The organism is Bacillus cereus group sp. Bc010 (assembly GCF_027716745.1).
Taxonomy (GTDB): Bacteria; Bacillota; Bacilli; order Bacillales; family Bacillaceae_G; genus Bacillus_A; species Bacillus_A pacificus.
Genome location: NZ_JAQFUY010000004.1, coordinates 115,343 through 173,013, shown reverse-complemented (window position 1 = coordinate 173,013; position 57,671 = coordinate 115,343). Strand labels below are relative to the sequence as shown.

The following is a 57,671-nucleotide window of genomic DNA, read 5'->3' as shown; positions in this document are numbered from 1 at the left end:
ATATAGAAGATATACAATTGTTTTCCCTGTTCCTACACCCGCTTCTGCGAACATTACTTTCTTTTCTTGGAAAGCACGTTCTAATTGAAACGCCATAAAAATTTGTTCATCACGCTCTTCAAAACCTTTTTCCGGAAGGATGTCGTAAAACACATCTCCAATCCACTCATTCAACTTATCATAAAAATTATCTTGTTTCCCTACTTCAAATGGTAATCTCTTCTCAGTAAACATCCTTAGCCTCCAACCAAAAAGTTTTTCTATAAAAGATATAGCAACTGCTACTCATATGTGCGCAGCCACTTTCCCCTGTTGCAATACATGGAAATACACGAAAAAAAATTTTCCTTTCGAAAAAGGAAAATTTTCTTCTATATTAATGACTTTAAATACCGTTTATCTATCGCTGTTTCATGCGAAAGAGCTAACAAATATTCTTCTTGTGCTTTTTGTATTTCATCTACAATCGCACCTTCGTTATCCACTTCTTTTCCGAGCTCATCATACGTACGGTGAATAGCTTTTTGAATCATTGATAATTGGAAACTATCCATATCAGTTCCTCCTTTACGCATTACATAATAGCCAGTATATGCGCGCTAAAGGAGTTTTATACTATGAATTACGAGGTGGACGTTTTCCGAAGTATTGGTAGTAATCTGTCACCACAATATACTCATAAACATAGTAATTTAAAGGTTTCCTCTAATTTCTTTTTTCCGAATCATTTGTTACTACTTCCATAATAATATGTCTAGAAAAAAAATACAATGGATTTATGTATTAGACACATCATTGTATCTTAACATACTTCATCGGTATCTACAATAATTAAAATTCCTAATATCCTACTAACGCGTTCATAAATAAAAATAGGGAATTTAACTCTCTTTCTTTTTTCGACTTTCTTTTAGGCATTCATAATTTTTCTCTATTAGTAAAGTCAGAAGTTCAAGCGTTTCAGGATTTTGTTCAACCATTTCTTTTAATCCAGAAAAATAAGCAATAAAATCTTCTCCAACTGCTTTATGTGTAGTCCCCCTCAACTTCCCTTCTGTAACTTTCATAAACATAAAATACTCGCTAGCAATTTCAAACATAGTTTCTGCAATTTCTTTAGTAATAACTTCGGATGGCTTCTTGAAATCATTACCTTGAAACCCGCTATATAGACTATTATTTTTTAAATTGTTTAATATTTTCTCAAACGCTTTAACCCCTTGACTCTCAGGTATACCAACAATCTTTTCTAACCCTTTCACATTTACAGTGGGCATCATCATAAACAATCTAATTTTAGGGTTGTGATTCACCAAACGTTTATGCAAATCCTTCCAATTATAATTTTTATCCATTGCACTTTCAGTCAACGCCCTACCAAACATCGGAATTTTAGATAATTCTTCACACATTAAATGAGAAAGAGTATAAGCACGTGCATATCTTTTATTTTCTAATAATAACTTTGCATCCTCTATTAATTCACTTGCATTTTCAATAACTTTTAAACTCATATTTTCTACTTCATCTACGGTTAACTTTTTAGCCATTTTTATCCCCCAACTCTTACTGTGTACTTAACAAGAATAATAAAAACTGCTCTTTTATCATCAACAAATCATTTATTACTTTTGGATAAACTCTTCCATCCTAGATACCGAATAAAAACCATTATCTTCATCGTCTAAAGGAAGAACTTTTTTAATTGCAACAATGTCCTTTAACATCTCTGACATTATTTTTTTTACTTCACCTGCATTACCGTTCCCTTGATGGAATTTAACTGATTCAGTTATAAATATTTTTGAGTTACTCAATAAATTTTTAATGTTCGTCTCAACACTTTCAAATTCTTCTGGTAAATACTTCACGCTAAGTTCAACATTATAGATACTTTTCTCTAATCCCCTCAATTTTTCTTTTAACTCTTTATCTGTTGTTGCTTTGTTACTTATCTTATCTGCAACATCATCCACATAAGAAATTAAAGTATTAACTTGCCCAGGTAATATCTTTAAAACCGATTCACTGGCTTCCTTTTTCTTTTCTTCTGTTTGAGCATCCGCTTGTTCTTTTACTCTATCTTCTGTTTTTGAATTTTCTTCAAACGCTTTATCTGCCAACGTTTCTTCTTTATTATTTTCACATCCCATAAGCAATAAGAAAATAATAATCATTGTAAAAGCAAGCACCAGATTTTTATTTTTATATTTCATATACTCCACCCCTTGTTAAACGTTTATTTTATTAAATTGATTTAATTCATTTAATTCATTATTTACTAAATGTCTATTCATATCTCTCATTTTCCTCTAACAGGAAATCAATCGCTTGATTAATAGTTTCTAAAACCTCCTTTCCTTGTAGATATTCAATATAATTCTGTTTTTGATTTTCATATCTTCTCTCACATGAAATATTATGAATATCTTTCCACAAAACCTTTATTAAACAAAAAGTTACAGGAGGTTCAAAAACTGGGAAAGTGAACTGTGGTACTGCTTCCGTTTTATGTAATTCTATAAAATTCATATTATGTTTCACCATGTTGTAGGCATGTCTTAAACCAAATAATAAATTCCCTCTAGTATCTTGTTTTTGTCTGTATGAGTACTCCACTTTATTAAATTCTATATGCCAATCGTTTATGGCGACTACCCATAACAAAACTTCACCCAATGTTGCGTACATTTTATTCTCATCGTTCATAACACTAAATGCCCTTGTTAAACGTTCATGAGCAGATTTCAAAGCATATTCGGATCTTCGCAACCTCTCCACAGCCATATATTTATCCCCTTCTTTTAATTAATAGTTCTTAACAATAAAAATATCATATTTTACCATATGATTGAAATTCATATTATGTAAGATTTAAATTAATTTTATGATTGTTTTAATTATTAATAAACAAGTTGTACAATATTTTTTTGATACTTATTTAAAATTCATTTAAAACATTCTTTTTTATTGTGTAAAAGAATGGGCGAAGCCCCACCGAACGAAGTGAGGTAATGAGCCGAAGGCGAACTGGAGAGCGTTAGCGAAAGAAAGATAGGGGAGCATTAGCGACCTTCCTTTTATACTATCTATTCTTTTTACTATCTATTTTCTATACCTATCGCTTTTTGTCCATTTTTGTTCATTTTTTGATATAGGTCTTATCACTTTTCGTCCTAAAATGGACATTTTCTGATGAACTAATTTCGCTTTTTGACCAAAACAGGACAAAAAATGATACCTCGTTGCATTTTAAACAAGCCATTTGACATTTCAAAATGTCTAAGAGGGTGTCAAGATTAATAATTAGGTACTTTTGAGACAGGATAAAAACCTTTGTTATCAAGGGGTGTACGTGTTAGCGTAATTTGCCGACTTTATATATATTAAACCCAATCACGAAAACGAAAATTGAAAAGATTCCTACCTCAAAAAACGACCTCTCAAATTTGCTTGTACTAGATTTTAAGAACTAACCCAATACCAAAACATCTAAAACAACTAGAGGGCTATATAAAGAAAAATAAAGGTATATCATGAGATACACCCAATATTTCTATTACCAAGGGTCACCGCTGTCAAAATTATTTTGAACTGTTGCATTTCCAAAAAACTTCTCTGAACCTAATGTCTCAATTTCACCATTTATAAAACGTGCACAGATTCTACCTGAATATGTACCTTCACCTCTGTTAATCCATTTATAAGACGTTACATCTTTATCAAAGTTTAATGAATAGGAATATGTACCATTACGATATAGATAAAGTGTATAGCCAACAAACCCAGAATAGTTTTCAGCATTAACATCTTTGCCCCATGTATAAGTAACTATCCCATCTCCATCTTCGGCTACTTCTCCTACCGCTTTAATATCCATTGGTGATACATTAGTTTCATAATTGTTAGGTGGTAAAGGTTTAACAGTTTCATCTTTAATTTGAAATTTATTAGATGTCTGCGCTAAACTTCCTTCATCTTCTACATATGTATTAAATAGAATAGAAATCTTAATAAAATACTCACCTGCTTGCAAGTTTGTATAATTAATAGAAGTAGATATAGTTGTGGTAGTTGAAATCTCCACATTATCCTTTAACAATACAACCTTATATCCCTCCCATTCACGATACTTAACTTTATTATCATCGTGTGTCCAAGAGAAACTAATCTCTCCAAGAGATGTAGGTGTTTGATTTTTAATATCATAACCCTTAATTTCACCAACATTGGTTTGTAATTCATTAGGAGCACTAGGTAATGTAGGTGTTACACCTTCACGGTAGAATAAAGAATCATCAATTTGACTTTCCCAATCAGTAGGTCTAGTTTCTCTCCAATAAATTTCATTAACATAATCAGAAAAAGAAGTTGTATTGTCCAAACGACAGGTAATATTTAAATATCCCTTCTTTTCAACAGATACACCGATAATACTATAATTTTTGTTTCCTATAATTACTTGTCCATCGCTTTTACCAACAAGTTTCATAATTTTTCTGGTCAAAGAAGTATCCCTTACAAACACATGAATCTCTGAATCAATTGTAACCATTGACACTGTGCTTTGATAATGCTGTGTGTAATCACTTGTGCGCTGAATAACCGCAGGACATTTCAAAAGATATTTACTTGTTTCATCCGCATACTTTAAATTAAATATGATATTGTGCTCACACTGTCTCATAATCCCTTTATAATTTTCCGAACGTGGTACAGTTACTTGATTCCAAATCATCCAATACATGTCGTTATAATAGATGTAATCACCACGCATCATTGCGAAATTAGTTGAAAGATATTTATCATTAAATTCTCGAGTATCAGTATTTGTAATGATTCCATACTTCTTAGCGCCATTTATAAACACTTCTTGACCTGCTAATGACATCATGTCATTGAATACGTTATATTGCAGTTTAAAAATATTAAATTTATCCATTTTTTTATCCTCCTTTCTTATTGAAATAAATTGAAGAAGTTGCTAGGTGCAGAATCTTCATTTGGCATTTGACGAATCTTCTTTTCTAATTGGTCAATTCGTGCTTGCAAATACTTAGCAAAATTGTCAATTGTCATGTCGTCCTGTCGGTAGTTTTTCATTAAATGTGGTTGGTTTGCGATTGAATTTAAAATTGCCAGTGCAGTTGAATAGATTGCTTTCTTGTTGGCTTTTGACGATGCATTGTAAATTGCATCACCGTTAATGCCTTCTTCTTCTAAATACACAATTAATTCTTCATACGGTAATTCCATACCACCGATTTCCATTTGTAATCTTTCGATATTATCCATATCTATATTCTCCTTTGTAATTGATTTGTTATATATTAAACATTCATGAGAGTTACAAACTAATCTGTTAATGTACTCTTGAATATAAGTTGGTGTATCCAATGGCTCATTGTTATAGAGCCAGATTCCTTCATATGTAAATACGAATATATGTATTTTAGCGTTGTGATGTTCCGAAATGTAGAATCCATTCAATTTGATTCCATTAACTTCATATCCCATGTTCTCATCATCTTCAAAATGAATAAGGGTTGTATCATATGGAGTAAAGGACAATTCTTGATACAACATACCTGCAACATATGGATAAATCGCTTCATATTGTTCAGTTGTCATTAGTGGACGTTGTTTGATTGGATTTAATGTTAGGTACGTTGATTTGATTTTGTTTTCGAGATATAATAGAGATTGGCTAGGTAAATTTAGGATAGAATCAAGCATCATAGATTCTCCTTTCTGAAATTTTTTAGGGTGTGTGTTGAGAGGTTGGCTATAGGAGCATTTTGTGAACATGGGGTAAACGTTTTGTTCGACTTCTCACCTTTGAAAACACCAAAAATGAACAATACACGAATAAAGAAGTATCCCCATAATACTAATTATATGGTAGTTTACATAATTAAGGTTATAGGAAGTCCTATCACACGAACGTTCATTGACTATCCAATGACATTGTTCGTGTTTTATTTTACGGTCATTTTCTACAAAACTCACTCATCTACCTAGAGTAAGTTGAACAAAAACGAGTTTTAAGAACACTTGTTCTTTCCATACCCTTCTCATTTTTGTTCGTTTATTTTCCGGCTCGGCTCATCCTCGCACACATGCATTACTTAAAAGTGTGTCGCATGAAATTAATACCTTTATATCACTAAACTTTGATATATCAATGTTTTTGCCAAATCCACACATACAATCACAACACTCACATATGTCTCTCTTATCCCTCGACTATATCCTCTTTCTTAGTTGCAACGTCTGCTTTTACATCCATTGTCTTTGCTTGCTCATACTCATTGACCTTGTTATTGACTTGCTTCTGCTCACTAACTCGTTTCTCACGTTCAAGTATACGCTTCAACTCTAGGTGTTCATTGCTAACATATGGATTGATTGCAACCAATGACTCCATACTGATTGCACCAACATCATACATCTTAACTAAGTTATCAATGACCTCTGTCTCATTGACTGGTCTTGCATAGTGGAATACCATATCTAACGAGTCAATAGCATCTTCACTGTATGCCTTACCTTGCTTACCTAACAGACCCACTACCTTGCTGTTGCGTTGCTCTAGTCCCTCTCTTAGGTAACGCTCGTTGAGTCCACCCTTCATGTCAGCAAGTTGATATAACATTCTCATACTCATCTCTGATAAGTTACTTACATCCGAAGCATTCAATGCCACAGCAGGAACACTTGCAATGTTAATCAGTTGTTGCATGAGTGTATTGAAGATTACCTCAAATGCCTTATGATTGACACCATTACTTACCATCTTAAAGTCAGCACCATCATCTAAAGTAATTCCACCACCAACGATATGAGGATTCAGCCCCTCTCCTTTTAGTTGTTGCCCAATAACTACTGGGATTGGATTATGATGTTTATAGAATGAATCACTAAACTTAGATAGTAAATCCTCCATAGCATCAATGATATTAATAAAGTCATCTAAGTCGCTCTTTCCAAATGTCGTGCTCAATTCATTATCTGTTTTATAGTGAATTGGTAAACCACTAACATTCTTATAAGAACCCACAACACGTAAATCCGTACCTCCAATTGTTGAATACTTCACTACTTCCTCTGGTGTATAGACAACATAGAAGTCACTCTCTAATGATGTATAATACTCAACAAATGCAATCATGTCGTTCTCATCATTATAAATAGGATATCCGCATTCTGTCGGTACGACCTTACTGCTCACATTTCCATCATCTTTGATATACACATACTCATATCCGTTACCATACTTAACTAAGTTATTTAGCAGGTCGAAGTCAATCTTGTCATAATTACCTTTCTTATACACCCTCTGCATATCTCCGACAATCTTTTCCTCACCAGTAAAAGTTATCGGTTTTTTTAATAGGTAAGTAGTTTCAAGGTTCACAATTAACTTTGCATACTGTAATAAAACTTGTCGTTGTTGATATGGTTTATTATTATAACTTTCTACAACCCTATTTGAGATAGCATGTTTACCATCCAAATATTTTTTCTTCTCAATTGTATCTAAAATTCTTTTCTGGTTTTCAAAATGAGACACCTCATCAACAAACCAGAATTGGTTACCGTTATGTACGGTTTTAATATATTCTTGTAAATTCATTTCTTTTTCCTTTCCAAAATAAAAAACACCCTAAAGGGTGCTTTACTCGTTCTTCATTTTTTATACAAATCACTAAAAGGTACATCCTTATACTCATCAGGTATTCCTTCTGAAAATCCCTTTTGACGCTTTAACTCTTCATAATTCCGTTGAAAATCTTCCATCTCTAACTGTCTTCTATTAGAAAGAGAAAACTTTTGATTTACAATAGTATTCCAAACATCTAGTTGATTCTCTACCATATATATATATTGCATATTCTTCATTTTAGATAACTGTCTTTCAAAATTACTTGCATCCTGTCCATTTTTTTCAAATGTTTCCTTACCTCTCTCGTTTCGAATTATACCTTCACCAAGTTCATTAATTCTCTTCTTGAATATGGCTGTGGTTTCATGAATTAAAGAATCTATTAAAAATTTTTCTTCAAAAGATTCCTCATTAACCAGATAAATAATTCGTTTCTTTAAACTTTCTACTGTTAAATCTTCTTGTAAAAATTTTTCACCTATATTATAACTAAGAAAAAACAAAACATCCTTTAATGTTGCATCCTTTGGATTACAATGCTCATCCCATTCTTTCAAGGATTCAATAAATGTATTTGTCCAACTCATCTAAACCATCTCCCTTCAACCGATATAATTCGATAAAAAGAGACAAAAACCCTCTTAAATATACCATTTATTTTGCTTAATACCTTGAATTGCTAATGCTATAGCAATTACACAATCATCATGTTTATCATTACCTTTTTTATTTCCTGTTTTTCCATCTGTTTCAACAAAAATTTGCATTTGGTCTAACGTTTCTTGACAGTTTATAAGAATCATTTCTAATTCAAATTGCTCTTTTAAATCTGTAATCATAATATTTTTTGTTACTTGAGTAGTTTGATATCCTAACTGTAATTGTTTTTTGCCTAATTGCTGATTGAAAATTTTATGTTTGTACAAATTCATATACTCATATTCTTTTCGTAAACGTTCTAAGATTGGCGTACCAAAAGAGTTTCTTTCTACTGTTAAAAAGGCATAGTTATAAAACTTGCCAATAGTATCAAGTAACTTTGCAAATTCATAAACAGGAATTTTATTATCATAAAAACTTAGCACCTGTTCACCATCTGCATTTAAAATTGAGATAGTAGAATAGTCGCCACCGCTACCGCTTGCAGTATCCACACCTGCATAATAACGGACACCCTCAACAGGTAATTCATAAATCATTAACGATTTTCCAATGTATTTTGCAATACTATCTGGAATAAACATTTTTACATCTCTATATAGAAATGGTTTTTTAATATATTTTAAGCGTTCAACAATCTTTTGTTGGTCGAAAACGTTTAATCCACTACTGATAAATGATTCCATTGGGGTTGCAGGAAATTCTTGATAAAATTGTTGCAAACTCATATCAAGTAGTTTCCATCTTCGCCACATTAATTGTTTAAGAGTTGCCCTTTGCTCATATAAAAATAATTCTTCTTGCTCTAAATCATCTTTAGTAAGACGTTTTCCTTTATTATTTGCTTTGTACCATATTTCTGCTTCATCATAATCATCCTTGAATTGTTTTGCGTATGAGGAAGAATAGAAAGGAAAGAAAAACGCTTTGTACTTCGACTCACCTTTATATGCGTTCATGAAGAGTTTTTGATAGGAGTTGAAACCATTTGAAGTAGTTTCAATTACTAATTTTGATGTTTTACTCTTTGCCAATGCTTGTTCTGCTGATAATAAAATTGAATCTTGATTCTCGTAGAATGCAAACTCTGATAATAAAATGTATTCATATGTAGTTCCACGACCCACATCTTTACCTCCTGCGGTTGCAAGTGTAATAGATGAGCCATTATCAAATTTCAATTGGTTACGGTTGTTTTGTGTATCTTTTGGAAACTTAAATTTATCATGTGGAAGGTCATCGTACATCATTTTTAATTTATCGAATAATGATGTTGATGATTCTTGTTTATAGGAAACTATCATATAATTGGTTCTTGGTCTGTTCATTGCCATCCATAAACACAAAGCCAATGACATTGTACTAAAACCAATTTGTCTTGCCTTTGCAATTACATTAAAACGTCCCATTTCATTAATGAATTTCTTTTGTTGGTCATTAACTACAAAAGGTACATATTCACCTGTATTGGTAGTGATTTTGACGAAATTTTGTAGCCATAATACAGGGTCTTCATTAATTAATTTTAGTTTTTCTGCTGTAGTAGGTTTTCTTGCCATTATACAATCAACCCATCGTCTTCTGGTTCTTCATCTACTTTAGATAATTCTGCCCCTGCTTTAATAATACTGTTGATTTCTTTATTAAGAGTTAAAAGCAATTTAACTTGCTTTTCATCACCTGTTAATGCTTTTTCTCTCACAACTTTGTAAATAGTATGTATATCATCAATCATTTTAGATTGTAAATACAGTGCCACCAAATTTGCATACTCTGGTGTCTTTTCCCAATTTGTAAAACCATTCATAGTTTTTCTACCAACTGAAATAAGAAATTCTTCTTCATTTTTTGGCAGAATAGTTTGATTGAATCGTGTATCTGGGAATTTATAATTAAAATACATTCGATTCTCTTTTGTAATCTTCTTTAATGCTTCTTTTAACGTCATTTCATTTAACCTCTTTCTTACATATCATCAAAGAAACTTTCTTCTTTGATTTCTTTCTGCTTATATGGTGATGTCCATTCTTCATGTCCTTCAAATTCATTCATATGAATTTCCATCATTCTATGTGCTCTTTCTTTACTTTTTAAACGTTCTTGATATTCTTTTTCTAATTTCTCAACAACGTATTTTGCACCTTCTTTTGAAGATTTCAGCATTGCATCTATTTTCTTTTGACCTGCTTGTTTTACGTGGTCGCAAATTGTTTCTTTCCATGCTTTATATCCATCCCAATAAAATTTAGTTTGCTTATCAAAAATTTGTTTGAAAATACCTTCATTTAACAACACATTCTCATCAGTAACCTTTTCACGCTCTCTTTCCAAGAAGGATAAGTTTTTATTTTTTGTTTCAATTTCTTTTAAATTTGTCTTAACAGACATACTTTTTACATATTGGTTTGTTTCTTGTTTCCATTTTCCAGTTTCATCTTGATATCTTTTACCAGAAACCTTTGTTAGAAATATACAATCGTTAATGATTTCCCTTGTTCGTGTCATACCTAATTCCAGCACTTCACACCATTCTTTGTCGCAAATTGCATATTCGAATTGTGCGTTATTTCTCCAATTATGGTAAGCCATAACTGTTAGGTGATAATCATCTTCTCCTGCTAGATTGTATTCACTTGATTTAATTGGCGTAAAACCTTTGAATTTGAATGGATTCTGTTTCCAATTAACTTTCCCCTCTGCTGTCGCTTTCTTCATTTCATCGTTTATTTCAATTGCTAGTGCATTCTTTTTTACATCACCGTTGAAAGATAAAGTTATATAACCTTTATCTCTTAAACCTTCCAATGCTTTTCCTGCCTTCACATTGTCACGACTTGCATTTGAAGTCGTCCACCCTAAATCTTCCACTATGATTGTTACATGTGTTCTGATATTCATTGTGCCAACATTCTTCATAAATTGAAGATAAGCAAACACCTTTAACTCATCGTTGTTTAATTTGTACTCTGTACCAAACCCAAACGCCACGTTTGGAATTTGGATATAATTATCTGTTGTCATTTTTAACATTTCTAATTACCCCTTTATTTAAATTACCTTTAATGGATTACTTGTTCTTTAATCCTAATTTTTTGCCCCGCTCATTATACTCATCCAGAGCATTTAACAACTCCCCATCACGTTCAAATAACCAAAATCGTTTATTTGTTGTGTCGTGGAATGCTGTGCAAATATATTTAATTCCTTTCTCATATCTCAAAAACTCATGTAAATTTGTTGAATAACAGAAAAAGTACTCTTTTTCTTGAAACATTCTAAATTCCTCCTTTTTAATTAACCTTCACATTACTTGAAAGTTAAACTGATAGTATTTTTTTGGGTAAGAGCCATAGAGAAGATTTCCTTGTTATACTTCTCTTCAATCATGCCTTTCGTATAAGATGTATATTTTCTTAACTCAATCACTTCTCTCAGAAAACGCTTTCTTAATTTAAAACGACAAATAGGCAACTCAATAGGTAAACCTAATACCTTTGAGATACCTTCTAAATACATCTCTGTTTGTAGTTGTCCATTCACAAGTACTATTTTCATAGAAGAGTTATATTTCTTTTTAATATTTGCAAAATCTTTCAAAGTGTATTTATTCTGAATGTCAATTAACTCTTCAAAACCTAACTTTCTTAACCATTCATTTTGAACCGACTTAAAGCACGTATAATGACCCTTATAAGAAGAATCTATACTAAGTAGCAACATCTTTCCTTCATCACTCTGCGGAAGTGATAAACCATAAAAAGACCATATTAGAAGTGCTGTACTCATTGCATACTTCTTTGTGTAATTCTCTCTATCAATGTTTTCTATCACATTAGGATTAGCAGACACAGTATTTACTTTTCCATATCTGGACAATCGTACGACATGATTATCCCAAGTCATTCCTTTTTCTAATGCAATATCAACACCAATCGCTTTTCGTTTGTCACCATCAACTGAATAGAAGTTGTTAAAATCATAGAAATGTTTAATTTCATATCCTTTAACACTCTTTAAAACAGAAGCACCAACTAAACTATCTAGGTCATCTGACAAACAAACTGTATAATCTCCAGTTTCATTAACCCATTGCGGAAATTTTCTTTTAAAATCTTGCTTCATAAATTAGCGAAAGTGTAACTTTCACTCTTAAAACTTTTGCACTAATTTATGTTTTTAATGTTTGATAAAAACTTAATTTTATCTTTTCTATTTAATTGTAAAATCGCTAAATTCTATAAATATTATTTGTTATTCCTTTATTCCATTTTACTCACGTGCTGTTTGAGTAAAAGAGTTAAGTTTCTACTACTTCCACATATTTCACTCCTTTAATTTATCTTTCGTTCATCTAAAATTTAATAAGAATTTATATACTCTTTATACTTTTTCACTTTCTCTTTATCCATCTCACAATCTCCTGTTTCATATCTGGAAAGGAGAGATGGGCTACAGCCAATATACTCTGCTAACTGGCGTAAACGTATTTTTTTCTTTCTACGTTCGATAATGTACATATCCTTAATGCTCATTGTATTTAACCTCCTATTCACTCACTTTTTTTACTTTTCATCAAAATAAATAAGGCAAGAGGAATTACCCTCTCACCTTATTAGATTTATGTATTTAATTAGTTAGTTACGCTTGTTTTAAGTTATAAACCGCAACTGCTTTTTTGCTTCCAACTTCAAGCGTTGCTTCTGCCACTACTTGACCTTTATCATTGTCACCAGTTTTACCTAATGCTTGGAATTGTGGTTGACGTAAGAAAGCAACTTTAATAGCATTTACATCAAAAGCAACAATTTTATCTGCCGGCATATAACGGTCTAAGATAAAGTTAATTTTTCCGTATGAAGTATTTACAGAATCAACAGTGATACCGAAATCAGTAGTAACATGTTGGTAAGAGTAACGGTCTTTGTATAGTTCGTCAATTTGGTCTTTTAAGTCAGCACCAACTAATGCGTAAAATTCACCATTTTCATTTCCTGCTGTCCATAATTTCTTAACAAGTTCCTTAACTTCTTTTTCAGTTAATACATCTTTAGTAACACCGTTGACAACGTTACCTGCATCAACAAATTTTAAAAGTCCATCCATTTGACGTTTGCCACTTGCACCATCGTTTTTAACACCGTTGATAAGTTTATTCTCAATACCAATAGCAAGTTCAACTAAGCGGTCATTAATTTCTTGTGCGAATAAATCACCAACTGCTCCTGTTGATTGTGCTGTACCAGATACGCTAGTTGCTTTATAGAAAATTTCCATAACGTTGTTTAATTCTGCACGTCCAGATTGTACGAATTGTGTAGCATCTACACCTTCATCCACTGTAATGTCAGCAGTGCCATCAAGAGTTTTTTCTCTCCATGTGTGAAATTTCCCTTTTGAGTCAACATATAATCCTTTGCTCATAAGTAATGTAAAAAATGGAGTAGCGATAGGTGCTACTAATGCAATTTCATCAGTAAGATGAATATTTTCCTGTGTAGTTAATTTTTTAGAATCTAACATTCTTTTTTCCTCTTTCTTATATTAAAAATTTAATTTTTGACTAATCATAGATTTAGTGTCTTTGTTTTTCTTAGCAATGATATAGCCGTCTACCTGTTTATGATTTGTCGGTTTATATCCATTCGCTAACTCTAGTTGACCAATGATTTCCTTTAATCTTATAATTTGATTATTTAATGCTTCTGTATCATCGACAGAAACGTTAAAGAAGTCAGCGAAAACTTCAACGCCTTCTTCTTTTAAGGTTTGTGCAACCTCTCTTTTCCAAATAGATTCCAACTTTTGTTGAATTTTAATTTCATCATCTGTTAATTCTTTTGGTTTGTATTGTGACAACTCTTCAATCTGGTTATATAGTAAATCTACTTCTTCTTGTGAATACGTTTTTTCTTCAACTATTTCTTCATTTTGTTGAGTTTCTTCAACATCTTTTGCCTGTTCTTGTTGTTCTTGGTTATTAATTTCTTGCATTTATATTTCTTCCTCCATTTAAAATTAAGAATAAAAAAGAAGGGTGTGGCTATCCACCCTTCTATAAAGGAGTACACTAATCGCTATCGTAAGAAAAGATGTAATTAGTTTTCCAAGGAGTTTTGCTTTTCACTCATACAATAAATTGAGTAAAGTTATAAAAAAATACCCCTCATTAATATAGTGTTTATGAGAGCACTTTTGTCGCTGTTTTGATACTTCGAATAAAATACCTCTCATTAATATAGTGTTTATGAAAACACTTTTGTTAACCTTTTTATATTTTTCCAAAATACCCTTCATATATTAGTGGCTTACAAGGGGGAAAAGTATGTATTTTATGTTTTAAGATTAATCCCCTCACTAATAATGCCTTCAACTAAGGGGTTTTGTCGCTGTTTTATGTTTTAATAAATTACCTCTCATATATTAGTGCTTTACTAGACCAAAATGTGACCATTTTATATTTGTTAAAATCCCCTTCATATATTAGTGGTTGGGAGAATACTTTTGTCGCTGTTTTACATTTGTTTAAAAGACCCTTCATTAATAAAGCCCTTATCTACATGTCTTGCAAACATTTTACTTTTAAAAATAATCCCTTCATATATTAGTGCTTTTGAAGGGCATTTTGTACGTGTTTTTCATTTTGTGTATTTATCCCTCATTAATAAAGTGTTTATGAAGGCACTTTTGCAACCATTTTGATAAAACTTTGAGAATACCTTAAAAAACATATCCGCTCATCATCTAACAATTCTATCTTTTAAAATATCTTTCAAACGCTCATACCTTCTTGTACAGTTGCTCTAGAATACACATAACACATTAACTCCCCAACACTAGAACAATCGTTTATATACAGTTTTAATTGTAATTCCAAGGTGGTAGTTTAGTTCGACAACACTATATATATATATCTTTTATATTTAATCTTTTATTATTATATAGTAGTTGTCGATTTGAACTACCACCTAAAAATGATATTGACTTTAGGTGTCCGTCTTTCATCATGGGATGAGGGTACAGGACAACGGCTAGGGCATAGAATGACTACCTTACATTGCAAAAACAAGAAGGTTAATGCAACATAAAGCAGACGTTCATTGTCATTTCTCATGGTCTATCGGGTTAAGGAATCCGTATAGTAACACCTTGTTTGAACGTTAGATTTTCACCTACAACGAACTTTTAACATGCCATGCTTGTCCAACATGCCGAAAGATTTAGGGAAGGAATTGTACTACTGACATTATCCTCAATTACTCATAACCTAATGTTATCTTTCTTATTCGTTGCTACCTGTACCGTAGTACACCAAGCAACCTTTACCAAACCGTTTATGGACGTTCTCTCCTAGACTATACTCAGCGCAAACAAGGAAACGCATTTGTGAGTATACGCTTAATTTTATGACATTGGCTTAGCAAACCTGTTCAAGTGTTTAGCGTGGTGTTAGGTCATTCCCACGTTCGGAATTACCGTACACTCCACCCCAAAAAGGCATTACTGAAGAAACCTTGCATTCCTCGAATTTTTTCGATAAAATGAAGGTGCTAAATGTACGGTTTGTCCGTTATTTAGTTGGGAACAGTGGAGTTTTTCTCCCCTGTGCTAGTTTTGAGAGTCGGTTTCTTGGCGGGAGCGACTCTTTTTCTTTTGGTTTAAACTTCAATAAAATTTAAAGGGTTATATTTATCATTTACATCATGCAGTGCATGACCATAAAGTTTTACATATCGCTCGGTCATTTGGAGCGTTTCATGTCTCATGAGTTTTTGTAAATTCAAAGAGTCCATTCCCATTTTTAAACACTTAGAAGCAAAATAACGTCTAAAAGCATGACAAGTTAGTCCTTCCATATTTAAATTCTTTTTTAAACGTTTGAATAAAGTAGATATTGCTTCTGTAGTTAATTGTCGATTCCACTTATCTGGGAACACATATACAACTTCTTTCTCTTCTTCGAAATAAAATTCTAAAAATGTTTTATATTCCGCTAATTCTTTTTGCAATTTCCTTGTGTATGGAATAGTAGCAACGGTTCTTTTCTTCCCATAGGTCATAATTGTCCTATTCCTCATGTCAATATCAGACCACTTTAAATTAACTAATTCTTCTCTTCTAAGCCCTGTAGAAATCAACAAGACAATTACCATCCGGTTTCTCATTAAAGCAAAATTCGTGCCTTTATAATGACCTCTATCAAAGTGTTCAAGAACACTCTTCACTTGCTCATCTGTTAAAACATCTGTTATGGTATCTTCTTTACTAAATTTAATTTTTTTGAATGGATTCTCCTCAACTATCCCTTCCTCTTCTAGGTACTTAAAATACACCTTTAATGTTCGATTCTTTTCATTTATTGTAGATATACTATTTTTCAACTCATGTTTACAATAAATTAAAAACTCTTTTGCAACTTTTGACGTAACTTTATCAGTGTCAAATATCCCTTTATTTACACAAAAGGACTCAAACCTTTTCAAAATTCCTTTATAAGATTTCAAAGTATGTTTACTTAAATTACGTAATTCCCTGTCATCCAAAAATTCTTGCATTGCAATTTTATACAACAAAAAAACCTCACCCTTTCTTCCTTTCGGAAAAAAGAATGAGGTTTATTTATTGGGCTAATATTTAATAACTTGTTCTAAGCGAACCAATTATGTTTTAGCCCTTCAAATGCCTTTATACTATGAATTACGAGGTGGACGTTTTCCGAAGTATTGGTAGTAATCTGTACGGATAAATCCATTAAACAGTTTACGTTTCTTCGATGCATCTTTTCCGTAGCACTTCTCAAATGCTTCGTAACTTGTTAATACATACGTCGACCATGTGTCTAATGGACGGAATACTTGTCCCATTTCTTTATACAGTTGTTCAACAAGTGCTTTTTCACTTAAACGTTCTCCGTATGGAGGATTCGTTACAACATAGCCATAATCCTCTTTTGTTGTGAAATCTTTTACTTGCATTTGTTTAAATGTAATTAAATCACCTAAACCTACTTCTTCTGCATTATCTTGAGCAACACGTATCATACGATGATCAATATCTGATCCAATGATTTGCAATGGTTGATCATAGTTCGCTAAATCTTCTACTTCTTGACGAGCTTCACGCCAGTTTTGTTTACCAACCCAGCCCCACTCATCCGATGCAAAACCACGGTTAAAACCTGGTGCGATATTTTGTCCAATTAATGCTGCTTCAATCGGAATTGTACCTGATCCGCAGAAAGGATCCACGAAAGGACGATCTGGCTTCCAGTTTGTTAATTTAATTAAAGACGCAGCTAATGTTTCTTTTAAAGGAGCTTCCCCTTGATCCACACGATATCCACGTTTATGAAGTCCAACACCGCTCGCATCGATTGTTAATGTTGCGATATCTTTTAACATTGCAATCTCAATACGGAATAACGGGCCATCTTCTTCAAACCAAGTTGTACGTTTATATGTTGTTTTTAATTTTTCAACGACAGCCTTTTTAACGATACGTTGGCAATCCGAAACACTGAATAACTCAGATTTTAAAGATTTACCGATAACAGGGAACTCACCGTTCTCTGGAATATAATCTCCCCAGTTTAATGCTTTCGTTTTCTCAAACAGCTCATCAAATGTTGTCGCTTTAAATTCGCCAACTTTAATTTTCACACGGTCCGCAGTACGTAACCATAAATTCGTGCGACAAATCGCCTTTTCATCTGCTTCAAATGTTACTTTGCTGTTTTCTACTTGGCATTCATAACCTAGATCACGAACTTCTCGGGCAACTAAAGCTTCAATACCCATTGCCGCTGTTGCGATTAAAGTAACTTTTCCCATTTGCATTCACCTCTTATGTATATTCAAACAATAATTAATAGCTATTTCTCCTATTAATTATTACATTTTACGAAGAATTTTCTCATTAACCATTTTAACTCATCATTTATAACTTCATACAAATAAAAAGCCCTCCTCTAACAAAGGAGAGCTGAGTTATTTCATAGTTGGTTCATAACGTTCTGTAAGCCATGTTCTGTTCCTTTGTACTGCAAACGGCCCACGCCTCGTACTCCGGTGGCAATCATCTATCTACAGGTTATACAACCTGTCCTTTCCCATCGTTCATTTCCTTGGAAAAGATTCCCCTACCATTATTTGGGTTTCTCGCTCGTGGGGTTTACCTCGTTCCACTCCTATCATTTCTTCAAGGACTTCGTCACTGTGGCACTTTAAAGGTAGTCAAACCATATCCGAAAGGACTTAGGTTTTTTCCCTGCCGTTAAACCAGCCTTACAGCCAGAATACCCTAGCTTATGAATTGGCTAGGCACGAACACTACAGCCATCTCAGGCCGTGCGAGCATGGACTTTCCTCTACAACGTTGGCGTTGCAGCGATTACCCAAACGTTATGACATCCATTAGTATAGTGGAAACAAAAAGATTTTGCAATGTTTTTTTCTATGTAAAATGCTTTAACCTTTTTATCACCAGAAATTATTCGTATAACTTGCTTCCAAATACAGCTTTTTCTAAATTCGATAGACGTTTTAAAATGTCCGTATTCGTGTTGTTATATACTGGTTGCGCAACTGGTGTTTGTACAGATTGTTGCGGAACTTGCGTTGCTGCTAGCTTTTGTTCTTCTAGTTCACGCTTTAAACGAGCATTTTGTTGCTTTAATTGCTCAAATTCCTTGTGGAAAGCTTCATAATCTTTAATGATCATATCAAGAAACTTGTCTACTTCTTCTTGTTGATAACCTCTCATACCTGTTTTAAATTCTTTTTCTAAAATATCTTTCGCCGTTAATTTAATTTTATCCGAAATCATTTTCTTCACCTCAAATTTTTGCCAAAACTTTCATTAACTAAATTTTTTCAGAAACAATGCTTTTTGTCAATCATATATACGAGTACTATATTACATATTACTCAGCATTATTCCACTGTTCCTCTTCTATTATATCTTGTAAATCGGAAAAAAGAATGAAATAACTGTGATAATTTTCTATTTCTCCTTTTTTCTTTGCTGCTTCTACAATATATTTAGGACTCCCTGGTTTTTCTTCATCATATACAGCTAAAAGCGCATCACTTTTTTCAATAAAAAATTGATTTTTTAATTTAAATTGCTCTGGGCTTTCGTACTTACGTTTCGTGATACTATCAACATGGTCTGCTTGAGAGAGAATAAACTCGTAATATTCACGGTTATCTTCCTTCCAACCCTCTTCTTGTTCTAAAAATGGAGTAAATACCGCTAATTTTAAATCTGGATATTCTACTTGTATTTCAAAAACAACTTCAGCAGCCCATAATTCTACACCTAACTGGCCACTTATTATAACCCACTCTAAACCATCTTCTACAAAAGCAGTTAATTTACGACGCAACGCCTTTTTTATACATTCTACTCCTGGATGATCATTTTTAAATATTCCAAGTTCAAATGGCTTATATCCTGTTACTGCAATAACTTTCATATCAACACTCCAATTACAAAAAAAGAACTAGCATTTCGCTAGTTCTAACATATCATTTACTTTTTAAATATTCCACCAACGTTTGGTCCAATATTTGGTCCAACTGGTGATACATTGTTTGGTAAAAATGGTGATACATTAGGTCCTGGTCCAAACGGTGATACATTCGGCCCTGGTCCAAATGGAGATATTTGATGACCGTGGTGATGATGTCCATGACCACACGGTCCACATCCGCCGAACCCTGGATCGATTGGGTCTACAACATTTACATTTGAGTTTGTTTGTGGGAAGAAGTTTTGGTTTTTAATTTGTTGATGGTGTACATGTGTTGTATGCGTTGGGAAAATGTGTGGCACCACCGTTGTTGAAAAAGAATGTGTTACGCATTGTTTCGTCGGATGAATGACAGGAGCAGTCGTACAAATAGGTCCTGTAGGCTTATGCCCTCCAAAGCAAGGATGACAATGATGCATAGTTTTTTCTCTCCTCTCTCATAAAAAAAATCTGATTACACTTTACAATATGAGAAAAGAGGTTAAGCCGCTTGTTATATATACCCATTTATTCTAAGGAAATTTGTCTAGACCTTTATTTCGTATACAATGTTTTTATAGCCAACCCTCCAAAATTACTTACCAAAAAAACCTCCCACTTGCTTTACAATGCCTGTTACTTGATTCATTGCATTCATCATTTGTCCAGCTGTATTCATCATTTTATTTACATCATAGTTACCATCTGAATTTTTAAATTGGGAAACGAAACTAGAAAATTGACTTGGTTGTTGCTGTTGCTTTTGTTTATTTTGCGTCGGGTACGGTTGTTTTGGTGGATAAAACATCGCTTGTTGATTATAGGGGGATGGCGGTGGCATATAGTATTGTGAATTCATATAAGGTTGCGGTTGTTGGTTCATATAAGGTTGCTGCGGTTGATTCATAAACGACACTTCAAATGGCTGGTAATAATTTTGATTTCCATAATGAGGCTCGAAAGGATACATATTATAACGTAAATATGTATCCGTATTATATTGGTACATATTTTGCTGTGCATATGGATTAGATTGCTGATATACGTTAGATTGTTGAAACATGCATTCTCTCCTCCTTCACATAAGTTTCTACATATATAATATGTACTTGTAAAATAATTTGTGTGACGGATTATCTGTCTATTTTTGTCGGAAGTTTAAATTTTTAAAAAATTATAAAAGAAAACCCTTCCATGCTATGATATAAAAGAAGAAGATTCTCATGGGGGAGGAATCAACATGGTATTAGGGGATTTAAAACAAGCGTTTTCTCAAAAAAAGGGGTATTACACAGAGAATGTAAATGAATTGTTAGACTTTGCGAGACATTGGTATCTCGAAGGAAAAATATGTATTTCAGATTACCGAACATTAATAAAAGAATTAGAGATAAACGGCGCAACAAAGCCTACAACGATGACAGAAGCATAAAAAACAAGAGGGTTTCCCCTCTTGTTACTTACATTGCTCAATTATATTTTGCAAAGTATACGAAATGGCTTGATGCGTTTCAAAGAATCGCTTACCTTTTCCTTTATTTACAAAACATTGCAACACATTTGTTTGTAAATTATCGTACACTTGATCAATTTGCTGTACATGTATATACTTTGGTTTTTCTTCCTTAATCCATTCATAAGCTAATTCTTTCCACACTTTTAATTCCTCATCTACCATATCTACAAACGGTTTCATATCCTTATAAAAATCGTATTCAATCATTTCTCTTTTTTTCACATTTGCTTCATTATTATGTTGCATAAGTTTTTCCGAAGACTGTATTAATGCTTCATACTTCATTTTATTCCCACCTTATTATGCACTCACTACGACGTTTTGAAATGCCTTCACCCAATTCCCTTTTTCTTCGTGATGCACTAATTTATTTTCCATATGCTCAATATGCATTTCTGTTATTTCTATCTTGTTGCATATTTTTTCACTCTTATCCTTTAATGCATGATTCATTCTAATCCCTATATTCATTTCCAGCAAATCGAGAGAACTTAACATTTGATCCATTGTTTTCATTACATCTTCCTTCTGAACCATCGCCATATACAAAACGCCTCCTTCTTTGCTTTTCCTTTGTCATGTAATTTCGCCGAATGATTTCACACTCCTTCTCACATGACAAAACTAGTTGTTATTCGTCAAAGAAATCATTTTGTATGTCATTTATAGAAATGGTAACAATACAAAAAGGAGGTGCATGAAAATGGCAAAGAACAAAAACGAAAAAAAGAAAAAACAAAATAAACAAAATAAACCCGAAACTGGCAACCCAAAATTAGATGGTCCAAACTTCCCTGCTACATAAAGTAAAACTTCTTTAATCTCTTATATTCATTACGTTTTGAGATTAAATGTTTAGCACGCATAGCAGGGTTACTTCACATTAAGAAGTCCCGTCTTCATAAATGAAGACGGGACTTCTTTTTTATTATATCACGAACTCATCTATCCTTTTAACAAAACGATTTACGGTGGAAGCAATATAGATTTGCTCCCTCTTTCTTTTATACCATTCTGTTATATCAACTTCACCCTTATACTCTTCTGGTAAAAATAGTTCATTTATTTCCGTATCTCTACAAAACCAATCTCTCATACTTATTTCATCATGTGCAACAGCAGGATAAACTTCTCTAAGAGCTGGTGTACAAGATTTTCTAGCTTCTCTTACATAACATTCATAATCTGCTCTTGATCCTGTGTGTATCGTTTGCGATGCAAACCTATGGAATAAACTTTTATACTTCCAATGAAATAGTAACGCTGCTAATTTCTTTCCTAGTTCTATACGCTTCTGTAACGTTTCAAATTGATAAATTGAAAAACCATACATCTTCCCTTCAACGGTTGGGAATATAACGGCACTAATATGAAGCATTTCTTGTAATTTAAAAAGCGCTGTATGGAATACATGTTTTTTAAAATATGCATTCTCAATAACTGGTTTTTGAATTTTATTTTGTTCATTTATAATAAGCGCTATCATAAGTCTATTTATATCTTTTTTCTCCCAAAAATATATCCATTCCTTTTCCATAAAAATGGATACGTTAAAATATTGTAACAAATGGAATAGTGGCACCTGCCTCCTCTTACTTTCTTCATATAACAACAGCTGAGGAAATGCATCTAAAAAAATAATCCAATTCGCTTCTTCATAAGTCAAAAATAAATGTTTTTTTACTGTTTGAGGTAAAACAGTAGCATAATACCTCCCTTGTAAATCAGTCATATTCCATCCCGCATTTCTCGAGACCATACTCGCTAAAAAAGCCCACCTAATTTCACTATTTCTTACATAATATTCTTGATAACACTGCGTTCGAGAAATGTTGTCCATATTAGCTATTTCTATTTCCCTCTTCATGTTGTAAACCATTGTTTTTTCTTCCTCTGTACAGACCGTATTTTTACGATATTGTTTAATTTTTTCATAATCATTCCATGTAAACATGAATAAGTCATCATACCTTTCTTCAAAAAGGTCACATCTTTTTTCATTTTTTGTTATAATCACCTTTGTAAGTAATTCTTAGCAAGTTGGGAGTGGACACACTATGACCATTCGTTACCCAAATGGAAAACGGTACAATCAAGCTTCACAACCTCATAAAACACCAATAAAAAAACATACTTATAGTAACAGAGGTATGTCCCTTGAAGAGGAATTGAATGAAACAAATGAATATTACTTAACCCATAATATTGCATGTGTACATAAAAAACCTACACCTCTTCAAATTGTAAAAGTAGATTACCCCGCTCGAAGTGCTGCAGTGGTAAAAGAAGCGTATTTTAAACAACCTTCTACAACAGATTACAACGGTGTATATAAAGGGAAATACATCGATTTTGAAGCGAAAGAAACAAAAAATAAAACGAGTTTTCCACTTCAAAACTTCCACCTTCATCAAATTGAGCATATGAAGCAAGTAATCGCTCATAATGGAATTGCATTTGTCATTATTAAATTTACACTTTTTGATGAACTTTATTTATTAGATGCAAAACATATTATTGCATTTTGGAATCGTCAAAATACTGGTGGACGAAAATCGATTACGAAAGAAGAAATAGTAGAGCATGGATCTTTATTATCATGCGGTTATCACCCTCGGATTGATTATATCCGTGTACTAGACACGGTTTATTTTTCGTGATAGAGTCATCACTAAGGCTCTTTTTTCGACTTTTGGGGAGAGAATGAAAGGTAGGAGAAAGTATAATGTCAGATAATTATCGTTCTCGTACAGAACGAAATCATGTAAAAAATCAAAAGCAAGAAACAAATACAGAGAAAAAACCAAAGAAAAAAGGCTCCTTTTTTAAAAAATTCCTTATAGGTTGTCTACTTCTTGGTATCGTTGGTCTTGTAGCTGGCGTTTCCGTTTTCTTTGTTATGGTGAAGGACGCTCCAAAATTAGACAAATCAAAACTTGTCAATCCTTTATCAACAAAGTTTCTTGATAAAGATGGGAACTTTTTCTATGAATACGGTGCTGAAAAACGAACCCACGTTACGTACGATCAAATTCCAAAAGTAGTTGAAAATGCATTCCTTGCAACTGAGGACTCACGTTTCTATGATCATAATGGAATTGATTTTAAACGAACTACAAAAGCAGTTATGGAAAATGTCACTGGAGGTTTCGGATCTCAAGGTGGTAGTACGATTACACAACAAGTAGTCAAAAACTATTTTCTAACGATGGACAAAACTGCAAAGAGAAAAGTACAAGAATGGTACCTATCTTACAAATTAGAGCAACAATACTCTAAACATGAGATTTTAGAAATGTACTTAAATAAGATTAATTTAGGTAACCGTTCATATGGTATTGCGACAGCAGCGCAAAAATATTATGGTAAAGATTTGAAAGACTTACAGTTACATGAAGCTGCTATGCTCGCTGGTTTACCCCAAGGTCCAAACATTTATGATCCAACCAAAAAGGAAAATGTTGAACGAGCAACAAATCGTCGTAATGTCGTATTGTCATTAATGAATCGACACGGTTATATAACAAAAGAAGAAATGAATAATGCAGTTAAGATCCCAGTAACAGAGGATCTTCAACCGTCTTCCGAAATAACTGAGATGAAGTATCAAGCATTTTTAGATGCGGTTGTAAAAGAAGTTGAAAAAGAATATCCTGATGTAAATATCGGTTCAGATGGTTTGACGATTCATACAACACTTGATCAAGATGCTCAAGATTATGCTGAAAAAATTATGGATGGCAATCTTATTAAGTATCCGAACGATCAATTCCAAGGATCATTCGTATTTATGGATACACAATCTGGAGAAGTTCGTGCAATTGGAGCTGGGCGTAAAGAAAGTAAGTCTACTTTCAAAGGTCATAATATGGCCACTGATTTAAAACGCCAAGTCGGTTCAACAATGAAACCAATTTTCGACTACGGACCAGCAATTGAAAATTTACAATGGTCTACATACCATCAATTAAATGACTCAGAGTATACGTATTCCAACGGTAAAAAAATACGAAATGCAACAAATAGTTACAAAGGTGACGTTTCACTACGTGAAGCTTTGAAAAAGTCATTAAACATCCCAGCTTTAAAAACAGCTCAAGCGGTTGGTCTTCCAAAGTCACAAGCGTTTGCTGAAGGTTTAGGTATGACATTTAAAGACGGCAAAACATTTGAATCAACAGCAATTGGTAGTAACGATAGTTCACCATTACAAGTAGCAGGTGCATATGCAGCCTTTGGTAATGGTGGGAACTACAATAAACCGCACTTCGTAAAAGAAGTTATCTTCCCAGATGGGAAAAAGAAAAGTTTTAAACCGAAAGAGCAACGTGCGATGCAAGACTACACAGCTTACATGGTGACTGACGTTCTTCGTGACGTAGTAAGACCTGGTTCTGGCGGTACTGGTCCAACAGCATACGTTTCAGGTGTTGATGTTGCCGGTAAAACAGGAACACAAAACTTTGATGAAGACGTTATAAAAAAATATGGTATTCCAGCTGATGCAAACAGAGATAGCTGGTTCGCTGGATATACACCGCAATATACAATGGCAGTATGGACTGGTTATGAAAAAAATGGCCCAGAAAACTACATTAGTGATCGTTATACTAGAATTGCACAGCAAATGTTCCAAGTAATGATGAGTAAATTCGCTACAGATAAAACTCGTTTCGAACGCCCTTCTTCTGTACAAGAATTAAATGGTGAATTGTACGTAAAAGGCGCTAAAAAAGATGCAGTGAAACAAATTAAAGTAGATGCACCTAGTGGTCTTAATGTCACTTTCGATGGCGCTAGCACAGTTACACTAAACTGGTCTGGACCAGCAGAAGTTGATGCGTATGCCGCAAGCTATAAAGCGACTGACGGTTCAAGTGGTAGTTTATCAATAAAAGGTACGACAGCTACTCTCGGTGGTATTAAACCAGGCGTTACTTACAGCTTCTCTGTAGTAGCGAAAAAAGGTACTGGAACAAGCCCAGCAGTTGGAGCATCCTTCACTGCGCCTGGAGGAACTCCAGACGCGAAGAAAGCTGAAGATGAGGCTGCTAAGAAGAAAGCTGAAGAGGAAGCTCAGAAAAAGGCTAATGAAGATAAATTAAAACAAGAAGATGCTAAGAAAAAAGCTGAGGAAGAGCAGCGTAAACAACAAGAGCAACAGCAGCAAGAACAACAACGTAAACAACAAGAAGAAGCTCAAAAGAAAGCTGAAGAGGAAGCTAGAAAAAAAGCTGAAGAAGAAGCTAAAAAACAACAAGAACAACAACGTAAACAGCAAGAAGAGGCTCAAAAGAAAGCTGAAGAGGAAGCTAGAAAAAAAGCTGAAGAAGAAGCTAAGAAACAACAAGAACAACAACACAATACCGGTGAAGATACACCACACGCAGACGGAAATGTTGTTACAACAGAGTCTTAATACAAAAAAGAAGTCCTTTTCTCTTAACGAGAAAAGGACTTCTTTTTTGTTATCATTTTCTTTACATATAACTTTTCTATTTTAATATACAACTGCGCTAACTGAATATAAGAATGATAATTATTCGGTTTCTTTATAATGAACGAATAGCGCTCTATAAAATTCACTGGTTGTACTTCCAACATACTCGTGTAATCTTCCATTTCGTTCAAACTATAAACAGGTTGTTCATTTAGCCAATATACAATTGATAACAAATGTGCTGCAAAAAGAATCATTGGGCCTTCAGCTTCTTGCTTATTTCTGTTTCGAAAAAGTGTCGCAATGTCTTCATGCTTACTTTTCCATACATTCAACATTACTGGAATACTATTTTCAATTTCATTCCACGGCTCATATTGTCTTTCCATATCATATATAAAATAAGTATTTTGTATTGTTTCTTCAAAAGACTGTTCTGTATAATACACAATCGAATTTTTACTTTCTTTAAAAAATGGTAAGCATCGAAATTCTTTCGGTATTTCTATCACTCGCTCCATCCTTTATTTCCCCTTCATTCGCTTCTTTCCTTCACGACATACTTCTAGTAAAGGGCACTCCTCACATTGTGGTCGCTGCGCTTTACAGTGATAACGTCCAAAGAAAATCATACGGTGATGTGTGACGCTCCATTCATCCATCGGAATTTTCTTCATTAATGTCTTTTCTACTTCTAACACCGAATCTTTCCATCTACAAATCGCTAACCGTTTACTCACTCTTTCTACATGCGTATCAACAGCAATTGCCGGAATACCAAACGCTACCGAAACAACTACATTTGCTGTTTTTCGACCTACTCCTGGTAACTTCGTAAGCTCATCTCGATCTTTCGGCACTTCCCCATTGTAATCATCTAATAACATTCTGCACAATTTTTGAATGTTTTTTGCTTTATTTCTATACAAACCAATAGAACGTATATCTTGTTGTAATTCTTCTAGCGAAACACTTAAATAATCTTCTGGCGTTTTATATTTTTGAAATAAATTTTTCGTCACTTTATTTACAAGTGCATCTGTACATTGTGCAGATAACGCTACCGCGATTACTAGTTCAAACGGATTATCATGAATTAATTCACAATGTGCTTCTGGATACATATCCGCCATTGTGTCTAAACAATAGCGAATTTGCGTTTTATTTAACATATACTTCCTCCTACATTACTGCTCCAACCAATTATAAAAAGGTACTTTTCCAGTAAATTTCGTCTCTTGTTTTGTCGTTTGCTGCGTTCGTTGTTGATTTGCTCTAAATTTTCGTCCTTGGTTTTGGGCTTGATCTACTGTTTTAATACCATTCTTTTTCCATTCAAATAAAATACGATCAATATATCGGAAATTAAGCTTACCACTCATTACAGCTTCCCTGAGGGCCGCTTGAATTAAATTCGGATGATGTTGATCTTGATCTTCCCACATTCCCAACGTTTCACATTCAAATGGAGAGAGTGGTCTTCCAAATTCTTTTTCAAATACTGTATATAAATTTACTTGCAGTTGCTTTATTTCTTTTTGTTCTTCCTCTATTGATTCATTCATTAAGAAATGCAATATTTTTTCCCATAGCGGTTGTAAAGAATAACTTTCACACATCATCGCTTCTGATTTTTGTCCACCTTCTAGTGATAAAAAACCTTTTTGAATCAATGCCTGAATAACTTCCATACATTTCATTTCGGTAATCGTCATCCGTTCTGAAATCTCTGACGGAGTCGGAAACGAATTGCCCGATTCTAAAAATGTATGTACATGAAGTACAACCATAAATTCCGTTTCATTTAACCCTAATTTTTTATAATGCATCATAAGTAATTTTGGAATTGCAATGCTTCCCTGCTCAAACCACTGTAACATCATTTTCTTTTTCATCACCAAACACCTCGCTCTCTAGTATAACACACCTTTCGCTATTTCTTTTTGCCACAATTCGTCAAAAAAACCTCCCTATTATTGTAGGAAGGTTTTTTTGTATTACGTTAATAAAATATCCAATTAAGCTTGCACTTTACTTTTCATAAACGTATGAATACGTTCTAATGCTTTCTCCACTTGTTCAAGAGATGTCGCATATGATAAACGAACGTTATTTGGAGCACCAAATCCTGTACCTGGTACAAGAGCTACTTTTTCCTCTTCTAATAGAGCTTTTGCCCAATCATCAACAGTTTCGTATCCTGATAAAGCTACTGCTTCTTTTACATTAGGGAATAAGTAAAATGCACCTTGTGGTTTAATGCAAGTAAAGCCAGGGATTTGAATTAATTTATCATAAATAATGTTTAATCTCTCTTCAAATGCTTGACGCATTGTTTCTACAGGTTCTTGTGAGCCTGCATATGCCGCGATTGCGCCGTATTGAGCGATTGAAGTAGGGTTTGACGTACTATGACTCGCTAAGTTCGTCATCGCTTTAATAAGCTGCTTATTTCCTGCTGCATATCCAATACGCCATCCTGTCATAGAATGAGATTTAGATACACCATTAATAATAAGTGTTTGTTCTTTTAATGCATTAGAAAGCTGGGCAACCGAAGTATATTCTGCTCCACCATAAATTAATTTCTCATAAATTTCATCTGAAACGATTAAAATATCGTGTTCTAAACATACTTCTCCAAGCTGTTGTAATTCTTCTTTGCTGTAAATCATTCCTGTTGGATTGCTCGGTGAATTAATAATAACTGCTTTCGTTTTCTCTGTAATTGCCTCACGCAGCTGCTTCGCTGTAATTTTGTATTCATTATCTTCAAGGCCTTCTACATAAACTGGCTTACCACCAGCAAGTTTTACTTGTTCCGGATAACTTACCCAGTATGGCATAGGGATGATAACTTCATCTCCTTCATCAAGTAACACTTGGAATAATGTATATAATGCATGCTTTGCACCGTTACATACAATAATTTCAGACGGATCATACGCAATTCCTTGATCGCGAGTAAACTTCTTAACAATTTCTTGTTTTAACGCTTGTAATCCACCTGTTGGTGTATACTTCGTATGTCCTTCTAACATCGCTTTATGTGCAGCATCCATAATATGTTCTGGCGTATTAAAGTCAGGTTCTCCTGCCCCTAATCCAATTACATCATGACCTTCTGCTTTTAATGCTTGTGCCTTTGCTGTAATTTCTAAAGTTGCAGATGGTGTTAAAGCAGCTACTCGCTTTGCTAATTTCATTTGTAGTTCCCCCTACATCTATTTTTCAATGCTGTAATGACCAGCATAAGCCCCATTTTGAAACTCTAAATAATAATACGTATAACGATCTTCCTGATCAATATATGTAATTTCCCACAACGGAATATCATTTTGAGCACCTAATTTTACTTTTATAATTTCTTTTGGCTTTGGCTTCGGCTCATCGCCTTTTCCTGTAGCTTGTTCAGCCAACTTTTGCAAAGCTTCTTTTTCAGGAATACCTTCACTCTTTTTCTTCACAAGGACATTCCCTTTTTTATTAGGCACCCAAACAATAATTTGTTCTCCTTTTTCGTCTACACCTTGTACGACTGTATATGAAGAATTTCCGTTATAATAATCCACAGATTTTACTTTTACAAGCTTTGCTTTTTCTTTTGCAATTTCTACAGATTTTGCCTCTTTAGGGATTTTCTTTTCCATTGCTTTATTATAAACATACGCCCCATATATTCCGCTAGCAACGATTACGATAACGATTGCAAAGATCCACTTTTTCATTGTATCACTACGTTCTGTAAATCGTAAATACAGCTGTTTCTTTATCTTTTTCGTCTAATGCTAATCCGAACATGAGGTCCTGCTCTTTTAACGTACGATTCAAACTATCAACGATTTTATACAAGTCAGACGAATATTTAATACGCGTCGTTGATAGGACTTCGATTTTCTTATCCATGAAAAAACTCCTCCGTTACACAAAAATTTCTAATTATAGAAGAACGCAATGCGGTTACAATAAGAGTACATTCTTTACAACCCCTGCTTCATCACCCATCTATTATAGCAGGACATGTACAGCAAAAAAAGGTTTCAAGTCGAAAACCAATACATTTTGTATACAAGAAGTAAGAAAAATAAAATTCCTCCTACCCACATTTTTTACGCCTGAAGTTTACATGCACTTCAGGCGTATTTTTCCTTCCAATTTTATTCAATTGGCCGTTCCTTTAATTGTTCTAACAATTCTTCTAAAGGGCCTTCATAGAGTGGGACATTGGGGATTGATTGTAAAAAATGTTTCCCATATGAAGAGCTTGTCAAACGACGATCTAATACAAACACCGTCCCGGTATCTGTACTTGTTCTAATAAGACGACCAAATCCTTGTTTGAAACGCAGTATTGCTTGCGGGAGTGCTAACTTAGCGAATACGTCCTCTCCTTGATTTTTTAACCACTCTCCTTTTGCTTCCATCATCGGTTGATGAGGAGGCGTAAAGGGAAGGCGGACAATAACAAGACAACTAAGGGCATCTCCAGGTATATCTATCCCTTCCCAAAAACTACTTGTTCCTAATAAAATTGATTTGTCGAACTCTTGAAACTTACGAATGAGGCGACTTCTGCTCTTATTATTCACACTTTGCGTTAATAATAAATAGCCTTCTAATTCCTCATCATTTTTCAAATTCGTATACGCTTCTTTCAACATTTCATACGAAGTGAACAAAACAAGCATTCTACCTTCTGTAGTTTTCGCTATTTTTGCAATATGAGCCGACACAGATTCAATATATTCTTCATTACTTGCTTGCTTAATAAAAGGCACATCCGTTGAAACCATTAATTTCATCTGTTCTTCAAAATGGAATGGTGATGGGACCTGTAATGTATTTGGAGCAAAATCATGTAAGCCTAGCTCTTCTTTTATATAGTCAAATGAATCGTTTACTGTTAGCGTTGCTGATGTGAAAATAACACTCTTTTTCTCTGTTAAAAATTCATCAGCAAATCTTTCACCAATACGAACAGGTTGTCCATATAAAACAGTTGAATGAATGGTTCCCTTCGTTTCAGTTTCCATCCATGTCACATATGAATTTTTTTCTAAAATGAGTACTTGTAAAGATTGCGCCATCTTTCTCAACAACTCAATTAAATGCATAAATTCACCTGTGACAACATGCATTTCCCATTCTAATTTACTTTGCAATATATCAACTTGCTTCTCAAGTGTAGAGAGTAATTTTCTTACATCATATACAAAGCGATTTGTTAACTCGGTAATACTATCCCATAACTTACCTTTCTCTACTTCCGTGTTATATCGATAAATGAGTGGCATATTGCTGATCCCTTGTTCCTGCTTTGTTTGTTTAAAGATGAATGCACGTAACATTTGGAATAGCTCATCCGCATCAAATTTCAACTCCTTCAAACTATGACTTACCATGCGGAAAGTAGAACGGGAGGCTTGCTCTGATTTTTTCATCATTTTATATACTTTAGAAAGCACATCATCTGTTTCTAGCGTACCAAGACGAGATAAAACTAGCTGGAAATACATACAGGAGAACTGTTCACCTAATGTTCTACTCGCCGCTTCCTCAATATGATGAGCCTCATCAAAAATAATATGTTCACATGACGCAAACAGGGGTTCTTCACTTGAAAAATCTTGAAATAATAACGCATGATTTGTAATAACGATATCTGCAAATAATGCTTTATTCTTTGCTCGTTGATAAAAACAACGACTAAACCAGTTGCTTTGCATGCCACCCGGACTATGTACATCACTACAAATCCGGTTCCAAAGTAACTTTCCGCCCTCAGGAATATTTAATTCATCCCGATCGCCCGTTTCCGTTTGCAATAACCACACTAAAATTTTTGCCTTTGTGAGCGCCATATCATAATTTTTCTCTTCCTCTTGCAAAGCATATTCAAATTTATGTAGACAAAGATAATGCTTTCTTCCTTTTAGCAGAGCTACTTCAAATGAAAATGGCATGATTTTCTGTAATAATGGAATTTCTTTTTCTAGTATTTGTTGTTGCAGTTGTACAGTTTGGGTACTTATGATGACAGGTTCTTCTTTTTTCTTTGCAAAATAAATACTTGGAAGCAAATATGCAAGAGTCTTCCCTGTTCCTGTTCCTGCTTCAATTAGTGAAAACCTAGAATCTCTTAGCGCTGTATATATTTCCTTCATCATACTCTGTTGGCTTTCTCTTTTTTCAAACTTTGGCATATTCGACTCAAGTTTATCAATTGTCTTATGCAAGAAAGCATCAAATTTAAATGCACATGTTTCACTTAAGTTTAAAGAATAATTCCGTTTTCGAAGTGCAATATTTCGATACACTTCATATCCCTCTGCTCCTTTTTTACCATGCATCATTTTCTTTAAAATATTTTCAGAAAGCACATCCGCTATATCACTTTGAAACACATCACTCAATTCATAAAGCGATTGCAAGGTGACAAGGGGTAACTTCTCAATTTCATTTAAAAATTGTAAAAACAATTCCGCTGTTGCAAGAGCATCACTATCCGCACGATGCGGTTGATCATGCTCTAATTCGTGTTGTTTAGCTAAATCACGTAATTTATAACTATCAGCCGTTGGCAAAAGAATTTGCGCCAACTCAACTGTATCAACTTTTGGACAATGTATTTCTGTATATCCAGCCTGCCTTAATTCTTCCGTTAAAAAATTCCAATCAAAATGAACATTATGTGCAACGAAAGCTGCACCTTGTAATAGCTCAACAACCATCGGGGCTACATCTTGAAATAACGGGGCTTGCTTAACCATACTCTCATCAATCCCTGTTAACTCTGTAATAAATGGCGGAATCTCTCTCTTCGGATTAATAAAAGATGAAAAAATCTCTAATATCTCTCCATCTTCCACTACAACAGCTGCAATTTGGGTAATTTTATCTTTCCCATCCTTCCAGGAGTTCCCTGTCGTCTCTAAATCCACAACGACATAACGCTTACTCATATATGTAACACCTCAATTTCTTACCTATCAAACAGAAAATTATATAATGTTACTATACCACGTTTTATCTCATCTTAATGAAAAGATGCACAAAAAAAGCTATCTCCGTAATAGAGATAGCCTTCTTACTTATAGTATCGTTCCTGCTTTTTCAGCACCTAACATTTCAATAATTTGATTATTATCGTCTAATACTGCAATTTTCGGCTCTTGTTTATGAATATTTTCTTCTGCCACTAGACCGTAGCAAATAATAATAACTTTATCTCCTGGTTGTACAAGCCTTGCAGCTGCACCATTCAAACAAACAACACCGCTACCACGTTCTCCTTTAATAACATATGTCTCTAAGCGAGCACCATTATTATTATTTACAATTTGGACTTTTTCGTTTTCTACAATATTTACTGCATCCATTAAATCTTCATCAATTGTAATACTACCTACATAATTTAAATTTGCTTCTGTTACTGTTGCGCGATGTAACTTCGCTCTCATCATTGTGCGAAACATAGATGCTCCCCCTTATTTAACCGTTAATGTTATATTGTCAATTAATCGTACATTGTCAAATTTAACTGCAATTGCTAAAATGATTCGTCCTTCAATTTTATCCACTACTTGTAGTGAAGGATACGTATATAAATCAGCATAATCTACAGTGCCTTTCGTATACGTCTCAATATACTCTTTCACAAGAGTTGTAATGATTTCTGCATTACGTTCTCCTGCCTCAATTCTTTCTTTCGCTATACATAGACTGCGGTATAAATGAGGAGCCTCTTCACGCTCTTCTTGTGACAAATACACGTTACGAGAACTTTTCGCTAATCCATCTTCTTCCCTTACAATATCCACCGGTACGATTGTAACCGGAATATTAAAATCAGCGACAAATCCTTCAATGACAGCAACTTGCTGTGCATCTTTCATACCGAAATAAGCACGTGTTGGCAATGTAATATTAAATAGTTTCATTAGTACAGTCGCAACACCAGCGAAATGACCAGGTCTTTGCTTTCCGCATAACACATCGGTACGCTTCACAACTTCTACTGTTGTCGTTTGTTCTGCTGGATACATTTCTTCTACGCTCGGATAAAATAAATAATCTACACCGTTTTCTTTTGCTACATTTTCATCTCTATCAATATCACGAGGGTATCGATCTAAATCTTCATTTGGTCCAAACTGTAGCGGATTAACAAACACGCTTAAAACTACAATTTCATTTTCTTCTCTTGCCTTACGTAATAAAGTCGCATGACCTTCATGTAAATAACCCATCGTTGGGACAAAACCAATACTTTTTCCACTTGCACGTAGTTCGTTTGTAATTTGCTGCATCTCTTGTACTGTAGTTACGATTTTCATTATTGTTTTCCTCCGTATAACGCTAAACATTCTTCCTCTTTCATTGTGAATGAATGTTTTTCTTCCGGAAATTGACCTGTCTTTACTTCAGTAACGTATTGTGAAATCCCTCGCACAATCTCCTCTTGAACCGACGTATATTGCTTCACAAATTTCGGAACACGCTTTACACCATATGAGATAAGATCATGATAAACGAGTACTTGCCCATCCACTTTTTGTCCTGCTCCAATTCCAATCGTTGGAATTGTTAGTTGCTTCGAAATGAATTCTGCTAGCTGCATTGGCACACATTCTAATACAAGTGCTATCGCACCAGCTTCCTCACATCTCTTCGCATCTTCTATTAATTTTTTTGCACTTTCAGCATCTTTTCCTTGTACTTTATAGCCACCTAACACTCCTACAGATTGAGGAGTTAAGCCTAAGTGTGCCACGACAGGAATTCCCGCACTCGTCAAGTAATGAATAGTTGATATCACTTCTCCTGCACCTTCTACCTTCAGTGCATGAGCACCACTCTCTTGAACGATGCGGCGTGCATTCACCATCGTATCTTGAGGCGACACATGATACGACATAAATGGCATATCAGTTACAATAAACGTCTCTTTCGCTCCTCGGCGTACAGCTTTCGTATGATGAATCATATCCTCTACTGTTACAGGTACTGTTGAATCATAGCCGAGCACAACCATCCCAAGGGAATCTCCAACTAAAATCATATCAACTTCCGCTTCTTCTGCTAACTTAGCAGATGGATAATCATACGCCGTTAGCATTGTAATCGGCTCACCTTGCTCTTTCATTTTCAAAAAATCTGTTTTTGTTTTCAAAAACTACTCCTCCTTTATACAGGAGAGAGGAGATGGCCGAAATCATATAAAAAACCCCTCTGGCCATAAAAGGGCAGAAGGGTTGTGTGTTAGTCGGCATTATTCATCCCTCTGTCCCAGTCCGTTATTGGATCAAGGCAGAATCCAAGTTATTATTTTTCGTATTGCATCGAATCATGGTGCAGTTCGCTCTGATACTGCCCACATTCGAACTAATTATAGCAAACTCTAAAAAGGAATTACTACATTTTTTTGAAAAAATAATTTTTATCCTTATTACGGTATGTGAAATTTTTAAATAACGTATGCATAGAAAGATAAACAGATTTGTTTACATGCATAGTATAACTCTTAAAATAATGATGCAGGTTAATTGAGGAAACATACTTACAAAAGGAGAATTGCTAATGTCTATAAGCACATGGTTATTTCGATTCATCGGTTTTCTTGTGATGCTTGTGGGAGTAACAACTTTAAATTCCCTCAATGTATTTGCATCAATTAACGTCGTAACACAACCTGTTGAGTCTGCCAAAGTGATTGAAGTCGAGCTAAACGATGATTACTTTAAACCGAACGTCATCACGATTCCAATTGAAGAATCAACAACATTGCTATTGAAAAATAAAGGCAAGAGCGAGCACACCTTTACAGTAAAAAAGCTCGGCATTGACGTCGTAGTCGAGTCAGGACAAGAAAAAAATATTACCGTGAAACCTAAAAATACTGGTACATATGAATTAACATGCCGGTATCACCTTCTTAAAGGAATGGAGGGAAAAGTAATCGTCAAATGACAAGTAAATACTAAAAAATTCATTATCGCACCGCAAACTCATTTCAAAAATATTAAAATAAAAAAGAAGTTCCAAAAGAGGAACTTCTTTTACTTAATTTCGATATCCGCAGAATGAATGTGATGTACTTTTCCTTCATGATCTTCTAGAAGCAATACACCATCCTCTGTAATTCCTTTTGCTATCCCTGTAATTGTCTCTCTCATCGTTCGAGCGTTAATTTCTTTCCCGATGCTCACAGCGTAACTTTCCCAAAGAATTTTAATGACAGAGAAACCATTTTGTAAATACTCTTCATATAATTTTTCTAGTTGTAAAAAGATTTGTTGCATAAGCTCCGCACGAACAATTGGCTTACCAGATTCAATCGCTAAAGAAGTAGCAATATGCTGAATTTCCTCATCAAAATGTTCTTGCTTTTGATTCGCATTAATACCAATACCCATAATGACAGCATTAATTTTATCAGGATCAGCTTGCATTTCTGTTAATATACCTACAGCTTTTTTCCCCTGAATTAAAATATCATTCGGCCATTTTATTCCTACATTTACACCTGTGCACTTTTCAATTGCTTGCGCAACGCTAACAGCGGCTAACAAAGTAAGTTGTGGTGCATGATGAACCGGGATTGATGGACGTAAAATAATACTCATCCAAATTCCTGTTCCTTTTGGTGAATGCCATTTTCTGCTTAAACGACCTCTACCCGCTGTTTGTTCTTCTGCCACAACAATCGTTCCTTCTTCTGCACCTTCATAAGCAAGTTTTGCTGCAATATACTGCGTCGATTCAACAGACTCTTCAAAATACACTGTTCTACCAATATGTTTCGTTTGTAACCCTAACTGAATTTCATTCGCAGTCACTTTGTCTGGCTTACTTGCAATTCGATAGCCTAATCGACGCACAGCTTCAAGTTCATACCCCTCATTCCGAAGGTCCTCCATATGTTTCCACACAGCAGTTCTTGAGCAACCAAGTTTATCACTAATCGTTTGACCAGATACAAACTCGCCATCCGCTTCCGAAAAAACTTGCAATAACTGCTTTCTTATAGTAGATTGCATTCTTGCAGCCACTCCCTTATACACTCTTTCTCATTCACTACATTTCCTTGTACGATTGCTTCTTCAATTTTTTGAATCATTTCAGCAACCCACGGACCTGGCTTTTTACTTGCCCAGTTTAACAAATCATTCCCAGTCACATTCATCTCTTGTCGACTCTTGATTGGCAATGCTTGAAACAACGTTTGTACTCGTTTCACAGATGTATGATCATAGCTTTCAATCATCGCTTCATATACTCTTTCTGCCATTTCAGCTATATGAATTCCCGTTTTATAAAGAAGAACTGTATCCCAATCCTTCTCCTTTCTCTTACGGATTGTTAATAAAACTGCGACGATATCTTTTATTTTTTTATTCGAAAACTTCCATTGACGTAAAAAGACAGCTGGATGTTCTTCCCCGATACAATATAAGAAAAAGGCCCATGCCTCAATGTCTGTTTCAAAAGAATCCCAGTTATACTGCGTAGCTTTTAACAATCTCTCTTCTGACATCTGTAAATATGGTAGATGGGAAAATAGTTTCGTTTCTACTAATTCTTTGAGAGCCTTCACACAATATGTGCCAGTTAACAGTTTTTCAAACTCCACTGTAATTCTCTCAATTGCTATATGTTCCAGCAAATGTCCATATGTTTCAATTGCTTGTTTCGTTTTCGTCTCTAAAGAAAAACCTAACGTACTTACGAACCGAATACCACGCATCATTCGCAGGGCATCTTCTTGAAAACGATCCGCAGCATTTCCCACTGTCACAATTTCTCTCTTTTGAATCGCTTCCTGCCCAGCAAATAAATCAACCATTTCGCCTTCTTCTGTCATAGCAATTGCATTCATTGTGAAATCACGACGTTTTAAATCCTCTTCTAATGAACGAACAAATTGAACACTACTAGGTCTTCGAAAATCTTCATATTCGCTCTCTGTTCGAAACGTGGTTACCTCATAAGGTTCACCATTTTCTACTACAATTACAGTTCCATGCTCAAGACCAACAGGAACATGTCTTGGAAATATAGCCATCACTTCTTCTGGTAAAGCAGATGTCGCAATATCAATATCTCCAATCGGCCTATCGATAATAAGATCGCGTACGCTTCCGCCGACAAAGTAGGCCTCATGCCCTTGTTGCTTTAAAGTCTCAATAATAGAACTAGCTTTTTTAAATCTTTCCATTTTTGTCATCCCTTAGTACATCATAGTAAATCGTTTCATATTGTGAGACGATTTTTTCAGAGCGGAACTGCTCGTAAACACTTGCTCTTGCTCGCTCTCCCATATTACGGTGAAGTTCTTCATCCTTTAATAACTGAATGGCTTGATTTGCCACTCCTGTTGTATCGCCAACTTCACATAAATATCCTGTTTCACCATGTTGAATGACTTCTGGAATACCTCCAACCCTTGTTCCGATACAAGGTACACCACACGCCATCGCTTCTAATAAAACAAGACCAAAACTCTCTTTCTCTGATAGAAGTAACATTAAATCACTCATCGCAAGTAACTCTGCAACATTATCTTGCTTCCCTAAAAATAAGACGCGATCTTCAATATGTAAATTTTTCACCAACTGTAAAATCGTGCAAAATTCCGGTCCATCTCCAACAAGAAGCAACTTCGCATCTACTTCTGTAACAATTTTAGCAAAAGCCTGCACAACATCTTGCACACGTTTCACTTTACGGAAATTTGAAATATGAATGAGTATCTTTTCACTTTCACTTATACCGTATTCTTTCTTTAATTGAGTCATATCACGCTTGAAATATACACGTTCGTCTATAAAGTTATATACCGTTTGAATGTCTTTATTTGGTTTTACAAGCTCATGCGTTTCGTTAATTAATGAATGCGAGACAGCCGTCACAACATCGGATTGCTCAATACCAAAACGAATTAAATTATTTAACGAAGGGTCGGAACCTAACACAGTAATATCTGTTCCATGCAAGGTTGTAACAATTTTAATACGCTCGCCAATCATTTGTTTTGCTAAATAAGCACAAATGGCATGTGGTATTGCGTAATGCACATGTAAAATGTCTAGGTTTTCTCTTTGTGCAACCTCTGCCATTTTACTCGCTAACGCTAAATCGTACGGTGGATATTGAAATACAGAGTATTGATTTACTGTCACTTCATGAAAGTAAATGTTTGGATACACTTTATTTAACCGGAATGGTAAACCCGATGTAATAAAATGAATTTCATGCCCGCGTTCCGCTAATTGCTTTCCTAATTCTGTTCCAACAACTCCAGAACCACCTACAGAAGGATAACATGTAATACCTATTTTTAATTTCATTTACATCCCCCTATTAAATCAGCATGTAATAAAACCGGTTTCTTACTCATAAACCCTTCGGCATATAAGACTCCAACTTCTTTTCCAAACATTTTCTCACGAGCGACTACAGTTTCAACGTAACCTTCTGTTAACGGCGTTTTCACACCATCACTCCCTGTTGAAAACTGACTTTCATACGCTTCTAGTGCTTCCACTTTTTGCGATACGTATTCACTAATATCTATACAAAAATTCGGTTTATGAAAACCATTAATCATATAATGATAAAAAGACTCCACACGATGTGGTGGAACCTCTGGCATATATTTGCGAATTCCCGCTGAAAAAATAGCTTCTTCCACAAGTTTTGCACAATTTGCATGATCTGGATGACGATCTTCATAATACGGTGCAAAAACTAGTTTTGGTTTATATGTACGAATTACTTTTACAATTTCACGTATATACTCTTCTTTCATATACAACCCACGGTCTGGCATCGCTAAATTTAGTCTCGTTTTTACTCCCATTATACGAGCTGCCGCCTTTGCTTCTTCTTTTCTTAACTCTATCGTTCCGTTAGAAGAAAGATCAGCTTCTGTTAAATCACAAATACCTACTTCATACCCTTGCTTCGTATATTTAGCAATGGTACCAGCCATGCCGATTTCAACATCATCGGCATGAGCACCAAACGCTAATATATGTAATCCACTCATAATTGTTCCCCTCATTTTCTTAACTTGCGGTAATCTAAATCTCCTCGCTCTAATGCGTGCATTAACATTTCAGCACTTGCCATATTCGTTGCAAGTGGAATTGCATATACATCACATAAACGAAGCAATGCATTCACATCCGGTTCATGCGGCTGTGCTGTTAATGGATCGCGGAAGAAAATTACCATGTCTAAATCATTTTTCGCAATCATTGCACCAATTTCTTGATCCCCACCAAGAGGACCAGATTGATATCTTGTTACAACTAAACCGGTCGCTTCCATAATACGAAGCCCTGTCGTTCCTGTTGCAAATAATTCATGTTGTTCAAAAATTGGTTTATATGCGTATGCAAACGAAACCATGTCATTTTTCTTTTTGTCATGTGCGATTAAGGCAATTTTCATCCGTTGTCTCCCCTTTAGTCGATAATATTTTCTAAACCGTACACAAGATGATCTAGATTCATTACTGTCTCAATTGATAGTTTTACACCAGACATAAATGATGCACGATTGAATGAATCATGACGAACTGTTAACATTTGTCCGTCTCCACCAAACATTACTTCTTGGTGTGCAATAAGTCCTGGTAAACGTACACTATGAATGTGAATGCCGTCTACATTTGCACCACGAGCTCCTTTTAGTTGCTCTACTTCATTTGGATGTCCTTGCTGCTTTGATTGGCGATTTTGACGAATCAATTCTACTGTTTTTACCGCAGTACCAGATGGTGCATCTAATTTTTGATCATGATGCAATTCAATTACTTCAACATCTTGGAAGTACTTCGCTGCCATTTGTGAGAATTTCATCATAAGAACTGCACCAATTGCAAAGTTTGGAGCGATAATTGTTCCTACTGCTTTTTCTTTTGCAATCTCGGTTAATTGTTTTAGCTCTTCTTCTGTAAATCCAGTTGTACCAATAACAGAACGAAGTCCACGCTCAACTGCTAGTGTAACGTGTTGTTTTCCAACTTCTGGCGTTGTTAAATCTAACAACACATCTGCTTCTACTTCCTCTAAACAAGTATGTAAATCCGCGTAAATAGGTGTATCTAACGCTGGCATTCCAGGTAAATCAGAGATTTTCTCTCCACCATGCTTATAATCCACTGCTGCTACTAAATTAAAATGTTCCGTTCTTTCCATAAGAAGAACTGCTTCATGTCCCATACGTCCTCTTGGTCCAGCGATAATTACTTTAATTTCTTTCATTATTCTTTCTCTCCCTCATCAATACGTGTCCAGCGATCTTTATCGCGAGTATTAAATTTATTCATTACAATGTTATGTGCTGTTTCTAAATCAATATTTAAACTATTTGCCATACAAATCATAACAAATAATACATCTCCAAGCTCTTCTTCAATACTACGTTCTGTTTCAGTTGTTTTCTTCGGTTTCTCACCATAATAATGATTAACCTCTCTTGCAAGCTCCCCCATTTCTTCCGTTAAACGAGCCATCATTGCAAGTGGACTGAAATAACCTTCTTTAAACTGACCAATATATGCATCTACTTCTTTCTGCATATCCTTCATCGTTTTCGCTTCCATACAATTCACCTCTAATCCTTCCTCTTTCATGTTAGCCAATTCATCGCGATTTGACAAATATTATTCCCCGCCAAACACCTATTTGCGACCCTTTTTGGGAAAGATTATAATAAAGTGAAACTTCTTTTGCATGCTTTTCGCAAAAGATTAGTTGAACCAATCGGGTTCCTACGGCTGGTTTTCACTGCTTCCTTGCTTTATTCCCTACCAGCCGTTGGAACGGGGTAAAGTGAAACTTTCTTTTGCATTTTTGGCAAAAGAGCAACCTAAACCAATCGGGTTCCAACGACTGGTTTTCCCTGCTTCCTTGCTTTATTCCCTACCAGCCGTTGGAACGGGGTAAAGTGAAACTTCTTTTGCGTTTTTACAGCCTTCACTATTTTCACTAGCAACTAGAAATTACTTATCATTATGTTTTACCGTTTCAGCGGAGCAATGCCATTTACATAATTAGGGGGATTTCTATATGACATCAAATTTGAAGATTCGAAATATCATTTTCATTTTAATCGGTTCCGCTATTTTTTCTTTCGGTATTGTGAATATCAATATTGAAAATCACCTTGCAGAAGGTGGATTTACCGGTATTACACTATTATTGTATTTTCTATTTAAGTTTGATCCTTCTTATTCAAACTTAATTTTAAATATCCCTATATTTTTTATTGGTTGGAAATTACTTGGAAGAACGACATTTATATATACACTAATCGGCACCTTTAGCGTATCTTTATTTCTATGGATTTTTCAGCGTTACGAAGTTCTCAACTTACATGTAAACTTACAAAACGATATGACACTTGCTGCTTTATTCGCCGGAGCATTTATTGGTATCGGTCTTGGGATTATATTTAAATACGGCGGAACTACTGGCGGTGTAGATATTATCGCGAGACTCGCTCATAAATATGTTGGCTGGAGTATGGGGAAAACGATGTTTATGTTTGATGCTATCGTCATTATCGTCTCTATCCTTACCTATTTATCATATCGCGAGGGTATGTATACGTTAGTTGCTGTTTTTATCGGAGCGAAAGTGATTGATTTTATGCAAGAAGGAGCCTATGCAGCAAAAGGAGCAACGATTATCTCAGATAAAAACGATGAAATTGCTGCCAAAATTTTATCTGAGATGGAGCGCGGAGCAACCTTTTTAAAAGCTGTTGGGTCGTATACAAAAGTGGAACGGAACGTATTGTATTGCGTTGTTGCTAAAAATGAAATCGTGAAACTAAAAAACATTATTACTTCTGTAGATCCTCACGCCTTTGTTGCTGTAAGTGACGTACACGATGTAGTTGGTGAAGGTTTTACATTGGATGAAAATAAAAATCCGTTACATACATAAACGCAACTAGAAAAGCTCTTTAGCTTTTCTAGTTTTTTATTACATATTTTTCAAGTTTATCTAAATCCTCATAAATAAGCTCCAATAAACTTCGATTATAAAAAATGGAAGCAGGGTGAAATATCGGAAAAATATGATATTCTTTCTCTGACCATGTAAACTCTGCACTTTGCATATCCTTTAACTTTTGAATGGGCTGTTTTAATAATTGTCCGTGTACGTCTGTGATTTTTTTATCTTTTCCTATTAAACGTTGAAGACCGATATTGCCAAGCGTGACGATAAGCTTCGGATTTATTTTCTCTAATTCATAATCTAACAAAGGCGCATGGGCAACTATTTCTCCTTGATTTGGCGTTCTATTATACTTTTTTTGTATGATTTCACCATTTCGTTCTTTTTTCTCTCGCCATTTATAAGGTCTACTCCGAACAGCGCTCGTAATATATACTTCTTCCCTTGTAACGTGAATACGTTCTAAAAACCCCATTAATTGTTTTCCCGCTCTCCCGCTAAACGGAATTCCATTATGAATTTCTGTTTCACCAGGCGCTTCTCCTAACAACATAAATTTTGGATTTTCAGGACCTTGTCCACTTAAAAAGCCTTCTAGCTGATAAGGAGCACTACGTTCTTTCACTTGTTTTACTAAATGACTTGGATATTTCATTTGCCCCACCACCTTTCCGCATTACTTCTATTATTGCTACTTGCCATATATTATATAATTCAATTCATAAAACAAAAAAGACTATCAAAATTGATAGTCTTTAGTCGTCGCTACGCTGCATACCAGTATAAATCAATACAAGACGTAATAATTCAAATACCGCTACAGCTGCAGCTGCTACATATGTTAATGCTGCCGCATTTAATACTTTACGAGCTTGCCCATATTCATCGGTTGATACGATACCTAACGCTTCAATTTGTTGCATTGCACGCTTGGATGCATCAAATTCAACTGGTAATGTAACAAGTTGGAACACAACACCTGCTGCCATTAAAATGATACCTAATAACAACAAACCAGACATTTGTGCAAATATACCGATTAGGACGAAAATCCAAGACATATTCGAACCAAAGTTTGCAACTGGCACTAACGAATGACGAACGCGCATAAAGTTATAATCTTTTGCATCTTGAATTGCGTGTCCTACTTCGTGTGCTGCAACTGCTGTACCAGCAACTGAATGACCGTAATAGTTATCTGTTGATAATCGAACTGTTTTTGCAGTTGGATCATAATGGTCTGATAAATGACCTGGTGTTTCTTCAACGGCTACGTTGTATAATCCATTCTCATCTAAAATTTTCCGAGCCACTTCTGCTCCTGTCATACCTGATGTTGAGTAAACTTGTGAATACTTGCTATAGGCACTACGTACTTTTGACTGTGCGTACAACGGTATGATCAAAATGATCGCGAAGTAAATTAAATAAAACATCATGAACCTCCATTGAAGTTTTAATTATAGTACTTCTCATTCTATTTTCTTCTGCCACCATTGTCAATGAATAAACCTTACAATCCGTATCTTTATTTATTACATTATCTATTCTTAGAATGTACATTACTTTTTCTTTTTTCTCTCTCCCCTTTATACTTTCTCCATCCAACATAAGTTAATGTGAATAAAATAAGACCTCCAGTAATTGTCATAAACCAAATGAGAGAGGGTGCAATTTCGTCTTTTTTTACTGTATGAAATATCTTTTGTAAATCCCCTTTAATGATTCCTACTTGCATTTGCCCACCTTTCGTTTTTAACATAACGTTACGGAATTCATCCAAATAAGATAAATGGGCATTTACACGCTGCACTTCGTTTTCTGGCAGAGCTATCATTAAGCTTGGATAAATAATATTAAATTCATGTAAAAATGTGTTTAACGTTTGTTGAAACTGTCCCGTATCTTCTTTTGTCATCGCTTTTTCCATTTGAGAAAAGGCATCCATTACTTTTCCTTCTCTTTCCATCCAAAGTGGTTGGTACTTCGATACTTGTGCATCAACAGCGAGCTGCAGTGCTAGTACATTATCAATTTTAACTTGTTTACTTACCTCTTCTTCCGCGAGAGATTGTTTCGCTTTGTCGTAAGCTAAAGAAATAACTCTAACTTGATCTGGCGTTACTTCTTGCTTCTTTTCATTCCCCTTTATGACAAACTGCTCCGAGAAATGTTGTAATACTTGTACTGCTTTTTCATCTTCATTACGCTTCACTAATTGTAATGAGTCATCCAACAAGCCTGTTAGTTCACTCCACTCTTCAGCATATATACGTAACGGAAACATTATAATTAGAAATGCTATCAATCCAACTAATGTTCTCTTCATCACGGTCCCCCCTATAACTACTAGTACAAAATATGTTAATTTGGACAAGAATAGAACAGAACTGGACGGAAAAATATATTATCGTTTTACAAACAAAAAAATTCTCTTTAAACAGAGAATTTTTCTTTTGAAATCCTTTTCTTTTTTACAAAATATTTATACAAGCTATAACAAATTATGCTACCACATAAAATAAATAATAAAATAGCACACGCTGCATGCATAAAGAACTCTTCTGGTAACATTAATATAATCGGATCCGTTTCAATATCAAACATCCAATAATCATTACTGAATAAAAGCTTATGGAATAATACAAAACTCTTTTCAAAATTAATAGCGATTGGTAACACAAGCGCAATCGGAAAGATAATTGTTACAATCGATCCATGCAGTAAAAACTTTTCATTTTTCTTTTTTAATAAATACATGCCGCCTACTATTGCAATCATAATTGTCGCATACATTACATATTGTATCTTTACTAAAATATTTTTAACATCTACAAAATGAATACGACCATTTGTAGACATATCTAATGTGGGCAACTGTAATGCACCGTCATAAAACGGAGATAAATATGTGATAAGCACATCATAATTTCTTTTAATATCATCCTTCGTCATATCTGCTAAATCTGGAATGTTTAAAAAATCAATTTCAAAATAATATAGCCATTTTCCGTATACAACCGCCGTTGTTGCGAGTGCAAATATAGAAAATGCTATGCTATATGAAACAATTATCGTAATCAATCGATCCAATATTTTTGTACCACTCGTATTTTTCTTCATTTTCTCCCCCTAATGTTCTAACGATTATAAAGAAAACTGTTTTCGATTCTCACGTAAGCAATAATAATATGTCATACAAAGCACAGCAATGCTTAACCAGAACGTAAAATAACCAATTTCCCCTACAAACAAATGCATAATTCCGTATCTCGGCATTTGCCAAAACAAATAATCAATTGCATCGTTATGTAATGTCCATATAGCTGCTACTGCAAAATGCCATTTTTTTATACGGTAAAACGGTGCATATAGCACTGCTTGTACTGCCATCGCAAAATGTGAAAGCATTAACATATACCCGATAAAGCCAATAGGACCTTTTACATAGATCATAATCCCATTTACAACAACAGCCCATATTCCATATTTTATTAAAGTAACAATCGCTAGCGCCTCTATTAATCCCCAATTTCTTTTTATTAAAAAAGCAATTAAAACAAAGACAAAAAAGAGACTTGCCATAGGACTATCGGGTACAAACGGCCAAAATATAGGTGAAGTTTCTTTTAATTGATTTCCATACCATATAAATCCGTATATTGTACCTAATATGTTAACAACTAATAAAAATAATAATACGGAGCGTTGTCTTAACATTGCATACAAATAAACCAAGTTGTATGTCCAACACCTTTCATTCTTTCATCAAACTCTACTCTATTATATAGTAAACTTTCTATCATCAAAATAAAAAGCTGACTACAAATTTTGTAGTCAGCTTTTTATTATTTTTTATTATACTTTGCAACGAATTCCGAAAGCTTCTTCAGCTCCTCATCTGTACCTTTAAATACACCTTTAGGCATGGAACCTTTTCCCTCTTTCGCAATTTTAGCAATTTCTTCTGGCTTCAAAGTTAAATTTTGCAGTGCCGGTGCTGCTGCTCCGCCCTGTAAATTGTCACCGTGACATGTTAAACAAGTATTTTTTTGCATTAATTTATAACCGTCATCATTTTTATCAACTGGTGCTGTTTTTACAATTGCTCCTTGTTTTTTTGCAGCTTCCCAGTCGTGGTGTGCTACAGATTCCCAAGTTAAAAAGATAATCGATGCAATTGCTAAAAGCATAAATCCCGTTGCTACAGGACGCTTCAATGGGCGTCTTTCTGGGCCTCGATCAAGAAATGGAGCTAACAGTAATGCGCCAAACGCAATCCCTGGCATAATGAACGCTCCAATTACAGTAAATGAGCCAGAAGCATAAGAATACTTTAATAACTGATACAAGAATAAGAAATACCAATCTGGAAGTGGTATATACCCAGCATCAGTTGGATCCGCCATTCTTTCAAGCGGTGACGGATGCGCCACTGTTAAACATAAATAACCGATTAAAAAAACTGCACCAACCATCCATTCTTTTAACAAGAAGTTCGGCCAAAATGCTTCTGTTTTCCCTGGGTATTCCGAATAGTCTTTTGGAATGTTTGGTTTCCGAGCTACTGGTACCCGAGAATCTCCTACAAACTTCATCCCTTTGCCGCGATGCATAATCTCCCTCCTTTAGTTCTTTCCCCTTTAATTTAGCAATCTCTTATAGTGGACCGGAAATACCTTGTTTGCGAATCATGATGAAGTGGAAGGCCATTAAACCTAGAAGTGCTGCTGGTAAGAAGAAGACGTGAATAGCAAAGAAGCGAGTTAATGTTTGAGCGCCAACAATTTCGGAATGACCAGCGAGTAATGTTTTAATGTAAGGACCAATGAGCGGCGTTTGCTCTGCAATTTGAATCCCTACTTTCGTAGCAAATAACGCTTTCATATCCCACGGTAATAAATATCCGGTAAAACCAAGACCTAACATAACAAAGAAAATAAGAACACCAACAATCCAGTTTAGCTCACGAGGCTTTTTATACGCACCCTGGAAGAAAACTCTAAGTGTATGTAAAAACATCATTACAATTACGAGACTAGCACCCCAGTGGTGCATACCACGAACAATTTGCCCATATGCAACTTCATTTTGCAAATAATAAACCGATTCCCAAGCATTTTTAATATCAGGCACATAATACATCGTCAAAAACATTCCAGATAAAATTTGAATTACAGTAACGAAAAAGGTAAGTCCGCCAAAGCAATAAACGAATGCAGAAAAGTGATGTGCCGGGTTTACATGTTCAGGTACTTCATGATCAGCGATATCACGCCATATTGGTGTAATATCTAACCTTTCATCTACCCAATCATAAATTTTATTTAGCATCTACTTTGCACCCCCTCTTGGCTTCGCTTTTCCTAGATACAACGTTCCATCTTTCACTTTAGATTCGTATACATCAAGTGGAGCAAGGGGCGGCGTGCCTTTAATGTTAATTCCGTCTTTTGTGTAACGGCCCCCGTGACATGGACAAAAGAATTGATTCGGATGTGCTTTGTCCGAATTCCAGTTAACTGTACATCCTAAATGTTTACATACTGGAGAGAACGCAACAATGTCTCCGCTTTCATCTTTATGAACCCAAGCTGATTTTGGCTCTTCGGACTTGTACCAACCATCAACCTGCTTCACCTTAAAGTCGAAACGTTTCGGCTCTGTTGTAATATCCTTTACTTGTGCAACAGCAACCATATCCGTTCCCGCTTCTTTTCTTAACACCGGATCAAGCGCAAATCGCGTCATCGGCATTAAAATACCCGCTGCCATAAAGCCTCCTACCCCTGTAAGGGTGTAATTTAAAAACTGTCTTCTTGACACACGATGTTCTTTCTCGCTCACGAAAATTTCCCCCCTCTATCAGAAATTGTCCCCTCGTGATAAATTATATAAAAAATAAAAACTAGGACACTATCATGATATAATACGCTCATGCACAGGTCAATATCATACTACTCATAATAATAAGAACTTTCTGTTTATTATTGTTTTCCCCATTTTTCTTCTAACATTACCATTATATTTTTTATATGTGCATGAATCACTTCTCTTTTCGCTTGATCACTAAATTGTTCTAACGCTAATGAAGGAAACCAAAATAAATCTCCCTGCAATTCTTGCATATCTTCTTTCCATGAAAAATCACTTGTAACATAAGCAATATGCTTAAAACCTTGCTTTCTCAAATGATTTGTCCATTCTTGCAAACGGCCTTTTTCGTTTTTTTGACTTTCTACTAGATACGTAAATGCAGGTAGTAAAAGCACTCTTCCTTTATATTCTCTTTCTAGCTCCATACTCAACAATTCGATAAATTCGCCTTGTTCTACTACCGTTTTCATTTCTTTTGCTGCTGAAATTGATAAAAGTGGTATAACACCCGTATCTACATATTCTCTTGCTTGCTCAAACTGCTCCACATCTTTTACAATCCATTTCAAATTTCTTCCCTCCCTCACCTGGAAATGACAGAACTTTCACTTTATATATATTAAACCATACTAAAAGAGGTAAAAAAAGAAAAACTACCTATATTAAGGTAGTTTTTCTTAAAAAGTCTGAAATTTGTAAAATTTTATGAATCCAAATGAATTTTATAACATCTTTAACTCCACTGTTAACCTATGAAACGCTTCCTTATCTTGCTTATCCAGCGCTTCATCAATTTGCTTTAGAAGACGTTCTCTTCTAAAAGAAAATACACTTTCTTCTAAAAACCTTTCTGCAAGTAAACGATCTTTTTCATTTACTTCAATGTGCTTTGGTAAATACGGGTTTTCTTCTAATACAGCTACATAGTTGGCATTTTGAAACGATGATTTAAAATTGAGTTGAATATAAATATCCTCATCTCGATTTAAACGAATATCATGAAACGATTTTTCAGCATCTGTTGTCATAACATTTTGTTTAAAAAAGTGAAACGGTGTATCTTTTACACAATTCGCGGACATTACTAAGCCACGCGGACAATATTTTGCATGCTCTACGAAGTGGACTTTATGCATCAATTGGTCGTGACTCATTAAATAATTCAAAATCCATACACATTCACGCTGTTTCAGTTGGTAATTATTCAAAAACCATTTTACAAAATCCTTCTTCTCGTTTACAGAAACAGGGGTATTCATAGCAATTAAGTCCCTCCTCTGTCTTTCTCTTTTCTTTTTAGATTCAAGAAGCGGCATTCAGTTTCCTTCCAACTTATGAAAAATCCTCTAAATTATATAACAATTCTTCAATATGAATTTGTGTCGGGTCTAGTTGTATTAACTGAGTAAATACTTCTTTCGCCTCTTTTCGCATACCTTCTTCCAATAAGAAATAACCGTACTCTTCCAAGAAGTCTGGATGATTCTTAAAAGAAGTATATGCACTTTCATAGTGTTTTAATGCATCCGAATACATTTCTAATTGTTTTTTTGCAAATGCAAGATCCCAAAGTAGTTGTGTATCTGGTTCTCCGCTATCAATTGCACGCTCTACAACAGCGATTAACTCTTCATATTTTTCTTGTTCCTTTAAGATGTACGCATATTTTAATGTTGCACCTAAATGTCCTGGATCTAACTCAAGCGCTTTTTGAAGTACTTCCTCTGCTTCCGCAATTTTCCCTAATTTCGCTGCAATGTTTGCTAATTCTACATAAAATGGTACAGAAAGCTCATCTACTTTAATTCCTTCATGAAGTGTTTCATAGCTTTCTTGAAGCATCCCTTCTTTTTCATAGCTTTTCGCTAAATACATGTAAAGCGATGCATACTCAGGATCTAATTCTTTCAGTTCTTGCCAAGCACCAATTGCTCGTTGGTATTCTTCACCTTGGTATAACGTGAAGGCATATCCAAATAATGAGTGAATATCTTTTTGTTCCTCTAAACCTGCTTCGTAGTAAGAAATCGCCTCTTCCCAATTTCCAATCGCGCTTAACGTTTCTCCAAGGCGTAGCGCAATGACAACACCACCCATTACTTTATGTTCCGCTAATAGCGACTCATAATAAGTGATTGCCTTTTGTTCTTCACCTTTACTACTATATAACTCTGCTAATCCAAACGTAATGACAGGCTCGTCAGGCATCATTTCTTTCGCCTTTAATAGTTTTTGTTCTGCTACATCATCGAAACCTTGCATTTGGAATAAATCCGCAACAAGTAATAACGATTGAACATATAAATCATCATTTTCTGGAATATCATGAAGCACTTCAATCGCTTCATCTTCTTTGTCTAGATCAATATATAATTCTGCTAAAAATACAGTGAATTCACTTTCCTCTGGATACAATAAACGTAAGTCTTCTGTAATAGCTAACGCTTCATCCGTAAATCCAAGTGTATGATAATAGCGAGCGATATCATACTTCTCTTCATCATTCGCAATTTTTAATTGTTCTTTTAATAATTGTAATCCTTTTTCCGCTTCACCATTTTCAATATATGAAACAACTTGTTCAAACTTTTGCATAAACGTCTCCTTTAATTCTAAAAAATATTCTTTTCTGTTCATTTCCCCCGCTATTAACGGGCAGTAAGACCCCACCTCAAAATTCAGCTAAGGCAAAGAAGTTAGTTTTTGGGTCAACTGCCCGTAAAAGCCCGATTGGTTCAACTAATAATCAGCGGGGGATAAACATCCCCCTACTAATTAAAGTTTCACTTTATCATAAGCAACTAGGTGTAAGAACGCAACCTTTAGAATGAGCATACTTCTTCTTGTACTTTCACTGATAACGATTCAAATATGACACCGATACCGCATTACTACTTTCTATTGTACCGTTTTCTTTTATGACCGTGCAAATAACTCCCCTTATGAATTATTAGCCCGCACGAACTCTTTACAGTTCTTCTTTATTTAAATAAAAAAGACTCCTATATTAGGAGCCTTTACAAACTCTTAAGAGTATGTTTCTTCTTTCTTTACTTGCTCGTTTACAAGCTCTTTCAACAGTTCTATAATTTCATCATTTTCTTCTTTCAAACCGACAGTAATACGAATGCCATCATGTATACCAAATGCAGCACCAGAACGAACGATATAGCCTTTCTTCATTAATCGTTCGAAAGCCTCATTACCAGGAATACCGAGCTTTAAGAAAATGAAATTTGTTTGAGATGGATAATAGAATACGTTATATTCCTTACAAAATGCATAATACTGATGTAAACCTTCTTCATTCTTTTTCACACATTCTTGTAAAAATGCTTGATCTTCTAAAGCAGCGAGTGCTACAGATTGCGCTACAGTCGATGTATTAAATGGTAACCTTGCTACTTCTAATTGCCCAATTAACTGCTCATTACCAACCGCATACCCAATACGGAAAGCGGCTAAACCGTATGCTTTTGAAAACGTGCGTAAAATCATAAGATTTCCATACTTTTCAAGAAGTGGCAACGTTTGCGGATAGTCTTCCGCCCCCGCATATTCATAATATGCCTCGTCCATAATAACGAGCGCTGACTTAGGAACTGATTCTAAAAATGAAAGTAATTTTTGTTTCTCTACATATGTACCTGTCGGATTATTCGGATTACAAATCCATACGATCTTCGTTTTATCATCTACTTGCTCTAGCATCGCATCTAAATCATGAATGCCATCTTTAAGTGGTACTTCACGAACTTCTGCTCCTTCAATAACAGCATGGTGATGGTATTGCGAGAATGTCGGATTCGCCATTACAACATTTGTTCCTTCGTGTAGTAATGCACGGCTAATCATTTGAATGACTTCATCTAATCCACTACCAAATAGTAGTTGTTCTGCTTTTACACCTAAATGTTCCGCTACTTTTGTCCGAAGTTCAAAGGCATATCCATCTGGATAAAGGGCATATTGGCTCGCTAAAGAAGTTAATGCTTCTGTTACACGCGCTGAGCAACCGAATGGATTTTCGTTCGATGCTAATTTCACAATTTTTGATAATCCATATTCCCTTTTTACTTCTTCAATATTTTTCCCAGGCACATACGCTCTCAAAGTTAACAATTGTTCTTTTACTCTCATTTTTCTTCCCCCAGTCGTTTTATTCAATTCGATTACAATGAGGTTATAATCTCTCACTGCAATCGTTTATCTTAACCGTCACTATTACGAGGACACCTTGAAACAAGCACTCCTTAGCTCTTAAACCATATCCTTTTGAAATGCCTCTAACGCAATATGAACAGTCTCATCTGGAATAGATACGACATTCACTACCCCATATTCCTGCATAAGTACCATATGAATTGCTCCAGCATTCGCTTTCTTATCTTGTTTCATCAACCCGACGAGGCGTTCTACATTCAAATCACTTGGCATTTTTGGATAACCGTACTTTAAAAACCACTGCTTCATCTCTTCATAAGCAAGATTAACCTTATACACTTGCTCACTTAAGAATATAGCAAATAACATTCCAACCGCTACTCCGTCACCGTGAGTAATATTTCCGTATCCTAGTTCTTTTTCAAGAGCATGACCTAACGTATGTCCAAAGTTCAAATGAGCACGTACACCTTTTTCTGTTTCATCTTGTGCTACAATGTTTGCCTTTACAGGAATCGCCTTCGTTAATATGTGGATTAATTTCTCATCACGAAGATCTGCTAATGTTTGCACTTCTTCTTTTAGCCAATGATATAGTTTTACATCACCAATTAGAGCATGTTTTATCACTTCTGCATAACCTGAGCGCCACTCTTTTTCAGGAAGAGACTGTAAAAACGGTGTATGATATACGACTGCTTCTGGTTGATGGAATGCACCTATCATATTTTTACCTAACGGATGATTGATTGCTACTTTCCCACCTACTGCGCTATCGTGAGCTAATAAAGTCGTCGGAACTTGAACAAAGCGAATTCCACGCATAAATGACGCAGCAACAAAACCAGCTAAGTCTCCAATCATCCCGCCTCCAAGTGCGATAATTAAAGAATTTCTATCTAATTTATTTTCAAGAGCTGACGTATGAGCCGCATAGAAATTTTCAAAGGACTTCTCTTTTTCACCACTCGGTACAACGAATGAAAATACTTTTTGCTCTATTTGCAACGCATCTACAACCGTCTGTAAATGTAAAGATGCAACAGCTTCATCTGAAATAATCATGATGTTTGATACAGATGGCTTCATATTTTGAACAATCGTTGTCAAATGTGACAACGATTCTTTCCCTACATATACATCATATTCTTTTGATTTCGTTTGAATATGTATGTTTCCCATTAAAATCCCCTCGCATATTCATTATGTCTCTCAATATTTTCACGAATAAGGTCCATACGATCTAATCCGAATTGTTCTATTAGAGCTGTGGCTAATTCCCAAGCTACAACCGCTTCTGCAACGACACTAGCTGCTGGAACAGCACAACTATCTGAACGTTCAATACTTGCTGTAAAAGGCTCTTTCGTATCAATATCGACACTTTGCAACGGTTTATATAGTGTAGGTATCGGTTTCATCACACCGCGTACAACAATTGGCATTCCAGTCGTCATACCGCCTTCTAAGCCACCCGCGTTATTTGTTCTTCTTGTATATCCATGCTCTTCATTCCACACAATTTCATCATGAACTTCGCTGCCCGGTCTATGCGCTGCTTCAAAACCAATTCCAATCTCAACACCTTTAAAAGCATTAATGCTCATCATTGCGGCTGCTAATTTTGCATCTAGTTTTCGATCATAATGCACATAGCTTCCTACTCCAATCGGCATTCCTTCCACAATTACTTCAACGATGCCACCAATTGAATCACCATTTGATTTCGCATCATCAATTGCTTTTATCATTTGATTACCAGCTTCTTCATCTAAACAACGTACAGGTGATGCTTCTGTAATACTTTTTAATTCTTCAATTGAACGATACGTAGTCTCCTTAGCCTGTACACCACCAATTTCAATTACATGGCCTGCTACTGCAATACCAAGTTCCGCCAACACTTTTTTAGCAACCGCACCAGCAGCAACACGTACTGTCGTTTCGCGAGCCGAAGAACGTTCCAGTACATTTCTCATATCTCTATGACCATATTTAATCGCACCATTTAAATCAGCATGTCCAGGTCTTGGTTTTGTTACTTTCCTTTTCATTTCTTTTTCTTCTTGTTCCGTTAACGGCTCTGCACCCATAATTTTTGTACAATGTGCAAAATCACGGTTTTCGACAACAAGCGCAATTGGAGAACCTAATGTCTCTCCATGTCTAACACCACTTACAATTTGCACTTGATCTGTTTCAATTTGCATGCGTCTACCGCGCCCATATCCCTTTTGCCTTCTAGCTAACTCTTCATTTATATCATCCGCTACTAATGGTAGTCCGGCCGGAACACCTTCTATAATCGTTGTAAGTTGTGGACCATGAGATTCACCAGCTGTAATATATCGCATACGTTATTCCTCTTTTCGTATATGTATTTATCTCGCTATATTAAGCAATAATATTATCTTTCATTACTCTAAAAATATGAAAGAGTTATGAATACATCAGCCATTCGCTTATTCTCCGATAGGCCGTTACTTTACATATCAATATATCATAACAGCTCTAACTTCGTAACTAATAGAAATAAAAAAAGTGCAAGAAGAATACCCCTATTCTCCTTGCACTTTCTACTATTATCACAGTGATTAAAGCGTTTACAAATTATTTCAAAATAATTAGTAAATCCATTCATTCATTAATTTTGAGTAGTCAACTAATTCTTCTTCTTTAAAGAAAATAGCAATCTCGCGCTCTGCACTTTCTAACGAATCAGAACCATGGATAATATTTTTCGCAACAGTTACACCGAAATCTCCACGAATTGTTCCAGGAGCTGCTTCATGTGGTCTTGTTTTACCCATCATGTTACGAGCTGTATCTACTACACCTTCACCTTGCCATACCATTGCAAATACAGGGCCAGATGTAATAAAGTCTACTAATTCACCAAAGAAAGGTTTCTCTGTGTGCTCAGCATAATGTTGTCCAGCAATTTCCGGAGTGACTTGCATTAATTTTGCACCAACTAATTGAAAGCCCTTCTTCTCAAAACGAGCTACAATTTCCCCAATGAAGGCACGTTGTACACCGTCTGGTTTAACCATTAGAAATGTTTTTTCCATAAAAAATCTCTCCACTTCTGAATTATGTATGTAATTGTATATCCCCACACACATATTAACACCCTTATCACAATTGTGCAATAGTTTTGAAATAGAGAGATTATTTTATTTTTTAGAAAAAACACTAAAATTTTCGTTTCCCAATATACTTTGCTACATTTTGTAATGCATACTTTGCTTGTCCACGTGGGAGTGGTTTTATAATTTCTAATGCTTTATGTAAATAACGTTCACTAAACGCAAATGCTTTATCAATAGCATCACTATTTTTTACAGCCTCAATAATTTCTTTCATTTCGTCCGCTGTTGTATTTTCATGTACAGATTTGATTTTCTTACAAAGAACCGGATCTTCCATAGCATATAGAGCAGGAAGCGTAATGTTTCCTTGCAATAAATCACCACCAGCAGGTTTTCCAAGTTTCTCTTCTGTGGAAACGAAGTCTAAAATATCATCAATAATTTGATACGACATCCCTACGAAATAGCCATACCAAAACAGACGACTTACTGTATCACGATTAGCGCCAGCAGCAATTGCTCCTAGTTGGCAACTTGCAGCAATTAATAATGCGGTTTTTCGCTTTATTCTTCTTAAATATGTTCTTAAATTTTGGTCATAGTCATACTTATCTTTAATTTGTTCGATTTCACCTTTACAAACTTCTAAAATGGTATGCGATAGAGCCTGATGTGCCTCTGGAATTTCAATATTCGTTATACATTCAAGAGACTTAGCGAATAAATAGTCCCCTGTATACATGGCAATACGATCTCCCCATTTCGCATTCA

Annotated in this window: 65 protein-coding genes and 1 other RNA gene (2 of these 66 running past the window's edge); 6 read left to right on the top strand and 60 right to left on the bottom strand. The window is 34.9% G+C overall.

The features are described from left to right. From PDQ68_RS07865 to PDQ68_RS07750, 24 genes are all read right to left on the bottom strand, one after another. Positions 1 to 234: the 5' portion of an ATP-dependent DNA helicase gene (locus PDQ68_RS07865; protein ID WP_000493698.1), read on the bottom strand. 1,704 nt of this gene lie to the left of the window's left edge; only the first 234 of its 1,938 coding nucleotides appear in the window; the start codon lies at positions 232 to 234; its stop codon lies off the left edge, out of view. Between the two features lie 137 nt (positions 235 to 371). Beyond that, complete coding sequence (locus PDQ68_RS07860) at positions 372 to 554, bottom strand: DUF3921 family protein (protein WP_016717030.1); 183 nt, start codon at positions 552 to 554, stop codon at positions 372 to 374. 327 nt (positions 555 to 881) lie between these two features. Beyond that, a complete protein-coding gene (locus tag PDQ68_RS07855; protein WP_061184021.1) occupies positions 882 to 1,550 on the bottom strand; it encodes an AbiV family abortive infection protein in 669 nt (222 codons plus the stop codon). 75 nt (positions 1,551 to 1,625) lie between these two features. Next, the gene (locus PDQ68_RS07850; protein WP_012093787.1) at positions 1,626 to 2,216 is read right to left on the bottom strand and encodes a hypothetical protein; all 591 of its coding nucleotides are present in this window, start codon (positions 2,214 to 2,216) and stop codon (positions 1,626 to 1,628) included. Between the two features lie 73 nt (positions 2,217 to 2,289). Beyond that, positions 2,290 to 2,709: a hypothetical protein gene (locus tag PDQ68_RS07845; protein ID WP_270786651.1), complete on the bottom strand. Its 420-nt coding sequence runs from the start codon at positions 2,707 to 2,709 to the stop codon at positions 2,290 to 2,292. An 850-nt stretch (positions 2,710 to 3,559) separates the two neighbouring features. After that, positions 3,560 to 4,942 (bottom strand): hypothetical protein, encoded by a 1,383-nt coding sequence (locus tag PDQ68_RS07840; protein ID WP_012093785.1) that lies wholly within the window; start codon positions 4,940 to 4,942, stop codon positions 3,560 to 3,562. Positions 4,943 to 4,959: 17 nt separating this feature from the next. Further along, entirely contained in the window at positions 4,960 to 5,736 is a 777-nt protein-coding gene (locus PDQ68_RS07835; protein ID WP_270786650.1) for a glutathionylspermidine synthase, read from the bottom strand. A gap of 499 nt (positions 5,737 to 6,235) precedes the next feature. Beyond that, entirely contained in the window at positions 6,236 to 7,636 is a 1,401-nt protein-coding gene (locus tag PDQ68_RS07830; protein ID WP_012093783.1) for a phage portal protein, read from the bottom strand. A gap of 53 nt (positions 7,637 to 7,689) precedes the next feature. Then, positions 7,690 to 8,253 (bottom strand): hypothetical protein, encoded by a 564-nt coding sequence (locus PDQ68_RS07825; RefSeq protein ID WP_270786649.1) that lies wholly within the window; start codon positions 8,251 to 8,253, stop codon positions 7,690 to 7,692. Positions 8,254 to 8,307: 54 nt separating this feature from the next. After that, positions 8,308 to 9,885, bottom strand: a complete 1,578-nt coding sequence (locus PDQ68_RS07820) for a terminase large subunit domain-containing protein (protein ID WP_012093780.1) — start codon at positions 9,883 to 9,885, stop codon at positions 8,308 to 8,310. Then, positions 9,885 to 10,274, bottom strand: coding sequence for a hypothetical protein (locus tag PDQ68_RS07815; protein ID WP_012093779.1), 390 nt, complete (start codon positions 10,272 to 10,274; stop codon positions 9,885 to 9,887). Before PDQ68_RS07815 ends, PDQ68_RS07820 begins: the two co-directional genes overlap by 1 nt. A gap of 17 nt (positions 10,275 to 10,291) precedes the next feature. Next, on the bottom strand, positions 10,292 to 11,356 hold the full coding sequence (locus tag PDQ68_RS07810) for a hypothetical protein (protein WP_012093778.1): 1,065 nt from the start codon (positions 11,354 to 11,356) through the stop codon (positions 10,292 to 10,294). Positions 11,357 to 11,393: 37 nt separating this feature from the next. Then, positions 11,394 to 11,600, bottom strand: a complete 207-nt coding sequence (locus PDQ68_RS07805) for a hypothetical protein (protein WP_000485079.1) — start codon at positions 11,598 to 11,600, stop codon at positions 11,394 to 11,396. A 32-nt stretch (positions 11,601 to 11,632) separates the two neighbouring features. Beyond that, positions 11,633 to 12,448, bottom strand: coding sequence for a hypothetical protein (locus PDQ68_RS07800; RefSeq protein WP_012093776.1), 816 nt, complete (start codon positions 12,446 to 12,448; stop codon positions 11,633 to 11,635). A 236-nt stretch (positions 12,449 to 12,684) separates the two neighbouring features. Further along, positions 12,685 to 12,858, bottom strand: coding sequence for a helix-turn-helix domain-containing protein (locus tag PDQ68_RS07795; RefSeq protein WP_041809596.1), 174 nt, complete (start codon positions 12,856 to 12,858; stop codon positions 12,685 to 12,687). A gap of 106 nt (positions 12,859 to 12,964) precedes the next feature. Continuing rightward, a complete protein-coding gene (locus tag PDQ68_RS07790) occupies positions 12,965 to 13,846 on the bottom strand; it encodes an SU10 major capsid protein (RefSeq protein ID WP_000887342.1) in 882 nt (293 codons plus the stop codon). Positions 13,847 to 13,867: 21 nt separating this feature from the next. Further along, complete coding sequence (locus tag PDQ68_RS07785) at positions 13,868 to 14,317, bottom strand: hypothetical protein (RefSeq protein WP_012093773.1); 450 nt, start codon at positions 14,315 to 14,317, stop codon at positions 13,868 to 13,870. A 1,664-nt stretch (positions 14,318 to 15,981) separates the two neighbouring features. After that, a complete protein-coding gene (locus PDQ68_RS07780) occupies positions 15,982 to 16,893 on the bottom strand; it encodes a tyrosine-type recombinase/integrase (protein WP_235590145.1) in 912 nt (303 codons plus the stop codon). 120 nt (positions 16,894 to 17,013) lie between these two features. Next, on the bottom strand, positions 17,014 to 18,153 hold the full coding sequence (locus PDQ68_RS07775; protein ID WP_000521235.1) for a THUMP domain-containing class I SAM-dependent RNA methyltransferase: 1,140 nt from the start codon (positions 18,151 to 18,153) through the stop codon (positions 17,014 to 17,016). A 180-nt stretch (positions 18,154 to 18,333) separates the two neighbouring features. After that, an RNA gene (rnpB, locus tag PDQ68_RS07770) (RNase P RNA component class B) lies at positions 18,334 to 18,724 on the bottom strand. A gap of 87 nt (positions 18,725 to 18,811) precedes the next feature. Then, positions 18,812 to 19,147 (bottom strand): cell division regulator GpsB, encoded by a 336-nt coding sequence (gpsB, locus tag PDQ68_RS07765; protein WP_061184018.1) that lies wholly within the window; start codon positions 19,145 to 19,147, stop codon positions 18,812 to 18,814. A 97-nt stretch (positions 19,148 to 19,244) separates the two neighbouring features. After that, positions 19,245 to 19,799: an SLOG family protein gene (locus PDQ68_RS07760; RefSeq protein ID WP_000862921.1), complete on the bottom strand. Its 555-nt coding sequence runs from the start codon at positions 19,797 to 19,799 to the stop codon at positions 19,245 to 19,247. Between the two features lie 56 nt (positions 19,800 to 19,855). Further along, positions 19,856 to 20,275: a CotD family spore coat protein gene (locus PDQ68_RS07755; protein WP_000546263.1), complete on the bottom strand. Its 420-nt coding sequence runs from the start codon at positions 20,273 to 20,275 to the stop codon at positions 19,856 to 19,858. A gap of 155 nt (positions 20,276 to 20,430) precedes the next feature. After that, positions 20,431 to 20,898, bottom strand: a complete 468-nt coding sequence (locus PDQ68_RS07750) for a YppG family protein (protein ID WP_014893168.1) — start codon at positions 20,896 to 20,898, stop codon at positions 20,431 to 20,433. A gap of 177 nt (positions 20,899 to 21,075) precedes the next feature. Here PDQ68_RS07750 and PDQ68_RS07745 point away from each other — a divergent pair, with 177 nt between their 5' ends. After that, a complete protein-coding gene (locus PDQ68_RS07745) occupies positions 21,076 to 21,267 on the top strand; it encodes a YppF family protein (protein WP_000242661.1) in 192 nt (63 codons plus the stop codon). A gap of 24 nt (positions 21,268 to 21,291) precedes the next feature. Here PDQ68_RS07745 and PDQ68_RS07740 read toward each other — a convergent pair whose 3' ends face one another. Both PDQ68_RS07740 and PDQ68_RS07735 read right to left on the bottom strand, forming a co-directional pair. After that, entirely contained in the window at positions 21,292 to 21,636 is a 345-nt protein-coding gene (locus tag PDQ68_RS07740; RefSeq protein ID WP_000872959.1) for a YppE family protein, read from the bottom strand. Positions 21,637 to 21,651: 15 nt separating this feature from the next. Next, on the bottom strand, positions 21,652 to 21,894 hold the full coding sequence (locus PDQ68_RS07735) for a hypothetical protein (protein ID WP_001252039.1): 243 nt from the start codon (positions 21,892 to 21,894) through the stop codon (positions 21,652 to 21,654). Between the two features lie 85 nt (positions 21,895 to 21,979). Between PDQ68_RS07735 and PDQ68_RS07730 the strand changes: the two genes are divergently transcribed. Continuing rightward, the gene (locus PDQ68_RS07730) at positions 21,980 to 22,156 is read left to right on the top strand and encodes a hypothetical protein (protein ID WP_001982922.1); all 177 of its coding nucleotides are present in this window, start codon (positions 21,980 to 21,982) and stop codon (positions 22,154 to 22,156) included. A gap of 123 nt (positions 22,157 to 22,279) precedes the next feature. Here PDQ68_RS07730 and PDQ68_RS07725 read toward each other — a convergent pair whose 3' ends face one another. Next, the gene (locus tag PDQ68_RS07725; protein WP_029141089.1) at positions 22,280 to 23,305 is read right to left on the bottom strand and encodes a DUF2515 domain-containing protein; all 1,026 of its coding nucleotides are present in this window, start codon (positions 23,303 to 23,305) and stop codon (positions 22,280 to 22,282) included. 103 nt (positions 23,306 to 23,408) lie between these two features. Between PDQ68_RS07725 and recU the strand changes: the two genes are divergently transcribed. Beyond that, positions 23,409 to 24,011: a Holliday junction resolvase RecU gene (gene recU, locus PDQ68_RS07720; protein ID WP_000155593.1), complete on the top strand. Its 603-nt coding sequence runs from the start codon at positions 23,409 to 23,411 to the stop codon at positions 24,009 to 24,011. A 65-nt stretch (positions 24,012 to 24,076) separates the two neighbouring features. Beyond that, a complete protein-coding gene (locus PDQ68_RS07715) occupies positions 24,077 to 26,770 on the top strand; it encodes a PBP1A family penicillin-binding protein (RefSeq protein WP_061184017.1) in 2,694 nt (897 codons plus the stop codon). A 23-nt stretch (positions 26,771 to 26,793) separates the two neighbouring features. On the opposite strand, the gene PDQ68_RS07710 is transcribed toward PDQ68_RS07715, so the two are convergent. The 10 genes from PDQ68_RS07710 to panB all read right to left on the bottom strand — a co-directional run bounded on the left by PDQ68_RS07710 (position 26,794) and on the right by panB (position 35,963). Next, on the bottom strand, positions 26,794 to 27,312 hold the full coding sequence (locus tag PDQ68_RS07710; protein ID WP_061184016.1) for a YpoC family protein: 519 nt from the start codon (positions 27,310 to 27,312) through the stop codon (positions 26,794 to 26,796). A gap of 3 nt (positions 27,313 to 27,315) precedes the next feature. After that, positions 27,316 to 27,963: an endonuclease III gene (gene nth, locus PDQ68_RS07705; protein ID WP_000933025.1), complete on the bottom strand. Its 648-nt coding sequence runs from the start codon at positions 27,961 to 27,963 to the stop codon at positions 27,316 to 27,318. A 15-nt stretch (positions 27,964 to 27,978) separates the two neighbouring features. Further along, positions 27,979 to 28,686 carry a DNA replication protein DnaD gene (gene dnaD, locus PDQ68_RS07700; protein ID WP_000728540.1) on the bottom strand — a complete coding sequence of 236 codons (708 nt, stop codon included), beginning with the start codon at positions 28,684 to 28,686 and terminating at the stop codon, positions 27,979 to 27,981. Positions 28,687 to 28,809: 123 nt separating this feature from the next. After that, positions 28,810 to 29,997, bottom strand: coding sequence for an aspartate transaminase AspB (aspB, locus tag PDQ68_RS07695; RefSeq protein ID WP_061184015.1), 1,188 nt, complete (start codon positions 29,995 to 29,997; stop codon positions 28,810 to 28,812). A gap of 18 nt (positions 29,998 to 30,015) precedes the next feature. Next, entirely contained in the window at positions 30,016 to 30,519 is a 504-nt protein-coding gene (locus PDQ68_RS07690) for a cell wall elongation regulator TseB-like domain-containing protein (RefSeq protein WP_000758750.1), read from the bottom strand. 7 nt (positions 30,520 to 30,526) lie between these two features. Beyond that, positions 30,527 to 30,697, bottom strand: a complete 171-nt coding sequence (locus PDQ68_RS07685; protein WP_000358352.1) for a YpmA family protein — start codon at positions 30,695 to 30,697, stop codon at positions 30,527 to 30,529. A 251-nt stretch (positions 30,698 to 30,948) separates the two neighbouring features. After that, positions 30,949 to 33,753, bottom strand: coding sequence for an ATP-dependent DNA helicase DinG (gene dinG, locus PDQ68_RS07680; RefSeq protein ID WP_061184014.1), 2,805 nt, complete (start codon positions 33,751 to 33,753; stop codon positions 30,949 to 30,951). 129 nt (positions 33,754 to 33,882) lie between these two features. Then, a complete protein-coding gene (gene panD, locus PDQ68_RS07675; protein ID WP_000490177.1) occupies positions 33,883 to 34,266 on the bottom strand; it encodes an aspartate 1-decarboxylase in 384 nt (127 codons plus the stop codon). Between the two features lie 12 nt (positions 34,267 to 34,278). Then, a complete protein-coding gene (gene panC / locus PDQ68_RS07670; protein WP_016717025.1) occupies positions 34,279 to 35,127 on the bottom strand; it encodes a pantoate--beta-alanine ligase in 849 nt (282 codons plus the stop codon). Next, entirely contained in the window at positions 35,127 to 35,963 is an 837-nt protein-coding gene (gene panB, locus PDQ68_RS07665) for a 3-methyl-2-oxobutanoate hydroxymethyltransferase (RefSeq protein ID WP_016717024.1), read from the bottom strand. The genes panC and panB overlap by 1 nt, the downstream gene beginning before the upstream one ends. A gap of 407 nt (positions 35,964 to 36,370) precedes the next feature. On the opposite strand from panB, the gene PDQ68_RS07660 reads away from it, so the two are divergent. Next, positions 36,371 to 36,760: a cupredoxin domain-containing protein gene (locus PDQ68_RS07660; RefSeq protein WP_270786648.1), complete on the top strand. Its 390-nt coding sequence runs from the start codon at positions 36,371 to 36,373 to the stop codon at positions 36,758 to 36,760. A gap of 89 nt (positions 36,761 to 36,849) precedes the next feature. Here PDQ68_RS07660 and PDQ68_RS07655 read toward each other — a convergent pair whose 3' ends face one another. From PDQ68_RS07655 to PDQ68_RS07625, 7 genes are read right to left on the bottom strand one after another with little or no spacing between them, the layout of a single operon-like run. Beyond that, positions 36,850 to 37,830, bottom strand: coding sequence for a biotin--[acetyl-CoA-carboxylase] ligase (locus PDQ68_RS07655; protein ID WP_016717023.1), 981 nt, complete (start codon positions 37,828 to 37,830; stop codon positions 36,850 to 36,852). Next, positions 37,815 to 39,008, bottom strand: a complete 1,194-nt coding sequence (locus tag PDQ68_RS07650; RefSeq protein ID WP_061184011.1) for a CCA tRNA nucleotidyltransferase — start codon at positions 39,006 to 39,008, stop codon at positions 37,815 to 37,817. Before PDQ68_RS07650 ends, PDQ68_RS07655 begins: the two co-directional genes overlap by 16 nt. Further along, entirely contained in the window at positions 38,995 to 40,140 is a 1,146-nt protein-coding gene (gene bshA / locus PDQ68_RS07645; RefSeq protein WP_016717021.1) for an N-acetyl-alpha-D-glucosaminyl L-malate synthase BshA, read from the bottom strand. Before bshA ends, PDQ68_RS07650 begins: the two co-directional genes overlap by 14 nt. Then, complete coding sequence (gene bshB1, locus PDQ68_RS07640) at positions 40,137 to 40,841, bottom strand: bacillithiol biosynthesis deacetylase BshB1 (protein WP_000015666.1); 705 nt, start codon at positions 40,839 to 40,841, stop codon at positions 40,137 to 40,139. The genes bshA and bshB1 overlap by 4 nt, the downstream gene beginning before the upstream one ends. An 11-nt stretch (positions 40,842 to 40,852) precedes the next feature. Beyond that, positions 40,853 to 41,248, bottom strand: coding sequence for a methylglyoxal synthase (mgsA, locus tag PDQ68_RS07635; RefSeq protein ID WP_000684765.1), 396 nt, complete (start codon positions 41,246 to 41,248; stop codon positions 40,853 to 40,855). Positions 41,249 to 41,262: 14 nt separating this feature from the next. Then, complete coding sequence (dapB, locus tag PDQ68_RS07630) at positions 41,263 to 42,063, bottom strand: dihydrodipicolinate reductase (RefSeq protein ID WP_061184010.1); 801 nt, start codon at positions 42,061 to 42,063, stop codon at positions 41,263 to 41,265. Beyond that, positions 42,063 to 42,404 carry a nucleotide pyrophosphohydrolase gene (locus PDQ68_RS07625; RefSeq protein ID WP_001992677.1) on the bottom strand — a complete coding sequence of 114 codons (342 nt, stop codon included), beginning with the start codon at positions 42,402 to 42,404 and terminating at the stop codon, positions 42,063 to 42,065. Before PDQ68_RS07625 ends, dapB begins: the two co-directional genes overlap by 1 nt. 466 nt (positions 42,405 to 42,870) lie before the next feature. Between PDQ68_RS07625 and PDQ68_RS07620 the strand changes: the two genes are divergently transcribed. After that, positions 42,871 to 43,752, top strand: coding sequence for a YitT family protein (locus PDQ68_RS07620; protein ID WP_000203308.1), 882 nt, complete (start codon positions 42,871 to 42,873; stop codon positions 43,750 to 43,752). A 28-nt stretch (positions 43,753 to 43,780) separates the two neighbouring features. Here PDQ68_RS07620 and PDQ68_RS07615 read toward each other — a convergent pair whose 3' ends face one another. From PDQ68_RS07615 to hepT, 16 genes are all read right to left on the bottom strand, one after another. Beyond that, entirely contained in the window at positions 43,781 to 44,422 is a 642-nt protein-coding gene (locus tag PDQ68_RS07615) for a uracil-DNA glycosylase (protein WP_016717020.1), read from the bottom strand. 100 nt (positions 44,423 to 44,522) lie between these two features. Further along, positions 44,523 to 45,203 carry a zinc metallopeptidase gene (locus PDQ68_RS07610; RefSeq protein ID WP_000499537.1) on the bottom strand — a complete coding sequence of 227 codons (681 nt, stop codon included), beginning with the start codon at positions 45,201 to 45,203 and terminating at the stop codon, positions 44,523 to 44,525. 104 nt (positions 45,204 to 45,307) lie between these two features. Continuing rightward, entirely contained in the window at positions 45,308 to 46,096 is a 789-nt protein-coding gene (ypjB, locus tag PDQ68_RS07605) for a sporulation protein YpjB (RefSeq protein WP_000831687.1), read from the bottom strand. Positions 46,097 to 46,203: 107 nt separating this feature from the next. Next, entirely contained in the window at positions 46,204 to 46,890 is a 687-nt protein-coding gene (lit, locus tag PDQ68_RS07600) for a lipoprotein intramolecular transacylase Lit (protein ID WP_000742535.1), read from the bottom strand. A gap of 24 nt (positions 46,891 to 46,914) precedes the next feature. Next, positions 46,915 to 47,505 (bottom strand): lipoprotein heptaprenylglyceryl N-acetyltransferase LhaT, encoded by a 591-nt coding sequence (lhaT, locus tag PDQ68_RS07595; RefSeq protein WP_000262825.1) that lies wholly within the window; start codon positions 47,503 to 47,505, stop codon positions 46,915 to 46,917. 110 nt (positions 47,506 to 47,615) lie between these two features. Beyond that, positions 47,616 to 48,383 (bottom strand): menaquinol-cytochrome c reductase cytochrome b/c subunit, encoded by a 768-nt coding sequence (qcrC, locus tag PDQ68_RS07590; RefSeq protein WP_000554603.1) that lies wholly within the window; start codon positions 48,381 to 48,383, stop codon positions 47,616 to 47,618. A gap of 43 nt (positions 48,384 to 48,426) precedes the next feature. Next, entirely contained in the window at positions 48,427 to 49,101 is a 675-nt protein-coding gene (gene qcrB, locus PDQ68_RS07585) for a menaquinol-cytochrome c reductase cytochrome b subunit (RefSeq protein WP_000932700.1), read from the bottom strand. Further along, the gene (qcrA, locus tag PDQ68_RS07580) at positions 49,102 to 49,614 is read right to left on the bottom strand and encodes a menaquinol-cytochrome c reductase iron-sulfur subunit (RefSeq protein ID WP_001290418.1); all 513 of its coding nucleotides are present in this window, start codon (positions 49,612 to 49,614) and stop codon (positions 49,102 to 49,104) included. 140 nt (positions 49,615 to 49,754) lie between these two features. Further along, on the bottom strand, positions 49,755 to 50,231 hold the full coding sequence (locus tag PDQ68_RS07575; RefSeq protein ID WP_116733345.1) for a YpiF family protein: 477 nt from the start codon (positions 50,229 to 50,231) through the stop codon (positions 49,755 to 49,757). 135 nt (positions 50,232 to 50,366) lie between these two features. After that, positions 50,367 to 50,903, bottom strand: coding sequence for a ReoY family proteolytic degradation factor (locus PDQ68_RS07570; protein WP_270786647.1), 537 nt, complete (start codon positions 50,901 to 50,903; stop codon positions 50,367 to 50,369). A gap of 73 nt (positions 50,904 to 50,976) precedes the next feature. Beyond that, positions 50,977 to 52,239 carry a tetratricopeptide repeat protein gene (locus PDQ68_RS07565; protein WP_016717018.1) on the bottom strand — a complete coding sequence of 421 codons (1,263 nt, stop codon included), beginning with the start codon at positions 52,237 to 52,239 and terminating at the stop codon, positions 50,977 to 50,979. Positions 52,240 to 52,671: 432 nt separating this feature from the next. Further along, entirely contained in the window at positions 52,672 to 53,784 is a 1,113-nt protein-coding gene (hisC, locus tag PDQ68_RS07560) for a histidinol-phosphate transaminase (protein ID WP_049113555.1), read from the bottom strand. A 120-nt stretch (positions 53,785 to 53,904) separates the two neighbouring features. Then, positions 53,905 to 54,990: a 3-dehydroquinate synthase gene (gene aroB / locus PDQ68_RS07555; RefSeq protein ID WP_016717016.1), complete on the bottom strand. Its 1,086-nt coding sequence runs from the start codon at positions 54,988 to 54,990 to the stop codon at positions 53,905 to 53,907. Then, positions 54,990 to 56,162, bottom strand: coding sequence for a chorismate synthase (gene aroC / locus PDQ68_RS07550; RefSeq protein WP_061184009.1), 1,173 nt, complete (start codon positions 56,160 to 56,162; stop codon positions 54,990 to 54,992). The genes aroB and aroC overlap by 1 nt, the downstream gene beginning before the upstream one ends. A 270-nt stretch (positions 56,163 to 56,432) precedes the next feature. After that, positions 56,433 to 56,879 (bottom strand): nucleoside-diphosphate kinase, encoded by a 447-nt coding sequence (gene ndk, locus PDQ68_RS07545; protein ID WP_000415885.1) that lies wholly within the window; start codon positions 56,877 to 56,879, stop codon positions 56,433 to 56,435. Positions 56,880 to 57,003: 124 nt separating this feature from the next. Next, positions 57,004 to 57,671: the 3' portion of a heptaprenyl diphosphate synthase component II gene (gene hepT / locus PDQ68_RS07540; protein ID WP_000776070.1), read on the bottom strand. It continues 295 nt past the right edge of the window; 668 of the gene's 963 nt are visible here — the last part of the coding sequence; the start codon falls outside the window, past its right edge; the stop codon is at positions 57,004 to 57,006.

Excerpts from the sequence above, each read along its gene's own strand:
- PDQ68_RS07800 (WP_012093776.1), bottom strand. The coding sequence starts at position 12,448 with ATGAAGCAAGATTTTAAAAGAAAATTTCCGCAATGGGTTAATGAAACT.
- PDQ68_RS07815 (WP_012093779.1), bottom strand. The coding sequence starts at position 10,274 with ATGACGTTAAAAGAAGCATTAAAGAAGATTACAAAAGAGAATCGAATG.
- dinG (WP_061184014.1), bottom strand. The coding sequence starts at position 33,753 with ATGAGTAAGCGTTATGTCGTTGTGGATTTAGAGACGACAGGGAACTCC.
- bshB1 (WP_000015666.1), bottom strand. The coding sequence starts at position 40,841 with ATGAGTGGATTACATATATTAGCGTTTGGTGCTCATGCCGATGATGTT.
- mgsA (WP_000684765.1), bottom strand. The coding sequence starts at position 41,248 with ATGAAAATTGCCTTAATCGCACATGACAAAAAGAAAAATGACATGGTT.
- PDQ68_RS07725 (WP_029141089.1), bottom strand. The coding sequence starts at position 23,305 with ATGTTTACATGGAATGATTATGAAAAAATTAAACAATATCGTAAAAAT.
- PDQ68_RS07760 (WP_000862921.1), bottom strand. The coding sequence starts at position 19,799 with ATGAAAGTTATTGCAGTAACAGGATATAAGCCATTTGAACTTGGAATA.
- dapB (WP_061184010.1), bottom strand. The coding sequence starts at position 42,063 with ATGAAAGAAATTAAAGTAATTATCGCTGGACCAAGAGGACGTATGGGA.
- ndk (WP_000415885.1), bottom strand. The coding sequence starts at position 56,879 with ATGGAAAAAACATTTCTAATGGTTAAACCAGACGGTGTACAACGTGCC.
- ypjB (WP_000831687.1), bottom strand. The coding sequence starts at position 46,096 with ATGAAGAGAACATTAGTTGGATTGATAGCATTTCTAATTATAATGTTT.
- PDQ68_RS07830 (WP_012093783.1), bottom strand. The coding sequence starts at position 7,636 with ATGAATTTACAAGAATATATTAAAACCGTACATAACGGTAACCAATTC.
- PDQ68_RS07625 (WP_001992677.1), bottom strand. The coding sequence starts at position 42,404 with ATGGAAGCGAAAACGATGAAGGATATGCAGAAAGAAGTAGATGCATAT.
- qcrC (WP_000554603.1), bottom strand. The coding sequence starts at position 48,383 with ATGCATCGCGGCAAAGGGATGAAGTTTGTAGGAGATTCTCGGGTACCA.
- PDQ68_RS07805 (WP_000485079.1), bottom strand. The coding sequence starts at position 11,600 with ATGTTTCAAGAAAAAGAGTACTTTTTCTGTTATTCAACAAATTTACAT.
- PDQ68_RS07690 (WP_000758750.1), bottom strand. The coding sequence starts at position 30,519 with ATGAAAAAGTGGATCTTTGCAATCGTTATCGTAATCGTTGCTAGCGGA.
- PDQ68_RS07565 (WP_016717018.1), bottom strand. The coding sequence starts at position 52,239 with ATGCAAAAGTTTGAACAAGTTGTTTCATATATTGAAAATGGTGAAGCG.
- aroB (WP_016717016.1), bottom strand. The coding sequence starts at position 54,990 with ATGGGAAACATACATATTCAAACGAAATCAAAAGAATATGATGTATAT.
- PDQ68_RS07740 (WP_000872959.1), bottom strand. The coding sequence starts at position 21,636 with ATGAAGTATGAAGCATTAATACAGTCTTCGGAAAAACTTATGCAACAT.
- PDQ68_RS07650 (WP_061184011.1), bottom strand. The coding sequence starts at position 39,008 with ATGGAAAGATTTAAAAAAGCTAGTTCTATTATTGAGACTTTAAAGCAA.
- PDQ68_RS07745 (WP_000242661.1), top strand. The coding sequence starts at position 21,076 with ATGGTATTAGGGGATTTAAAACAAGCGTTTTCTCAAAAAAAGGGGTAT.
- PDQ68_RS07570 (WP_270786647.1), bottom strand. The coding sequence starts at position 50,903 with ATGAATACCCCTGTTTCTGTAAACGAGAAGAAGGATTTTGTAAAATGG.
- PDQ68_RS07825 (WP_270786649.1), bottom strand. The coding sequence starts at position 8,253 with ATGAGTTGGACAAATACATTTATTGAATCCTTGAAAGAATGGGATGAG.
- panC (WP_016717025.1), bottom strand. The coding sequence starts at position 35,127 with ATGAAAATCGTAACTACAGTACAAGAGATGCAGCAAATTACAAACGAA.
- aspB (WP_061184015.1), bottom strand. The coding sequence starts at position 29,997 with ATGAAATTAGCAAAGCGAGTAGCTGCTTTAACACCATCTGCAACTTTA.
- PDQ68_RS07810 (WP_012093778.1), bottom strand. The coding sequence starts at position 11,356 with ATGTTAAAAATGACAACAGATAATTATATCCAAATTCCAAACGTGGCG.
- PDQ68_RS07710 (WP_061184016.1), bottom strand. The coding sequence starts at position 27,312 with ATGGAGCGAGTGATAGAAATACCGAAAGAATTTCGATGCTTACCATTT.
- PDQ68_RS07735 (WP_001252039.1), bottom strand. The coding sequence starts at position 21,894 with ATGGCGATGGTTCAGAAGGAAGATGTAATGAAAACAATGGATCAAATG.
- PDQ68_RS07850 (WP_012093787.1), bottom strand. The coding sequence starts at position 2,216 with ATGAAATATAAAAATAAAAATCTGGTGCTTGCTTTTACAATGATTATT.
- recU (WP_000155593.1), top strand. The coding sequence starts at position 23,409 with ATGACCATTCGTTACCCAAATGGAAAACGGTACAATCAAGCTTCACAA.
- hisC (WP_049113555.1), bottom strand. The coding sequence starts at position 53,784 with ATGAGAGTAAAAGAACAATTGTTAACTTTGAGAGCGTATGTGCCTGGG.
- nth (WP_000933025.1), bottom strand. The coding sequence starts at position 27,963 with ATGTTAAATAAAACGCAAATTCGCTATTGTTTAGACACAATGGCGGAT.
- PDQ68_RS07750 (WP_014893168.1), bottom strand. The coding sequence starts at position 20,898 with ATGTTTCAACAATCTAACGTATATCAGCAATCTAATCCATATGCACAG.
- lit (WP_000742535.1), bottom strand. The coding sequence starts at position 46,890 with ATGAAGAAAAATACGAGTGGTACAAAAATATTGGATCGATTGATTACG.
- gpsB (WP_061184018.1), bottom strand. The coding sequence starts at position 19,147 with ATGATTTCGGATAAAATTAAATTAACGGCGAAAGATATTTTAGAAAAA.
- PDQ68_RS07790 (WP_000887342.1), bottom strand. The coding sequence starts at position 13,846 with ATGTTAGATTCTAAAAAATTAACTACACAGGAAAATATTCATCTTACT.
- PDQ68_RS07715 (WP_061184017.1), top strand. The coding sequence starts at position 24,077 with ATGTCAGATAATTATCGTTCTCGTACAGAACGAAATCATGTAAAAAAT.
- PDQ68_RS07660 (WP_270786648.1), top strand. The coding sequence starts at position 36,371 with ATGTCTATAAGCACATGGTTATTTCGATTCATCGGTTTTCTTGTGATG.
- PDQ68_RS07820 (WP_012093780.1), bottom strand. The coding sequence starts at position 9,885 with ATGGCAAGAAAACCTACTACAGCAGAAAAACTAAAATTAATTAATGAA.
- PDQ68_RS07845 (WP_270786651.1), bottom strand. The coding sequence starts at position 2,709 with ATGAACGATGAGAATAAAATGTACGCAACATTGGGTGAAGTTTTGTTA.
- PDQ68_RS07835 (WP_270786650.1), bottom strand. The coding sequence starts at position 5,736 with ATGCTTGATTCTATCCTAAATTTACCTAGCCAATCTCTATTATATCTC.
- PDQ68_RS07855 (WP_061184021.1), bottom strand. The coding sequence starts at position 1,550 with ATGGCTAAAAAGTTAACCGTAGATGAAGTAGAAAATATGAGTTTAAAA.
- PDQ68_RS07795 (WP_041809596.1), bottom strand. The coding sequence starts at position 12,858 with ATGAGCATTAAGGATATGTACATTATCGAACGTAGAAAGAAAAAAATA.
- panD (WP_000490177.1), bottom strand. The coding sequence starts at position 34,266 with ATGTTTCGCACAATGATGAGAGCGAAGTTACATCGCGCAACAGTAACA.
- PDQ68_RS07620 (WP_000203308.1), top strand. The coding sequence starts at position 42,871 with ATGACATCAAATTTGAAGATTCGAAATATCATTTTCATTTTAATCGGT.
- PDQ68_RS07840 (WP_012093785.1), bottom strand. The coding sequence starts at position 4,942 with ATGGATAAATTTAATATTTTTAAACTGCAATATAACGTATTCAATGAC.
- qcrB (WP_000932700.1), bottom strand. The coding sequence starts at position 49,101 with ATGCTAAATAAAATTTATGATTGGGTAGATGAAAGGTTAGATATTACA.
- bshA (WP_016717021.1), bottom strand. The coding sequence starts at position 40,140 with ATGAAATTAAAAATAGGTATTACATGTTATCCTTCTGTAGGTGGTTCT.
- dnaD (WP_000728540.1), bottom strand. The coding sequence starts at position 28,686 with ATGAAAAAGAAAATGATGTTACAGTGGTTTGAGCAGGGAAGCATTGCA.
- PDQ68_RS07685 (WP_000358352.1), bottom strand. The coding sequence starts at position 30,697 with ATGGATAAGAAAATCGAAGTCCTATCAACGACGCGTATTAAATATTCG.
- PDQ68_RS07610 (WP_000499537.1), bottom strand. The coding sequence starts at position 45,203 with ATGTTTTATTTAATTTACTTCGCGATCATTTTGATCATACCGTTGTAC.
- PDQ68_RS07775 (WP_000521235.1), bottom strand. The coding sequence starts at position 18,153 with ATGGGAAAAGTTACTTTAATCGCAACAGCGGCAATGGGTATTGAAGCT.
- PDQ68_RS07755 (WP_000546263.1), bottom strand. The coding sequence starts at position 20,275 with ATGCATCATTGTCATCCTTGCTTTGGAGGGCATAAGCCTACAGGACCT.
- PDQ68_RS07785 (WP_012093773.1), bottom strand. The coding sequence starts at position 14,317 with ATGCAAGAAATTAATAACCAAGAACAACAAGAACAGGCAAAAGATGTT.
- aroC (WP_061184009.1), bottom strand. The coding sequence starts at position 56,162 with ATGCGATATATTACAGCTGGTGAATCTCATGGTCCACAACTTACAACG.
- PDQ68_RS07655 (WP_016717023.1), bottom strand. The coding sequence starts at position 37,830 with ATGCAATCTACTATAAGAAAGCAGTTATTGCAAGTTTTTTCGGAAGCG.
- PDQ68_RS07615 (WP_016717020.1), bottom strand. The coding sequence starts at position 44,422 with ATGAAATATCCAAGTCATTTAGTAAAACAAGTGAAAGAACGTAGTGCT.
- PDQ68_RS07860 (WP_016717030.1), bottom strand. The coding sequence starts at position 554 with ATGGATAGTTTCCAATTATCAATGATTCAAAAAGCTATTCACCGTACG.